This window comes from Dulcicalothrix desertica PCC 7102, from assembly GCF_003991905.1.
Lineage (GTDB): Bacteria > Cyanobacteriota > Cyanobacteriia > Cyanobacteriales > Nostocaceae > Dulcicalothrix > Dulcicalothrix desertica.
This window is the reverse complement of the sequence record NZ_RSCL01000001.1, coordinates 904682-947126: the sequence shown is the minus strand read 5'-3', so window position 1 is coordinate 947126 and position 42445 is coordinate 904682. Positions and strand designations below refer to the sequence as shown.

Here is a 42445-nt window from a genome sequence, read left to right as displayed (position 1 = left end):
AGCGTGTAAAATTTAACTCTAACGTCTCTTATTAACTTTTCGTTACATAGTTAGGAATTTTGGCGCCGACTTACTTATTTTATGAGAATAAAAGAATATCAACTCACCAAAACTTATAATAAATAGTCATAAATGCTGATTTTGACCTAATAGTACCCCCCCAATTCATAGGAATCTCCAACTTTAATAAAAGGACTATTATCAATACCACAAGCTTTATCGCTTCTTCGGAAGGCTTCTTGATTCTGTTGATATTTCTGTTGTTGCTCAGGGTTCATTACAGCAAGAATCTGCAAAAGTAAAATTTGACTCTCTTTTTGAAACTCCTCAAATAGTTCTTGATTATAAACAAGCGTTTTCTCTGGAATGAAGCTTCCATGCTGTCCGTATTTCGCAGTCAATGAGTCAATTTGGGCAGGTTTGGAATTACCCGCTTCACTCGCAATCGTTTCTTGCAGTTGAGGTGGTATTTCTACGCCTTGCCGTTGAAAAAACCCAACAACTGCATTAGGTTTTATTACTTTTGTAGCCTTTGCAGTTAGCCGGGAGACTACCTCATCGTCATACCTTTTAGTGACGGCATCATAGGCAGCAAATTGTTCAGCAGAAAGATTAACGCCATCGAAGACACTTTCTGGTACTTGAGCAGAAGCGATTGAGCAGGCATTCTGAGCGGGTTCAGTCTGAGCTTGAAGTTGAGCATCGGCGGGTTTCTGTAGCCCAACGCTACCTATTGCAGCTAGAGCGATTAAGAATAAGGCGCCGAATGTCTTTGATAAAAATGTTAGTTTCATAGCAGTAGAAATCTCCAAAAGGTTAGGTGAGTTGAGAAAGGACGTTATTTGACGGAAGTAGAGACGTTACATGTAACGTCTCTTTTTTGGAGATGTCTACTATAAACCAGGTGGTAAAAGTACACGATTTATAACATGAATGACGCCATTCTTAGCATCAATATCGGCTCTCACGACATTGGCATTGTTGACTCTGATTCCTTTCTTCCGCACATGTACTGCTACGCGATTACCTTCCACGGTTGCCACTCGACCTGAGCGCAAATTCCTAGACATTAAATCGCCTGAAACGACGTGGTAAGTCAACACCTTACGCAGCAAATTGCGATTTTCTGGCTTAAGTAACTTTTCTAGCGTTCCCTTTGGCAGCGCTGCAAAGGCTTTATTGGTTGGCGCAAATACAGTGAATGGTCCCTTGCCAGAGAGTGTTTCGACTAATCCAGCCGCTTGCACTGCCTTCACTAGTGTTGAAAAAGAAGGATTGCCCGCTGCAATTTCAACGATTGTACCCGCTTGAGTGGGTCGCGTTGCTACGTGAGTGCCTGCCATTTTCTTGCCAGCTACGTTGTGAGAAGCGTTTGCCTCTGCTGTAATGCCGACCATAACCGAGAGTGCAGCTGCCAAGCTGAAAGTGCGAACAGCTTTAGACAAAAAAGTGAGTTGCATAGTAGTAAAAATCTCTAAAAGGTTAGGTAAGTTGGAATAGGATGTTGTTTAACAAAGCCTAAGCTTGGTTCTTAATGAGTATACGAAGCGAGATTGAAATCGGATGAATCTTTTTTTTCGAGCGCGGTCAATGTAGCAATAGAACCTTATTTGAGAGCAGGAGCTATTTTTTTGTCGGTATCGTATCGCTTATTTGTCCTAGAGCTGGGTAGCTGGAAATCGGCCCCTTCACATCGCAGGCTGCATTGATCCTGAGTCTAGCGGCTAAATTTTTGCTATATTGCGGCTGTTGTTCAGGTGTCATGAGGTCTTGAACCTGACTATAAAAATCTTTGCCGATCTGACTTAGCTGGGTTTCCTGTTCTGGCGTGAAATAAGTTATGTAAGAACCGATAAAGCGTCCGTACTTACCAAACTTCTGATTAAGCGCTGCTTCTTGATCCATTTTAGGGTTGCTATTGAGTGCTTCTTGAATAGCAGCTTGAACATCTGGGGGGACTGAAACTCCCGGTGAGGATGAAAATGACAAGATTGCAGCCGGGTCTGCTACGGATATACTCCCCTTATAAATTTCTGCTCTTTTTGCCTCCGCTTGTGCGTCTAAGACTTCGTAGGCTTTTTTCTGTTGGTCAGTCAGATTTAATCCTTTAAAGTCATCAAAAAAGTATCCCCCGTCCATTTCTTCACCGTCTTCTTTCATAGCGCGATCGCAGGCTTTACTTTGCTCTAGAAAATCTGCTGTACTTTGAGTTTGAGCTTGAACGCTCTGTTGCACAGATGTACCGACCATAACAGAAAGTAGAGTCATTAAGCCGAGGGTGCGAACGGTTTTAGACAAAAAAGTGAGTTTCATCGCAGTAAAATTATCCAAAAGGTGGGTTGAGAGAAAACGTTATTTGATGGCAGTATCTTAATTTTCACTGACTCATCATTGTAAGAACAAAGCTTAAGCTTGGCTCTTGATGAGTATACGAAGCGAGATTGAAATTGGATGAATCTTTTTTCGATTATGGTGGGTTTAATATCTTTACCTGCACCACTTCTATTTGCCTAACTAAGGCTTCGCATTACTAATGGGCCTGCTGAGGTAATTGGATCGGTAGGGGCATCCAGCGTAATGAGCAACTGCGAAGGGTTCTTAGTGCAGGCCGCATTTGGAGCGACCCACTGCGCCGTACCACTGTCATCTTGGCGAAACTGTCCGCAGTACATTGGAGCGGCTGAGGGAGTGGCAACTGACCAAAGCCGATATATCTGGTTGTTTGCGAGCTTGGGTAGGTCTTGGGCTACGAGCGTAATGGTCACATCCCCCGGTTTAGCCAACAGTCGCGCTGTTGCAAGGCGCCTATTTTTCGGGTTTGGCGCTGCACCTACCAAAGAATACACCTGAGTATCAGGTTGACTCAGACGTGCGATTGTAGTTTGATTGGCTTGAAGTTCGCTCTTGAGACGCTTTAGCTCATTATTCGTGGCTTCAAGCTGTTGTTGAAGGGCTGCCATCTGTTGGGACTGGCGACCTAAAAGAACTTGGTTTATACCCAGAGCCGTTACCGCTACAGCTGCAATGCTCGTACTAATCGCTGGTATCCAGCGTTTCCAACTGCGGCGCCTTGAAGCAATTGGCACAACGTTGGAATGGGAAGATTCTATACTGGCGCCTGCAATTGACTGACTCGCGGCACTGATAATTTTTTCTTTAAGGCGCGCGGAGGGTTCCAAAATCGGCATATCGTAAGGGAGCAAAGAAAACGCCTCTTGGAATGATTCGATTTCTTCATACAGCGTTGGCGTTTCGGCTAACGCCTGATTTAGGCGAGCAGCTTCCTCATGACTCAAATCGTCGAGAATATAGCCTGCCACTAAATCGGTCTGGTTGGGGTCGTTGGTGGGGCGAATCATGGTTATCGGTGTGGGATAGGAACGACTAAACGAGGTGGTTGAGTACAGTACGAAGCTTCTTGAGTGCTTGACGAGCGCGCGATTTGACCGTGCCGAGCGGAATGCAGTCTCGTTTAGCAATTTCCGACTGGCTCAACCCTTCATAATAGGCGGTTTCTAAAAGCTGTCTGTCGTCGGGTGAAAGCTGTTTGAGCGCTTCATTTACCAGGTTAACACGCTCTTGCACTGTAACAAATTCTAGCGGGGGATTGTAGTGTGGTATACAATCTGAGAACGTTTGAAATCGCTGAAGCTTTTCTTGGCTTGACTTGCGCGATCTCAATCGGTCGATGGAGCGCGACCGGGTCATAGTGATGAGAAAGCTGCTGAGAGAACCCCTCTTGGGCTGATAGATCTCGCTGCGCTGCCAAAGGTAAAGGAATGTTTCTTGAGTTACTTCTTCGGCTTCTTCAACGTTGTTCAGTATCTGAACTGCGGTACTATAAACGAGCTTGCCGTAGCGGTCGTACAGCATATCTAAGGCTTTGACCTGCTGCTTTTGAATCGCCAAAAAAATTTCTAGGTCTGTTGATTGTTCGTTGACGGCAAGGAGCGAAGGTGTCGAATCCATAGATATGAGTAAACTTAAATGGGAAAAAACAGAGAAGCAACACCACAGTCAACTATGACCTTGCCTATCCTGCAAAAGGTGAGTTGAGAGAGGACTATTTCAAGATATGCGATTTAGCAGCAATTTGTAGCCTCAATTATTGCCCTCATAACAGTCTATTATTGCGCTCGCTGCCGAAACACACTAGGAGTAACATTTGTCAAGCGTTTGAAGTACCTAGTCAAATGATTTTGATTGGCAAATCCACAAGCAACAGCAATTTCAGAAATACTTAAATTGCTTCGAAAAAGCAGGTGCTTTGCTCTTTCTATCCGCCGCTTAATAACAAACTGGTGGGGCGTTAATCCGATTGTTTTTTTAAATAGACGACAAAAATAAAATCGACTCATCCCCGCGATCCGCGCTAGCTCCTCTAACTCGATAGGTTGTTCTAGATATGCCTCAACATAATCGATAACTTGAATAAAATTGTGCTGGGATTCTTCTACAGCTACCATTCGAGAATCTGTGCATGTAATATAGTTTCTCAATAAATGAGTGGCTAACGTATTCGCCAGAGAATCAATATAAAAGTTGGATACAGGCGAACTAGATTCGAGTTCTGCCTTCAAAGACATCCCAATTCCATAAATCAATGGATCGAATGTTCCCGGTGCAAGTACTAACTCAACACGCTCCGAATCCAAGATTTCATAGGCAGTACGAGCAACAAAGTCAGGTTCGAGAGAGATGGAAACAGACTCTGCATCACTCAAAGTAGCAATTTGATAGCAAGTATAGGCAGGTGCAAGCATCATTGAGCCATAACTTACGTTAGATTCGTAGAGACGACCATTGGCTCTGTACTCAGCCCTGGAGTTTGGTAATAAATTGATTTCAATAATATGCTGAAGCGGCTGCAATTCAGGTATTTCAAGGGGGGGACACCGTTTGTGGTGGAGGGATAAATGATTCCATCCTAGACCGTGGCTAGAGCGTAACCAAGGTCGTTGCGTCACAGGTGAACGTTCTTGCTGCTGACTAAAATCAACTTGGTTGGGTTGGCTGGAATCCATACGCTACTCTCTTTACGAATTTGCCAACATTTTACTACCTAAAATGACGCATCCAAATTTAACATATAAGTGCTAGGGTTCCGTTCCTCCACCCAACCTACAACAAAGTGAAAAAAATCTGGCAGTATAGTTTATTAGTGGTAACTTTAGGAACGCTTCTATTTACCTGGCGCCCCTTTAGTGTACCTGTAACTTCTACTACAATTGCACAAAAAGATACAGAAACGCCATCTCAAAAAATTCAGTACGAAACGCGCGTGTTACCAGATAGCATAGCTCATATCGTTAAAATTCCAGCCAACAGTGCGTATTTAGTAACTCCCGCAGTATCAGATAAATTAATTACAATTGAAGAATTTGCCAAGAAGCACAAAGCTATCGCAGCCATAAACGCTGGATATTTTGACCCAATTAATCAAAAAACAACGTCTCACATTACTATACAAGGAAATAAAGTAGCAGACCCAAAACTAAACGAAAGACTTATAAATAATCCTGACCTACAATCTTATTTACCTAAAATCTTAAACCGCAGTGAATTTAGAAAAATATTATGTGGTTCTAAGATACAATACGAAATTTCACTACACGAAGATAAAACGGCGCCTAACTGTAAAATTATCGACGCAATAGGCGCCGGTTCACAATTATTACCCGAACTCACTTTAGCCCAAGAAGGTTTTGTAGATAACACTACTGGTCGAGACGCAATTGGTAGCACTCAACTTAATGCTCGAAGTGCTGTAGGAATTACTGACGATGGAAGTATTATTTTAGTAATGGTAGCGCAGAAACCAGAAACTCCATCAGGTATATCTTTACCTAAATTAGCAGAGTTAATGAAAAATTTAGGCGCCAACTCAGCAATGAACCTAGATGGTGGCAGTTCATCTTCACTTTACTACAACGGCAAAACTTATAACGGCAAAATAAATAAACAGGGAAATTCTACTATTCGTCCCGTCAAGTCAGCATTATTAGTGCAAATAAAATAACTATACTTTATTAGTGCAAATAAGATAACTATACTTTTGTCATGCTGAGGCACGAAGCATCTGAAGGATTTTTGCTTATTTTAAAAGTATAGTTTTAATCCGTTTTTAGTATCAATGTTGGAATATCGATAAACTGCGACGGTTAATACACCCCATACAAGTATAATTATCAAGTAAATAAATCATCCCAGTTTCTTTCCTGTGGTTTACCTTGCGGTTCTCTAACTAGAGGTTCTCCTTGCCATGCACCAAATCTTTTTTCAAAAAAGTTAAGGGACCAACCTAATTCGTCTAAAGTTTGGCCTTTATTACCATTATCATCAGACTCTACAGGCTGATACATTAACATCACTTCTACATTTTGATTTGTTAGACCTACTGGGACATTAATATGTAATATTCCATCCGAACCGATATATGAGTTAATTTTTATACTTTGCATATTAGACTACTTCTTATGATTTTATTTTGAAACTGCTTCAAAATTTTGAATACGCTTCGTTCCAGATGCTTCGTTCCAGATGCTTCGTTCCAGATGCTTCGTTCCAGATGCTTCGTTCCAGATGCTTCGTTCCAGATGCTTCGTTCCTCAGCATGACATTTATACTTTCTTAGGTTCTTATTATAGAGTACTTATCCACAAGCGGGCGCCCACTTTGGTAAGGTCTTTCGCTGTTCCCCTGGTTATGGCACAATATAAAGCGGTGATAAGAGAAATATAGAAAAAGAGGTATAGGGGTGAGTTCAACTGCTCAAGCTACAGCAAGCACTCGTCGCGTAGTTTTTCCATTTACAGCAATTGTCGGTCAGGAAGAAATGAAGCTGGCTTTGCTGTTGAACGTCATTGACCCCAAAATTGGTGGTGTAATGATTATGGGAGATAGAGGAACGGGTAAGTCCACAACCATCCGCGCATTGGCAGACCTGCTTCCAGAAATTCCTGTTGTTGAAAATGACCCCTTTAATAGTCACCCTAGTGACCCCGAATTAATGGGTGATGATGTACGCTCGAATGTACAGCAAGGAAATAACGTCCCAGTTGTACAGCGTAAAGTGCTAATGGTTGATTTACCTTTAGGCGCCACCGAAGACCGGGTTTGCGGCACAATTGATATAGAAAAAGCACTTTCAGAAGGTGTAAAAGCCTTTGAACCAGGATTACTCGCGAAAGCAAACAGGGGTATATTATATGTTGATGAAGTCAACTTATTAGATGACCACTTAGTTGACGTACTCCTCGACTCAGCAGCAAGTGGTTGGAACACTGTTGAACGTGAAGGTATTTCCATTCGTCACCCTGCGCGCTTTGTACTAGTTGGTTCAGGAAACCCAGAAGAAGGCGAACTACGTCCACAGTTACTCGACCGTTTTGGAATGCACGCTGAAATTCGTACTGTTAAGGAACCAGCACTGCGAGTTCAAATAGTTGAGCAGCGTTCAGAATTCGACCAAAACCCCAATCCTTTTTTAGAAAAGTACCAACCACAACAAGATGAATTGCAGCAACGCATCATCAGCGCTCAAAATTTATTACCCTCCGTTAATCTTGATTATGACCTGCGGGTAAAAATTTCTGAAGTTTGTGCCGACCTTGATGTAGATGGTTTACGGGGTGATATTGTTACCAACCGTGCAGCAAAAGCAATTACTGCCTTTGAAGGACGCAACGAAGTAACAATTGATGATATTCGTCGCGTAATTACACTGTGTCTACGCCATCGTTTACGTAAAGACCCCCTAGAATCAATAGATTCAGGTTACAAAGTCGAAAAAGTATTCGGTCGCATTTTTGGCGTCGAAATCCCAGAGCTTGCTAATGCGTCTAAAAACGGTACTGGTATTAAAACAGGAGTTAGGTAATATTGGCAACGGATAAAACGGATGTAACGGATGTCTATTACATATACACGGATATTACATATACACTGCAAACTGGCAAAACCTTGACTCCTGTCATGCTGAGGAACGAAGCATCTCCCGACTGTCATGCTGAGGAACGAAGCATCTCCACTTCTGTCATGCTGAGGAACAAAGCATCTTCAAGATTTTCACTTCCTTTAAAAGTAAAATCCCAACCCGTTTCTCCTATACATCCATAATCCGGCGCCCTAAACAAATCGCAAAAACAATCCGTTACATCCGTTATATCCGTTGCCAATTATATGCAAACCTTAAGGTATTGGTTCAGCACTATTCTGTTAATAAGTCAATACAACCCTTATGAACTTATTGAGAATTTAATGTTAGCGCTCGCAGCGATAATGATAATCGTATCAATCATATTTCCAGCCCAAAAGCCATACATAGCATTAGGTTTAAGTTTTGCAATAGGCTCCGCAATGTCAATTTTAGTACGCCAAGCAACTACACCTTCACGTCAAACACGCTTCATCAAAATCGGCGCCATCTTAATTCTCATCATCAGCTTATACGACTTTATCGATGTAATCCATAACACGTAGGTTGGGTGTAACCCAAAATTCCCCAATATTCTCAGAATTTACATAAAAACTCTTAAAACTTGCCTAAAATTCATGCATAAGTTGTTCCTAAGCAGAAATACTGATAATTATAAGCTCAGTAATTCGCATAAATTAGGGGTAACTAGCGATGAAGAAAAAGGATAATCTATTAAAAAAGCTTTCATTGTCTACCTTTTTAGTACTCGCTACGACTCCAGCATCTGCACAACTCATACCAGATAACACTTTGGGTCAAGAAGCATCAACCGTTAACAATAGTACTTTAATCAAAGGTGGAAATGCTGATTTAATCAATGGAGGCGCCCAGCGTGGCAGTAATTTATTCCATAGCTTTACCGAATTTAATATAAATAATGGGCAACGAGTTTATTTCGCAAACCCGTCTGGAGTACAAAACATATTAACCCGCGTTACAGGTGGGAATGCTTCAAATATATTGGGAACCTTGGGTGTAGACGGCGCCGCAAATTTATTTATAATTAATCCTAACGGTATTTTATTTGGTCAAAATGCCAGCTTAGATATACAAGGAAGCTTTGTAGGGACGACTGCAAACGCAGTAAAATTTGGTTCGCAAGGAATATTTAGCGCGACTAACCCCGAAGCGGCGCCGCTTTTAACCGTTCAACCCTCAGCTTTATTATTCAACCAACTTAATCAACAGGCAAGTATTACAAATCAATCACAAGCACCAGCAGGTATTAACCCTGTAGGTGAGAACGTTACTGGGTTGCGGGTACCTGATGGTAAGAGTTTGTTGCTTGTCGGTGGAAATGTAAATATAGATGGCAGTGCAGTTAGAGCTTATGGTGGAAATATCGAATTAGCAGGTGCTTCGGCGCCGGGTTCAGTAGGATTAAATATTGCAGGTGATAATCTGAGCTTAGTAATGCCTGATGTAGATAGAGCTAATGTATCACTCTCGAATGGCGCCGAGGTGAATGTACGGGGTAGTAATGGCGGTAATATTAATATTTATGCCCGAAATCTAGATGTAACAGAAGGAAGTAAAATTCGTGCTGGGATAGATAAAGGGTTAGGAACACCGAATAGTCAAGGTGGAAATATAGTTGTTAATGCTACAGGAACAATTACCTTGAGTGATGACAGTATTATTTCCAATGTGTTACGAGCAGGTGGTTTTGGTCAATCTGGTAATATTAATATTTCCACAGGCTCTTTAAACTTAAAAAATAACAGTTATATAGATGTCAGCACCTTTGGAAATGGAAGTGCAGGAAGCCTTGTCATCCAAGCCAAAGATAATATTAACTTAACTCGTGATGGTGGTATTTTTAGTTCAGTTGAAACAGGCGCCGTAGGTAACGGTGGTAACATCCAAATTCAAACTAGTTCACTTGCATTGTTTGAGGGTGCAGAAATCAATACCAGAACTTATGGACAGGGTAATGCAGGTAGTATCGATATCAATGCTCGTGATGCAATTACCTTAGATGGAAAGGGTGAAACAATATTTAGTCGCATTATTAGCGGTATCAACCCCGAAGGTACAGGCAATACTGGCAATATTCAGCTAACAACAAATACTCTGAAATTAACCAATGGTGCTTTTATTGCCAACACAAGTGCTGGGAAAGGTAACGCTGGTAATATTAATATCGACGCTCGTGATATTTCCTTAGATAGCCTAAGCTATGTCACTAGTTCTATATACAATCAAGCTGAAGGAAAAGCAGGCAATATTCAAATCAACACCGAAACACTTTCCTTACAAGGTGGTTCTCAGCTATCCACAACGACTTCCGGAAAAGGTGATGCCGACAATATTACAGTAAATGCGCGCGACAGTATCAAGTTAGACGGTATCGTGCCTTATGAGATGAACGGTATTTCGGGTTACGCATTTAGCAGCATTCAAAGTGATGTAATTACAGGTGGTGTTGGCAATGCTGGAAATATCAACCTGACTACAGGTTCGTTACAGCTAACTAATGGCGCCCAAATTAGCAGCGGCACAAATGGACGGGGAAATTCTGGAAATATTACAGTAAATGCTCGCGATACCGTAACAGTTAACGGTTTTAGGAAAGTATTTACTCAACAGTATGGAGAAGTCAACTTATCTAGTAGTATTAGTAGCGATGTTAGCTCTGAGGGTATTGGTAAAGGTGGGGATATTAACATTAACGCACGGGGAGTATTTCTCAAAAATACTGGTAAAGTAAGTGCTGATACGTTTGGGCAAGGTAATGCAGGCAACATTTTTATCAAAGCATCAGAAGGTGTTTTTCTCAGTAACGAAAACAATATTGATTTTACACAAATTAGCAGCTTTGTCGGGGGTAGAGCTATCGGGAATGGCGGTACTATTAATATCGAAGCTGGCAACCTCTCATTAGATAATGCCACATTCTTTACTTCCACTTCAGGAAAAGGTAATGCTGGTAGTATCGTTATTAAAGCTAATGATTTAGTATCACTGACTAATAACGGTGGATTTTCGACTAGTGTTCAGCCAAACGCTGTAGGTAATGGTGGTAATATCGACATAAAGGCAGGAAGATTATTTTTAGATAATAATTCTACTTTTTTTGCTGCTACATTCGGACAAGGAAACTCTGGTAATATCTCCATTAAAGCCTCAGAATCAGTGTTTTTCAGGAATGCTTCAGTTAGTAGCAGCATTGATAAAGAAGGTATCGGTAATGGTGGCAATATTCATATTGCCACAGGTGTCCTAACTTTAACCGATGGTTCTAGTCTTAGTACTTTAATAAGTGGCAAAGGTAGAGCTGGCGATGTCTCCATCAATGCTAATGGGAATATACTTATTAATAATGGCGCCTACATAATCACTAATACAAACGGGCAAGGGGATGCTGGCAAAGTCAACATTCGCAGTTTCGGTGATCTAATCATAGCAGGACGTGTTAGAGAAATTCCAACTGCAATTTTTACTAGTGTATTAAATACAGGTGTGGGGAATGCAGGTAATATCGAAATTAACGCACGTAATTTTACTTTATCTGATGGTGCAAGTTTGGGTGGTATTAATGTTGGAAAAGGCAATGCTGGCAGCGTCATAATTAACACACTAGATAGCACAACTATTAAAGGTGCCCGTATTGACACTTTCACTGGTGGGCAGGGAAACGCGGGTAAAGTGTTAATTCGTGCTGGAAGAGATGTCTCTATTATCGATAAAAGCAGTATAAATAGTTTCGTGTTTCAATCTGCTGTTGGTTACGGTGGGGATATTGAAATCAGTGCTAGTAATTTATTACTTTCCGACGGTGCCAGTTTGTCTACTGCAACCCTTGATAAAGGTGATGCAGGGAGTGTTCGCATCAATACAACTGGTGATATTACCATCAAAAACGCTTCTCAAATTAATGCTTCTACTTTCGGTGAAGGGGATGCAGGTAACGTTACGGTTAATGCTGGTAATACATTATTTATTAGTGGAACAACTAATGATGGTCAAATGTTCGATAGCGGAATATTTACTATAGTAGCAAAAGATGCTGGATTTATTGGTAAAGGTAAAAGCGGCAATATTAATGTCACTGCACGTAATTTATCTCTAAATAGTGCTGGTATATCCGTAAGCAGTTTTGGAGATAGTGCCGCAGGAGATATTGATATTAACTCTGGTACAGTTAGGCTTGATGACAAAAGCATAATCGCAGCAGCAACGACATCAGGTAACGGTGGTAATATTAACTTAACTGCCGCAGATTTTTTACTACTGCGAAACAATAGCAATATTACTACAACTGGCGGTTTTGATAATCAATCGGCTGGTGATGGTGGAAACATTACTATAAATACGCCTTTTATTATCGCTGATAAAAATGAAAATAGTGATATTGCCGCAAACGCTTTTACGGGAAAAGGTGGTAATGTAAACATCAGAGCTAGAAATATTTTTGGTATTGAACCGCAAGCTCAATCTACAAATCAAAGCGATATTACTGCTAGTTCACAACTTGGTGTACAAGGACAAATTTCCATTGCAAAACCAAATTTTGATGCGACTCAAGCAATAATCGAACTGCCAAACCAAGTTGTTGATGCAAGTAGTCAAATAGGTCAAATTTGTCCGCGTGGTGCCTATGCTAATCGTCAAGAAGGTAAATTTGTCATTACCAGAGCAGGAAGTTTACCACCAAACCCACTTGAAATGCTTCCAGGTACACAAACCCTTACTAAACTTGCAACTTTAAATGAAAATAAAATAGGCGCCCAAGTAAGAGAAAGTAAATTAGATAAAGTTGAAATTACTGAAGCGCAAGGTTTGGTCAAAAACATTGATGGCAGTGTTGAACTTGTTGCTATGGCGCCTATAGTTACACCAGAAGCTCGTGGCGCCTTGTCTACATGTCCAAGTTAATATATAAACTTCTCTTGTGGAGCAGCCGAACAGGCTGCCTTATGTTTGGAACAGCTTCGGATGCGTCAATAGTATTTGCTGCTATCACATTGCGGACAATTGACTTGACCTTCCTCGAACGATTTGTGTACTGGAGCAAAAGGTAATATAGATATATCATCTAGAAATGTAAGGATTTTGGAGCAGTAGCTATGAATAATGAACAAATTACGATTAAAGAAAGCGCAGCTGAAATCACCAAGTCTTTGCTCCCAGATTTAGAGAAGCTCTCAAAGTGCGCCTCTGAACCAGTAGCAGCTGTTTTTATCGATAGCTTACTACGGAGAATGCGCTTTCTACATGATAATTATATGCACAGCCCTTATACGGAAGTAGTTATGGCGCTACATGATGCACTTGCACACTCAAATCGTTGGATTGACCACACCAACGAACAGTATCAAGGTGCCTATGACCTGCTAGTCTCCTTAGTCAATAAAGGAACAATCACGGAAACAGATGTTGAAAGCTCAATTATCCAACTCGAAAATTTAGGTTTTGATACTTTACCTTTTGGAGTCAAACTTGATAATGATTCTCTCGAAAATGAAGAGATATAAATTTGTATGTGGTCGCAATCAGCACAAGAACATTTTTTGGACACCTCAGTAATGAGGTCATTGTTACTTGCAACACAAGCATATCAGCTATATTTAAAATCAAAATTAAATAACAAGCAGCTTTATATTTCTAATTATGTTTATATGGAAATAAGGCGTAGCTATATAATTAGTATTATTTCTTTTTATTTTGTCTTACACTTGGACAACGTTTATACTATTGGTGATGCGATTACATTATGGAGTAATAAATTTAAAGGCAGCGAGCTTAAAGCAATTTTACAATTAATATCTCAAATTTTTAGCACCAGTCAGCTAAATTTTTCTAACCCAAAAGATAAAAATAAAGCTTTGTCTCTTTTGGCAATTTATATAAAACGCTTTGACTTAATAATTAAAACAAAATTTAAATTTAGTGAGGATTTGACGAACTGCGCTCGTGCGGAGGTTCCACTTACTATTGATATAAAAAATCCAGCGATTGGTTTAAAGAAATTTGTTTTGGGATTTGAAGATACAGCAACGTGTCGAAACCAATGTAAAATTGACGACTTTCTTATAATACACTGTAAGTTGGAAGTTGAGCAAATAGTTGAAATTGCTTCTCAACTACCTAAAAATACAAACACAAGGAGATTTATTAATATTGCAAATAATCTGAAATAAATATTAACTATTGGTGAAACGGCTTGCAATTGTAAACGTTGTGAAAAAATAGGAGATGCTGTTATAGCTTTAAGTGCGCCTCGAAATTTACAATTAGAGCATACAGACAATTCTTTTAATTACTTGTGTCCTCCAATTAAACAACCTTACCAAAAGCATCCTTCAGAAAACGAAGTATTAACGAAAATGTCTACATCTCTCCAATAATAATTTTAGGTGTAAGACTAATTAAGCGCTTGGCGGCAAGGTCTACAGGTTTTGCCATAAAACTTTTCTTGTGGGTAATGCAGGAAGCCCGCCCCATGTTTTAAACAGGCAAGGATGCCTGTTCCACAAGATTCTAATTACAGGCATATGTGTATTTTAAAATTTTAATTGTTATTTACTTTTTCATCCAAAATCAAATTATGAAAATTCAACGATTTGCAGACGCGCGCCAATTTTACGAACAAGTTAAAGATTACTTGTTGCAACAAGAAGCTATGCATAATCTAAATTTAGGAATATGCAACCGACTTGTCCAGAGTCCTGACCATTACCAGGAGCAAAATTATCTCGCCATAGTTGAAAATAAAAGCGAAATTATCGGAGTTGTCATCCGTAATCCTCCTTTTGCTTTATTACTATCTGTAATGTCAACTATTGATGACGTTATGCCTTTAATAGTTAGTGATGTGCATGATTTTTATAAATCTTTATCTGAGGTTAATGCACCAGTTAAGGAATCTAAAGCATTTGCTCAAGCTTGGTGTGATTATACAGGTAATAAATATAAGTTGAAATTGGCAACTCGTGTATTTCAACTTGAAAAAGTGCAGCAACAAAACTCAACCCCAGGAGATTTGCGTCTTGCCACAGCTAAAGAAAGAGAGCTACTCAAAAGTTGGTATGAAGAATTTTGTCGTGAAGCGTTAGAAGAAATAAATGTTCCTTCTGACATATGGGTTGAAAGGCAATTGAGCCAAAATAGTGCCTATTTATGGTACAATAAAAGTTACGTTTCAATGGCTTGCCGTACCCGTTCTACGCCCAATGGTGTTGCAATTAGTATGGTTTATACTCCACCAGAATATCGGCGCCAAGGCTATGCTTCTAATTGTGTTGCTGCTTTAAGTCAAGAATTACTTAATCAAGGTTATAAGTATTGCTTTTTATTTGCTGATTTAGCTAATTCTACTTCTAATCATATTTATCAAGAAATCGGTTATCAAGCTATCGGTGAATGGCAAGAATATAGTTTTATTAATTAGGTAGTTATAAAATTTTCTTGTGTTCTTGTGGAGCAGGCATCCTTGCCTGCCCTGTATCTGCAACAGGCAGGGATGCCTGTTCCACAAGAATTTAATTCCAGCCTTGCATTTCCACCAATTCAATACATAGTTGATTAATTTGCTCTACATCAGGTCGGTGTGGTAAAGTTGAGACTTGATAGACTTTATCCATTTCTGCTACTAAATCTTCTGCCATTTTCATTACTTCTTCATAGCTATATTGACCTTGCAATATTGCTCTTAAATCTTCACTATCTCCTGCGTCTCTTCTGTCTACAGTAATTTCTTCTGACCGTAATATTTCTAGACCACTACGTAATAAACGTATACAGTGCATTCCATGTTTGAGGTCAAAACCAGATTTGCGCTCCATTTCGGCGCGGTCTGGGTTACGATTTTCTTGCCAAGATAAATAAGCTTTCCATTCACGTAGGGCAACTTGATAACTTTGGCTTCTTTGTAATAGCCTAATAAAGTCTTTACGGCTGTTTGTGAATTTTTGAGTTGTTTCTAATGTATCATCAGGTAAAGTGTATTGTTTCAAAACGCCTTTAAAGTCTATATCGGCTGTTAAAAGTTTATATAATTGCTCTGATTCTTCTAAAAATTCTATTTTACCGCGTATTATTAAATACAAGTATTCTAAAAATGCGTTAAGTTCTTCTTTTGATAATGGTTCTTCGCTTTCTATTTTGAAGTCACTAGGAAGTGGTTTGCTTTTGGGTGGGTTCAATAACCACTTGCGGTGACTTTCCATTTTCTTTATTTGGGCAAATGCATATCCTGAGTAAGTATGTTTGACTTTTTTACTCAAAAATAGCTTTCTGTGTTTGATTAAGTGTTGCCCGACTTCTGTTATATATGGATATTGTTTGAGCCATAATAACTCTAATACATTGGGATTGGCGCCTGATAGTAACTGAATAATTTTCCGCAATTCATAAATAACAGTATCTTTGTTTCCATCTAAAAAGGGAAATATTCCGGGTTCTGTGTCCCAACCGTTTTCTTTTTGCTCAACAGTGCTAAATCCTAGGTAATATTCTTTTGGTGCAATAAATACACCTCGGTAATCCAAATCTGAGTCCGGACGGTTTAACCCATAACCGTGACTCCCTGCCAAACCTATAAATATACTACGCTTTTCAACTTCGATACGCTTCATAATACATATATTACATTATACCACACTACAATTATATAAAAAAAATCCGAGCAAGCCTAAATAAAAGCTGCTCAGACGGTTTGGTGCTGTTCTGTGTCATATATAAATACACCCCTAATCACAACAATTACGCCAACTGTCCAAAAATAATTTAAAATATTTTTTTAAAATATTTATTGACATTGCCTTGACTACAAAATATTATGAGAGATTGTCTGTCTAATTCCCGCTCGGAACAGGTAGACATGATAAAAGCTGGCTACAAATTAGTCTATTTGATTAACGGCGCCAGCTACCTGTACGGCAACACATAGGACAATTTCATGACTTACGCAATTATAGAAACTGGTGGCAAGCAAGTGCGTGTTGAGCCAGGTCGTTTTTACGATATCGAACTGCTTACTGCTCAACCTGATGAGAAAATTAGTATTGATGCGGTTTTATTAGTACAACACGATGGTAATGTGACTGTAGGACAGCCTACTGTTGAAGGCGCCGTTGTCGAAGGCACTGTGATGCGGCATTTTCGTGACCGCAAAGTGCTTGTCTATAAAATGAAGCCTAAGAAGAAAACCCGTAAAAAACGCGGTCACCGTCAGGAAGTTACTCGTCTGATGATTGATTCGATTAGTATGAATGGGTCGGTATTAGCAGCAGCACAAGCACAAGCTGCTCCCACAGAAGAAGCTTCAACTGATGCTGTGCCCGAAACCGAGGCGCCTGTTGCAGAATAATTAAAGAGAGATAATACAGAAAAAGAGGACATCATGGCTAGTAAGAAAGGTACTGGTAGTACTCGGAACGGACGCGACTCTAATGCCCAGCGACTAGGTGTAAAACGCTTCGGTGGTCAAACTGTGCGCGCAGGCAATATTTTAGTTCGTCAGCGTGGTACAAAATTTCACCCTGGTAACAATGTAGGTATCGGTAGTGATGATACTTTATTTGCCTTAATTGATGGCGTTGTAACATTCGAGAGAAAAGGCAAAACCCGCAAGAAAGTCAGCATTTATCCTGCTGCTACTGCTGGTTGCTAATTAAAATAGCCCACGTAGAGACGTTACATGTAACGTCTCTACAATATAAATCGATTAATAAATACACCCATCGCTAAACCCGTCATGGCGATGAAGAACAAGACTGCAAACGTGTCTATATAACGAAACCCAGCCATTTGAAAGTCGATTCGCACCAAAATGGTAGCAGATGCTACAAGTAAGGAATCGAGAAATAATCTAAACCAGGAAATCATCAAAAATAGTGCAAATGCACCCAAAACTGAAATGCCGAAAGTACGGGTGTTAGATTTAAATATAAAATTAGAGTAAAAATTAATCTTTGTCCAAGGAGTCGCTAGGGCGCCGATGACTAAAGTGATTATAGGTATAATTGCAAACCAAGCAATGGGGGGTAGACGCTCTTGTGAGATTACCCAACCTAGAGAACAGTAGGTAAGTAACGCTAACGTCAGGGAAACCCACGGAATTCTTTTGATGACTGACATCATAATAATTATCCAACCGGTTAGGCTACTACTCTTCAATTATCGACCTTAATTCGCGTCCAGAATATACACGATTCGGTAAAATAGCAAAAATTTTCTTGTAAAGTAGTTAAATATTTTCTTAAACATTTGTAAACTGTTAGCAGCTAAGTAACGCGAGTTACATCTTTTAAGGGATATGATGAAACAGCTTGTTATCGCCGAGCGCGTATGTTTAACGGGTCATATACTGTCTAAAGCTTTTGGGCTAGCAGGCATTTTGCTGGTTATACCACACGCCGAGAAGATTTTGAATTTTGGCGACGTTGGTCAAACAGCTATGCAACTGAGCATGGCTAATGGCGGCGTAGTTGATATTATTTTTGGTACTGTAGCTGTCTCGATTTTTGCATTTAGGACTTTGGGATGGCAAACTTGGCTTTCATTCATGGTGCCAGCAGTATTGATATCAGTCAGCAGTGAGTTACTGGGAACGGGAACTGGGTTTCCTTTCGGTGACTATCATTATTTGAATGGCTTGGGTTATAAAATTGCTGAACTTGTGCCCTTTACGATTCCTCTGTCGTGGTTCTATGTGGGATTATCAGCGTATCTTGTTGCCCGTGCAGGGTTAGGAGTTGCCAAAAATCCTACTATTTTACGTCAAGTTGGCGCCGTATTATTAGGAGCAGTGCTATTTACAAGCTGGGACTTTGCACTGGAACCAGCTATGAGTCAAACATCCCTACCGTTTTGGTTTTGGGATCAAGCGGGAGCATTTTATGGAACTCCCTACCAAAATTATGCAGGTTGGTTTGGTACTAGCACAGTCTTTATGACAGTCGCAGCACTGTTATGGCGTAATAATCCTGTAAAATTAGAGCCTAAGCAACTCAACGTTCCAATGATAGTTTACTTGAGTAACTATGCTTTTGCCGCTGGACTTAGCTTAGGTGCAGGATTTGTTGTTCCTGTATCGTTAGGTTTTATTACAGGAGTTATACCAGCAGTACTACTGTGGTGGAAAGCTGTTACACAAGACGAAACACCATCTGCTGCAACCGAAGTCACTAAAGTTGCTACCGCTGTCGGCGCCAAATAATAAGTAAGGTGGGCACTGCCCACCCGAAAGCTATACTGTTCTCATAACTTCCTTATCAATGCCCAATTTTTTACCAATAGTAAGTGCTGTTGCGCTTTTATTGCTGTTAATTCAATTACCAGCGTTTGCTATTCTACTATCGCGTTTACTTAAAGGTCCCCGTCGTACCCCTCCTTTGGCGCCACAAAAACCCACGCTAGATATTTTGGGTAGCGTTAGCGTGGTAGTCCCTACACTTAATGAAGCTGAACGTATTAGTCCACTACTTGCTGGTTTAAGTCGGCAAAGTTATGAACTTCGAGAAGTTATTGTAGTTGATAGTAATTCAAAAGACGGAACTCGTGAGCTAGTTCAAGCAGCGCAAAAACTAGACCCTAGGTTTCGTGTTATAACAGATGACCCTTTACCTACTGGTTGGGTTGGTCGTCCGTGGGCATTACATAGCGGTTGGGAGCAAACATCTAATTCTAGTACTTGGTTTCTGGGTATGGACGCTGATACACAACCCCATCCTGGTTTAATTGCTAGTTTAGTTCACACTGCTATTGCTCAAGAATATGACTTAATATCACTCTCACCGCAATTTATTCTTAAGTATCCTGGTGAATGTTGGTTACAACCAGCATTATTAATGACATTACTTTATCGCTTTGACCCTGCTGGAATCACAACAGACCAGCCAGAGCGAGTGATGGCAAATGGGCAGTGTTTTTTGTGTCGTCGAGCAGTGTTAGAAGCAGTCGGTGGTTATACTAGCTCGCGAAGTTCTTTTTGTGACGATGTGACTTTAGCACGTCATATTGCTGCTTCTGGTTTCAAAGTTGGTTTTATGGATGGCGCCAAAGTTTTGAAGGTGCGAATGTACGAAGGCGCCGTTGAAACATGGAATGAATGGGGTCGTAGTATTGACCTTAAAGATGCTTCAAACCGCGCACAAACTTGGGGTGATATTTGGTTACTTGCTTCCGTACAAGGTTTACCAATTTTGATTCTTCCTTTATTTCTCGCTAATGGTACATTATTTGGTAGAGGCGCCTCCCTAAGCAGTTACATCCAAAATAACTTAATTGAAAATTATTCAATTACACTTTTGCTGTTGTTGAATTTATTGTTGATAGTAATTAGATTTGGAATGCTGTTTGCAATAGCACCTTCATACGACCGCAGTCAAGCAAAAGGAAATTGGTTATTTTGGTTATCACCCCTAGCTGACCCCTTAGCAGTCTTACGCATAATTCTATCAGCCTTACAAAAACCAAAAAAATGGCGTGGAAGAAGTTATGAAAGTTAAGAGTTAGGAGTTAGGAATTAGGAGTTAGGAATTAGGAATTAGGAATTAGGAATTAGGAATTAGGAATTAGGAGTTAGAGAAGATACAAATTGTCATTCTGAGCGTAGCGAAGAATCTTTATATCTAAGTGTTAAAAGTTAGAGAACGTACAAATTGTCATTCTGAGCGTAGCGAAGAATCTCCGAATCTTTATATTTTAAATAGATTATAGATTATAAAGATGCTTCACTACGTTCAGCATGACATTTATAACTCATAACTCAGCACTCAGCACTCAGCACTCTCTTCTTCAATTTTATCTCCACGTTCAAGTTCCCAAAGAATTTGATTACCTTCTCTACGAACACGGGAGACAACCCAATTTCGCCAGCGCCACTGATCTCCACGACTGGTAACAGCGCTGGCATGAACATCCATTAAATCAGCTAGTTCAGAACTGGTTATTAAATAACCTTTTTCAGCAATTTCATCGGCGATACGGAGGGTATCAACGAGGTTGCGAAGTTGCGTTACCCGCATTTCGCGTGGTATCTCTTCGTTAGTATTGTTGCTCGTGCTTGAGATAGAAGCATCTATCATGGTGTTATCGGGGGCAATATCGACATCAATAGTCATTTCGTTAATTATGGTCGAGTTTGCCTTTATTTCAGATGCATTTGCTACATAAACTTTCGTTTTTACATCGAAAGCAATAGCTTCTGCATCTTGGCTTTGCTTTAATGCTGGCACTTTTCCAGCCGCATAAGCTCGCGCAATGGTATCGCACCTTTCGTTACCTATATTACCAGCATGACCTCGAACATGTTCCCATCTAACCTTACGGCTGTTAAGTCCGTCAAGAATTTCGAGTAAATCTTGATTCTGAACTGGTTTGCCATCAGCTTTCTTCCAACCCTTCTTTTTCCAGCTTTTTACCCACTTCGTAACGCAATTAATTAAATACTCACTATCGGTGTAAAGCGTTATCGGGTAACTTTGTCCTGATGCTTCCAAATATTGAAGTGCTGCAATGGCAGCTTGCATTTCCATTCTGTTATTCGTTGTTTGACGAGATCCATCTCCAAGTTCATGAACCGAACCATCATCAAAATAAACCACTACACCCCAACCTCCTGGCCCGGGGTTCCCTGTACAGGCGCCGTCTGTGTATATACTCTCAATTGTTAATGAAGCCATAAGTTAAATAAAATAGTTACTTTCCCAAAGGGGCAACAGGAAAAAATATTAGCCTTCCAATTCAAAGCTATTGACTAAACACATATTTCTTTACATTGTAGGTTGGGTGGAGCGGTCAGCGTAACCCAACATTATCAAAAGCTTCATTAATCAACCTTTGCCAAACCTCGTTAGGCGCCCAAAGCTTATTTAAGTCTAATTTTGCCTCTTCTTCACTGGCGCCTAAACAAATTCTTCTATAAAGGTAAACAAAAACAGATACTCTTTTATTCGCAGCACAATGAACAAAGACTTTCTTATTTTGATTTGCCTTCATCACCTCAAAAAAAGAATGTAAATTCTCTAATGTAGGATTATCCCATATAACAGGAATATGTATATACTGCATCTCTTGCGCTTCAATGATTTCTTTTTGATTCGGTAAAGCATTAAGAGAATCAACTAGCGCTAAATTAACCACGACTTCATACCCAGCTTGCTTAATTGCATCAAATTGTTCTACTGTCGGCTGTCCAGAAGTTGCGATTCCATCAGATATTTGTAAATAATTATATATCTCTTCAAAATTTTGTTTCGACATAAATTAAAAAGCAATTAATAAGTGTTCTGTACTAAAGTTAAAAAATCAAATTTTTTGAGCATTTCTAAAAACGTGAAAACTGCAGGTACATGAAGCGCATTTTTATGCTCTGCAATACCAATTACACGGTCAAGAGGTACGGGTAAACTATACAATTGTACCTGTGATGGTATTGGAACAGCAGCTAAACGAGGTAAAATTGCTGCACGCAGTCCTTGATTAACCATACTAACAATTGTCGAGTCTTCTTGAATATCGGTAGTTGTATTTAAAGACGGCGCCACTATTTTAAGATGATTGTGTAGAATGCGCCCACATGGAGTACAAGGAATCATTACAGGTGAGTATTTATTGAGAAAATCCCATGTAAGCTGTGAAATATCTATAGCATTAGGTGGAAGCAGTGCAATATACTCATCACGCACAACTTCCCAAACTTCAAATTCTTCACTGGTGGGCAAACAGGTTATTCCAATATCAGCACGTCCTTGACGCAAAGCGTCTTCGACATCTAAAAAAGCATGACACTCAATAATAGTAACCGCAACTTCAGGGAATGAGGCGTGAAACTGCGAGATTGCTTTCGGTAATAAATGCGTTGCTACACTCCGGAATGCGGCAATTCGCACATGGCTACCACGCAAACCTTTGTGTATATTTGCCTCATGTTCCATCATTTCTATATGTTCTAGTGCTTGGCGTGCATGGTATAAAATGCGCTCTCCTGCTGGTGTTAATAAGGCGCCGTGTCTACCACGCACAAACAAAGGTACTCCTAATTCTTCTTCTAAAGTTGAAATTGCATGACTAATAGCAGGTTGTGATAAATCGAGTGTCAATGCGGCTTCACTAAAGTTACCGCAATCAGCAACCGCTACAACTGCTCGAAGCTGAAAAATTTTCATATGTATATCTTATATATAGCAATCCTATATGAGTTGTAAAAATTATATCTACGTAGAGACGCGATTAATCGCGTCTCTACAACACGCGGATTTTACGAATGATTTAGGATTGCTATAAAAACTGATTAGATTATTGTAGAAAAATTATACTAATAGTTTTATCTATATATAAATGCCGTTTATAGAAACTATTCAGGTTACTTTTTGATTGTTGATTGGTATACCGCTAGAGTTGGTAGAACAGGAAACGGCGCCAAGCTCAGATCAAAGGTTTGATATTAATTATCATAGGTATAAAGAATGCACAGTAATTATGAGGTAATGGCACAGTACAACCGTTGGATGAATCAAAAATTGTATGCTATTTGTGCAGAAATTCCAGATTCTAAGCGAAAGGAAGATTTAGGAGCATTTTTTAAATCAATTCACGGGACTTTAAATCATCTACTGTACGGTGACAGAGCTTGGATAGGACGCTTTATTGGTGAACCTTTTGCTGCAAAAATTGGTGATGAGTTGTACGAAGATTTTAACGAATTGGTTGTTCAAAGAGAAGTCACCGATTTGCAAATTATCGAATGGTCACAAAAGCTTTCGTCTGAGTGGTTACATCAAGACTTTAAATATACAAGTGGAGTTGATGGAAAAACACGTATACTACCTGCTTGGGTTTTGGTAACACACATGTTTAATCATCAAACTCATCACCGTGGACAATTAACAACTCTTCTTAGTCAGCTTGAATACAATCCAGGTGTTACTGATTTACCTTTCTTGCCTTGGTTAAATACTATCTCATAAAATAACCCTTCATACAAAGCAATGTCACAATTTACACTAGTAATAGGTAACAAAAATTACTCTTCATGGTCACTACGTCCGTGGTTACTAATGAAACAATTTGGTATAGAGTTTAATGAAATTTGTATACCACTTTATCAACCAGAGACACAATCTAAACTTAGTCAATACTCTCCCTCTGGTAAAGTACCTGTTTTAATTCACGAGAAACAAACAATATGGGACTCACTCGCAATTTGTGAATATCTTGTTGAGACTTTTCCGAATTTAAATCTTTATCCTCAAGATAAAAATGCTCGCGCGCTTGCACGTTCAATTAATGCGGAAATGCATTCTGGTTTTCAACATTTACGGCAAAATATGCCGATGAACTGCTGTGCGGTGTTACCTGGTAAAGGAATGACACCCGATGTGCAAAAAGATATTGAACGCATTACAAATATTTGGCGCCAACTCCGAGAGCAATTTTCTAAGGAAGGAAATATGTTATTTGGTAAATTTACAATTGCCGATGCGATGTATGCACCTGTAATATTACGCTTCAAGACTTATGGAGTGCAGTTAAATTCGATATGTCAAGATTATTCCGAAGCTGTGTTAGAGCTTCCTGGTATGCAACAATGGCTCGAAGCTGCGAAAAACGAGCAAGAAACTATTCCTGCATTTGAATTGGGAGACAACCATCCGCGACCAATTTAGTACAAATTAACTTAGATCAAAAAGCCCTCCTTTATTAAGGGGGGATTATTTACGGACGAATGGCGCCGTGGTTGGAATTATTAAACACAAGCATGAACCGCAAGCTCAGTTGAAATACCATAATGGATATCTCGACCCCTTTCAAACATACATAATTCCCGCGATTCCTGTTTAACCAAACCATCCATTGCGGCTTCCTGCAAACTCATAAAAGCATTTAAATCTTCTATGTCGTACTTATCTCGCAATAAAGCACGTAAAATATTTTCTTGGGCTAGTGTTAAATAGCCAGTATTTAGAGCTTGTTCAACTACATCGCGAATTAATACCATAATCAACACCCTGATTCATCTAGATAAGGTGATATCGACGGATACTTTTCCTTATTACTCTGTGTAAAGAGTTTCCTTTTCGGCAGATTGTTGCTTCACTTAACAAAACTTTACATTTGATTTTGATTTTCGATGAAGCTAATAAAAATTAAGTGGTAATATAGCAACAATATTTACTTTTGCTGTACTGATATAATTGTGCAACACCTCGCGTAAAGGCTGTTATAGTCTGATATTCTAGAGATTAACTCTAATTTCGATTAAAAACAACTTGATCGTAAAATTTTTATTCTTTATAAAGTATGGTCTTGGTATGGGGCTTTTCTATGACAAAAGTATATTGGCTAATTTAATATATAAATTTTAGCATCTATCAAAAGTATTATAAAATACTAGAAACCCGGTTTCTACGCAAAATAGTCGTTTTGATTACAATACTTCAACAAGAAACCGGGTTTCTGAGGTTTATGATGAAATTCGTCTACCAAAAGTAGTATATTTAGCTGAGATAAGTTTTTTGTTTATGTTAAAAGCTTCAGAAAGCAAATACCTTATAGTATTAAAATTTTTTCAAACTAATGGTTGTTCAATTAGCTGAGTTTGGACTATAGTTAACAGTGCTTACTATGATGAGCAATGTATAAAATCAGCCTAAATATCGGGGTACCCATTAAGGCATAACCTCCGTAAAGTCGTGTTAAAAATCAATCCTTTAACGAATATTTACGCTAACGTAAGTAGTGTGAATGTAAAAAAATGGTTAATAAAAAACGGGTGCGTTCTTAGAAGCTACTTTATTTTTACGTTCTTTTGTAATGCTCGGCTATTTAGGCTACAACATAGTATTTAAATGATAGTTATAGACTATGAAGAGCGATAAATTGTCGAACTAGAGTTCAGGATATTACTATGCATGACCTGGTTCAAAATGTTTTAAACAGCGATGAGAAAACTGCTTTACGTCAGTTTGTCTCGGCTCTAAACGCCGCCGGTAAACCCTACCTACTACGAAATGAGATTTTACAGGTGTTTGCCGACTATTGCCAGCGCTCTCATAAACCTGCTTATTTCTACCATTCCTCATCTTTAGGCACATTAATCAGCCTAACGCACGAAATCATTTTGGAAGAGGAAAGCACTTGGTTTATGTTACGTCCCTGGATAGCTAACCAGGAAGTTTGGCGCCTGGGTGCGGATATGACGCACTTTGAAAAACTGACACCAAAAGCGTTGTTGGATGTGCGCGACCGTTTGGTTAACCGCTACCAACCTCAAATTTTGGAAATAGACCTCAAACCTTTCTATCAAGGTGCTCCAACAATAGATGACCCCCGTAATATTGGGCAGGGGTTAACTTTTTTAAATCGTTATTTATGTAACCAACTCGAAAACGACCCCAAACGTTGGTTAGAAGAATTGTTCCAAGCTTTGCATAAGTTGCAGCATGGTGGTACACCACTAATGATTAGCGACCGTCTCCACTCTGGGGATGAACTTGCTCTTGCAGTCAAAAAAGCGCTGCAATTTGTGAGCGAACTTTCTCCTATAGAACCGTTTGAGAAGTTCCGCTTTGATTTACAGTCGCTTGGCTTTGAACCTGGTTGGGGTAATACAGCAGGTCGAGTTAGAGAAACTCTCGAAATGTTTAACCGTTTGGTTAGCGACCCAGAACCAGCGATATTAGAAGCTTTTGTGACGCGCGTTCCGGCTATATTCCGTGTAGTTTTAGTATCTATTCACGGATGGGTTGGTCAAGAAGGTGTGGTTGGGCGCCCAGAAACTGCTGGTCAAGTTATGTATGTTTTGGAACAGGCGCGCAGTTTAGAAGCTAAGTTACGCGAAGATATAAAGCTTGCTGGACTTGAGGTACTTGGAATTCAGCCCAAGGTAATAATTCTAACTCGGTTGATTCCTAACTGCGAAGGAACCGCTTGTAATTTAAGATTAGAAAAACTGCAAGGAACAGAAAATGCGTGGATATTACGAGTTCCATTTGCTGATTTCAATCCCAACGTTACACAAAACTGGATTTCTAAGTTTGAAATTTGGCCGTACTTAGAATCGTTTGCTCTCGAAGCTGAACGTGAGTTAGTAGCAGAATTTAGGGGCAACCCTAACTTAATAATTGGTAACTACAGTGATGGTAATTTAGTCGCGTTTCTGCTGTCACGGCGCCTAAAAGCAGCACATTGCAATATTGCCCACTCGCTAGAAAAGCCTAAATACCTGTTTAGTAACTTGTACTGGCAAGATTTAGAAGATAGATATCATTTCAGCGCTCAGTTTACTGCCGACTTAATTAGTATGAACGCAGCGGACTTTATTGTTAGTTCGTCATACCAAGAAATAGTTGGAACTCCCGATAACATGGGACAGTACGAATCGTACAAATGTTTTACAATGCCGAATTTGTACCACGTTGTCGATGGGATAGATTTATTTAACCCCAAATTTAACATGGTGCCACCAGGGGTAAACGAGAACATCTTCTTTCCTTACAACCAAAGCGAAGACCGGGATAAAGAAGCGCGCTCAAAAATTCACGAACTAATGTTTTTGCGCGAAGACCCTAGCATAATGGGTAATTTGGAAAATCCCAAAAAGACACCTCTACTAGCAGTTGCCCCCATCAACTCAACTAAAAATCTGACAGGGTTAGCAGAATGCTTTGGAAAAAGTAAAGAACTGCAAGAACACTGTAACTTAATATTGCTCACGAGCAAATTTAGCCCAGAGCAAGCAACTCATCCCGAAGAAGCAGCAGAAATTGAGAAACTGCATTCCATCATTAACCAGTACGAATTGCATAGTCATATTCGCTGGGTAGGTATTCGCCTTTCTAATATGGAATTAGGTGAAGCATATCGAGCAGTAGCAGATTGTCGAGGAATTTTTATACACTTTGCCCGCTTTGAAGCCTTTGGACGAACTTTACTCGAAGCGATGATTTCAGGACTACCCACCTTTGCCACCCAATTCGGCGGCGCCTCTGAAATAATCGAAGATGTAGATAAGTTCCAAATTAACCCAACCGACTACGAAGGAACTGCGAAGAAAGTATTACATTTTCTTGACGAATGTGATGCAAATCCACAATACTGGCATGAAATTTCTACGCGGGCAATCGACAGGGTGCGTAACAAATATAACTGGAGTCTACACTCAAAGCAATTACTGCTAATCTCGAAAATATACCGTTTCTGGGATTATGTCACCCCAGAAAACCGTGAAGCCAGGGCGCGCTACCTCGAAACTTTATACTACCTAGTCTTCAAACCCAGAGCCGAAAAAATTCTGGAACAGCATATGCAAAGGTAAGGACTATAAAGAGGGTGTGGGGAATTTTCAACCCGCACCCCACATTCCCCCTATATATAAGGAAAGCACTGCCGATGGATTTAAATAATAATGTTGATTTTATTTATACTGACTGGTCATTAATCGAAACTCGATTTGACCCAGATAAAATTCACCACCGTGAAACTGTATTTACAATTGGTAATGGTTATTTAGGTACGCGCGGCACATTTGAAGAAGGTTATTCACGCGCGACACCTGCAACTTTACTTCACGGTGTGTTTGATGATGTACCAATTGTTTACACTGAACTTGCTAATTGTCCTGACTGGTTGCCGCTATCTATCACAATTGATGGAGAACGGTTTCGGATGGATAGGGGTGAGATAATTAGCTATGAACGAAAGCTTGATTTGCGACGCGGTATTTTAAGTCGGTTTATACGATGGCGTTCTACTGGTGGAAAAACTGTAGATTTACAATTTGAACGGTTTGCTAGTTTAGCTTCTGAGCATGTAACCGCGTTGCGCTGTCAAATAAAACCTGTTGATTTTGATGGGTTAGTTGAAGTACAAGCGAGTATCAGCGGATACCCAGAAAACCAAGGGTTTAACCATTGGGAATTAATCGACCAGGGGAGTATTTCTAAAGCTGCCTGGTTGAATCTTAGAACTCGTAACTCGCGTATTACTCTGGGTATGGGTCTGGGAATGAATGTCTCAGGCGCCGAAGCATCGGTTATTGTGACAAATCCACCCGGATACCCCACTGTCATAACTTCGTTTCAAGCGACTTCTGGGCAAGCTGTTACTGTTGATAAATTAGTAACATTTTTTACGTCTAGGGATGTAGAAAACCCGGTTCAAGCGGCACAGCAGGAGTTAGCTGATTTACCTCAATACTCTACCTTGTTAAAGGAACATTCTTTGGCATGGGAGCAAGCATGGGATAAAAGCGATATTGCGATTGAAGGAGATGTTCGCGCAGCGCTCGCAGTTCGCTACAATTTGTTTCAATTATTAATTGCGGCGCCTACAAACGATGACCGTGTAAGTATTGCTGCTAAAACTCTATCAGGGTTTGGATATCGCGGACATGTGTTCTGGGATACAGAAATATTTATTCTGCCGTTCTTTATCTACACACAACCAGAATTAGCACGTAACTTGCTTACATATCGTTATCACACCATTGGTGGCGCCCGACGAAAAGCAGTTCACTATGGATATAAAGGAGCAATGTATTCGTGGGAAAGTGCGGATACAGGGGATGAGGTGACACCGCGTTGGTTGCCACCGAATGACCCATATGGAGAAGATATTCGTATATGGTGCCGTGACCGTGAGATACATATTAGCGCTGATGTAGTTTACGCTGTATGGTCTTATTGGTTGGTTTCGGGTGATGATGATTGGATGCGTGATTACGGCGCGGAAATTATTCTGGACACAGCAGTATTTTGGGGAAGTCGCGTTGAGTATAGCACTAAGTACGAACAATACGAAATTCGCGGTGTAATAGGCGCCGATGAGTATCACGAGTTAGCAAATAATAATGCCTTTACTAACCGGATGGTGCAGTGGCATTTAGAAAAAGCTATCGCGACTCAAGACTGGTTACGCGAAAAATATCCTGAAAAAGCTAAAGAACTCGAAACGAGACTACAGCTTACACTAAGTCGGCGCCTACGTTGGCAAGATATTATCGCGAATTTAGCAATTCCTTACGACCCCAATACGAAACTCATCGAACAGCAAGATGGATTTTTTAAACTCGAAGATATCAATCTGGCTGATTACGAACCGCGTACTAAGTCGATGCAAACGATTTTGACTATCGAAGGCGCCAATAAACGTCAGGTATTAAAACAACCCGATGTCTTGATGCTACTTTACTTAATGCGCGAATCACAAGAGTTTCCTTACACGTTAGAAATATTAGAGAAAAACTGGGACTACTACGCACCTCGTACCGATATTACCTACGGTTCCTCACTTGGCCCAGCAATTCACGCGATATTAGCATCCGACTTAGGAAAAACTGATGAAGCGTATCATAACTTCATGCAAGCGGCAATGGTTGATATCGAAGATGTACGTGGTAACGCGCATGAAGGTATACATGGCGCCAGTGCGGGTGGAATATGGCAAGCTGTAGTCTTTGGTTTTGGTGGTATTAAACTCACCGAAAACGGCCCCGTTGCAACAGCACATTTACCTCAAGGTTGGAAACGCTTACAGTTCAAAATTAATTGGCGCGGTGACTGGCACGAATTTGACTTAAAAGCAGAAGGAACAAATATGGAAACACTACATAATTCCAACTCGAATATTAAAGGCGTGATTTTTGACTTGGATGGTGTATTAACAGATACTGCTGAATACCATTATTTAGGTTGGCAAAGACTCGCTGACGAAGAAGGATTACCATTTAACCGCGAAGCCAACGAAGAACTGCGGGGAGTATCTCGCCGTGAATCATTGCTTAAAATTATTGGTGACAAGCATTATTCTGAAGAGCAAATTCTAGAAATGATGGAGCGTAAGAACCGTTACTACGTAGAATCTATCGAAAATATTTCACCCAAAGATTTATTACCAGGAGCGCTAGATTTGCTCGAAGAATTGCGCGCTGCGGGTATTAAAATAGCCCTTGGTTCTGCCAGTAAAAACGCGCGTCCGGTAGTTGAAAAATTGGGAATAGCCAAACATATAGATGTAATAGCTGATGGTTACAGTGTTCAACAACCAAAACCGGCACCTGATTTATTTTTGTTTGCCGCAAAAGAACTTGGGTTGGCGCCAAATGAATGTATTGTAGTTGAAGATGCAGCAGCAGGTATTGAAGCAGCAAAAGCAGGGAAAATTATAGCTGTTGGTTTGGGTCCTTCTGAAAGGGTAGGAGAAGCTGATATTGTTTTACCCAGTCTTGAAAATGTTCACTGGCAAGACTTGCAAGCTAAGTTAACCGATTTAATTTTACAACCTTCGTAAATTTTGGTGGGCTGAAGCCCACCTTACACTGCATCGTGTATTATTATATGGCGCCTGTTATCAAAGCTAATTAATCCTTTTTGTTGGAAACATTGAACTAGCCTTGTAATTGTAACGCGAGTAGTACAGCAGGCACTAGCAAGTTCCTCATGGGTAAAACGAATATTAATTCGAGTTCCCATTGGAGTATATTGTCCAAAATCTTGCTTCAAATATTCTAATAAATTCCACAATCGGTCTTCTACTTTAAGTCTACCTGCAATTGCTAAAAAGTATTCAGTTTGTTGTAGTCGCTGTTTAATTTTGGGTAAAATCACATGACTCAAACCTGGAGAAGCGGCTATTTCTGTTTGCATAACTGGCACTAGTTCAACATCCGAAATCGCTGTCACTTGATAAATTTGTTGAGATGTCAGACTGGCACCAAAAACCATTCCTTCACCTATTAACCCTAGTAATATTTCTGTTCCAGCTTCACACAGTGAACTTAGTTTGACTAAACCGCTATTAACATACCAAATTATATCATTTCCAAGAGGTACTGCTTCGCGTCTACAGTACTTATGTAAAGGACGATTTTTTGACAAATCTAAATCGCAACTCTGTTGTGTTGATTTTACTCTTTGCTGTTCTGTGATATCACGTATTAGCCAGCGTAACCCTGTTACTTTACCTTGATGGTTACAAACACTGGTAGCAGTTAAAGCTGCATGAAAAAATCCACCGTCTTTTTTCTGGCAACATATAATAATTTCGCCGACTTTTTGCATTTTGGATAATTTTGCAATTTGACACCGTAGTTTATGACGGTCATCTAACGTAACAAAGTTAATAATTAGTTTACCTGTTAAATTTTGCTGTGGAATATCAAAAAGTTGAGAACAAGCACGATTAGCTTCTTGAATTTTGCCATTTAAGTCAGTTACTAAGTAACCATCGGGTGCAAAATCAAAAAGGTCTTTGTAGCGTTGACGTTCTATCTCAAGTAAATTGCGTGTTTCTGTCAGTTCTTCATTCTGCTGACGTAATTCCTCAGTAGCTACTTGTAATGTTTGTGACGCAGAACCAAGTTCCATTAAAGCTTGGGGTAAAACTTCTGCTTTGCTTGGTGACAGACTAACGCTTCCATGCAGCAAGTCTGACCAGCGTTGGTACATTCTCTCTGTACGATAAACAAATTTTTCAATATCTACTTGATTAATGTCCATTTTATTTTCCATTTGAATTTTTGTTACTAACGTTTATTATCTTTGTCTTATTATTAATTGTTTAGGTTAATTTTGGCACTTCGGTTTAATTAAAACTTTTTAAACCTGAAGAATTATTTTTTTATGTCTTTGACAAAATCCATTTCATGATTTACCCCTATTAATGCAATGCGCGATTCAAAAATTAAAAATAAGCTTGAGTATAAAAGTAACGCCGTACCGCTCCAAGGCAAGTATAATTGGTATCCAAGAATGTTGAGAAAGCACCAAAAAATAAGTCAAGTTAGCGTCTGAATCGTTTGTACAAGTACTATGATATCATATACACCTCTATCTACCGTAGTTTTTGGTGCAGCTACTAATCAACTCATTCATTAGTAACTTACCTTGGTAATTGTAGGTTTTCCTCTTACCTGGGAAGCAACTATATGTTAACAGATAGTGTAAAGGTAGATACAAAAACTTCAAAACTTTTTCGCAGGTGTATAAACTGTTAATATTTAACTTAGTATCACATTTTTAAACAAATTAAGTATAGCCATGTAATTTTTACGTTTATTTTGTCAGTACATGAATTAAATCAGTTGAAATTTAAAAAATAAGCATCTATGGATAACTCTATAGTTTTAGTATGTGCTACAGATGATAACTACTCTATGCCTTTGGCAGCAACCACTCGTTCGGTTGTTGCGAGTATGCAAAATCCGCAGAATTTGTCTTTGTATATAATTGATGGTGGTGTCTTGGGCGCCAACAAAAAGCGGATAACTGAAAATCTGAAATCAGAGCAAGTCAAAGTTACTTGGATAAAAGCGCCCATATCGCAGTTCAAGAACATGCAAATTTCATCAACAATAACAATTGCTGCTTATTATCGACTTTTAATTCCAGAGTTTTTACCTAGCGAAACCGAAAAAGCAATATATATAGATAGCGATGTAATAGTTCGTAGTGACATTGAGTCGCTCTGGAAGCAAGATGTGGGCGACAATTATTTATTGGCAGTGCAAGATATGGGCGCCCCGCTAGTTTCTTCTCCGCGCGGTTTAATAAACTATCAAGAACTCAGTATCCCTGCTGATTATAAATATTTCAATTCTGGTGTACTAGTATTTAATTTAAAAAAATGGCGCCAAAATAACACAAGTTCGGAAGTAATTAAATATCTCAACGATTATAAACAACAGGTGCGTTGGCACGACCAAGACGGGTTAAACGCAGTTTTGGCAGGAAAATGGGGAGAACTTGACGCGCGTTGGAATCAAATGCCTTATTTATTCCGGTTTGGTTCATGGCAAGAAAGTCCATTCAGTGAAGAAGAATATAATAACCTGCTCAACCATCCATATATTATCCATTACTCAACGCGCGAAAAACCTTGGAACGATAATTGTAACCACCCGCAGAAGGAATTATTTTACGAATATCTCGATAACTCGATATGGTCGAACTGGTCTGTAGAACAAGCTGCTAAAAGGCGCCGGCAGAAACAAATAGGTGTATTTCAAAATATGTATGGGTCGTTTAAGAAGCAATTTAAGTCTTTGATTAAGGTTTCGTCGTATTAAGCACTTTCGTGCTTTCTTGACAAGCACTAAGAAAGCACTAAGAAAGCACTAAGAAAGCACTAAGAAAGCACTAAGAAAGCACTAAAGTGCTTATTACTACCATGTGTCTTTCATTCCGCGTAGGCGTGCGAATGCTTGTACTGGCTCGCTAGTTTTTACGGCTGTTTGTAATGCGGGTATATCCCATCTTAAAAATGGATTAGTAAGTTTTTCTATTCCTAATAGTGAAGGTACTGTGGCTTCTCCTTGATTGCGGGAAGCTTGTACTTTTGTATACCTTTGTTGTAAATCTTGGTTGTTACCATCGACACTAAGGGCAAACTGAAGATTTTTGAGAGTGTACTCATGGGCACACCACACACGAGTATTATCGGGTAGTGTCCGTATTTTGCTGAGAGAATCTACCATTTGCGCTGGTGTTCCCTCAAATAGGCGCCCGCATCCACCTGCAAATAGTGTGTCACCACAGAATAGTTCGCCTGTTTCTTCTGGGGTGACAGGTGGGAAATAATAAGCGATGTGAGCGCGTGTGTGTCCAGGAACAAAGAACACGGCGCCAGTTCGGTCGCCAAATTCTACAGAGTCCCCTTCACGAAGAAAGACTTTTTGCCCCGGAATACGTCCAGAGTCTGACTCTCCACCGTAGACTGTTACGTTGGGATAATGGGTCATTAATTCACGGTTTCCTCCTACATGGTCGCTATGGTGGTGTGTGTTGAAAATAGCTACCAATTCAGCGTTGAGTTCATGAAGTTTTGTTAAAACTGGTTTTGCTACGGCAGGGTCAACTACTGCGGCTATTTTACGCACACTATCCCAAAGCAAGAAAATGTAATTGTCAGAAAGTACTGGTATACGAATTATCTGCATCTTGTTTACTCTTGTTTGTTATGAATATGCCCGTGAGTGCTTATTAATTGTAAGATTTTCCTAAAAATCTATATTGACTTCACCGGAAACACCTATAATTTACAACCTTTTGGTAAAAGCAATAGTATTTACACGTATTTTTGACTATACGGTTTGTTCTTTAAATCTAGATATCAGTAAAAATTCTCTGGGTGATCATGTAAATATAAAGCAAGATTGATTTATTAGTTTATGTTGTAAAGATACCACAAAGGCATTCCAAAGCATAAACTTTATAAACGATAAAATTTGTTTACCGCCTTAACTTAAATTTAATAAATTTTTATACGCACGCTGTTTAACTATAAGCGGGGCAAATTTTGCTATTTTTTTAATAATTAATAATCAGGAGAGCTATGCTACACAAACTTTCAATGATGAAATCAAATGATTATCAATCAGAAGTAGCTGTAAAAAAAATTGTAGATAAAATTATTTTTTCTAGAGTATATAGCCGTAATGACCACAGCTTACTCACAGAAATTATTTTAAATCATAGCGATGTTAGTGACGGAGAACGTCGCCAAATCTATCGTATATTTGACTATATTCAAACAGGTCAATTAAGACTTATTGGCTGGTAATCACAATTATAAGCCAGTGCGTGACGGTTCGGCGCCCTGTCGTATACGCGGCAGGGAATAACTGAACGGTAAACCACTAGATAGCAAAAAATAAATCAAATATACTGGTTACAATCTGTGATATTACTTGTTACAGGAGCTAGTAGTACTGATATTGATGAATTTATCGGTACATTCTCGGTAGGGGTTCAGGGTAAAATAGGTTACATTTTTTATGTATTTGTATGAATTTAATTCTGAGTCCCACTGTAATATTAATGATTTAGGATTGGTTTAGCCATGACTCCTTTAGTCTCAATTATTTTACCATGCTACAACCGAGCTAGCTATCTAGAAAAATGTGTTAAAAGCGTTTTAGCACAAACTTACACTAATATAGAATGTATTTTAGTTGATGATGGGTCAACAGATAATACTCGCGAAGTAGCAGAACGGTTAATGGCTACTGACGAGCGAGTACAATATTTTTATAAAGAAAATGGTGGTGTATCTACTGCGCGTAATTTGGGTATTGAAAAAGCTTTGGGTGAATGGATTCAGTGTTTAGACCCAGATGATTGGATTCACGAAGATAAAACGCGGTTTCAGTTGAGTTGTTTAGAAAAGTTAGAAAACCAAAACGTTGTACTTTACTGTGACTATGAGCGCGTATTCCTTGACAGTAACCAAAATATTATCAGTCGTGAGCAAAATATTATCGGTTCGTTAAATCGTGAAGAGTTAAAACAGCGTTTACTTTTACCTGATTTTCTTGCTAAATCACCGTTCCCAGTGTTGCAGCAGTGCATGTTGATTAAAAAAGAAGTTTTGCAAGCTGCATCTTTTGATAGCCGTCTTAAGGCTTTACAAGATAGAGATTTTGCACTCAGTTTATTAGCATTAGGCATAGATTATATATATACACCGATTGTTGGTACTTTTTACACCAAACACGAAACCAATAGAACCAACAATTGGGAGTATATGAAAAACTACTATGTTTTACTATACGAAATTGAAGCCGGTAAAAGTGATGAGTTAAGACATTATTCTCAGCCAGGAATAAAGTATTTTTTAGAACAAACTTTAATTGAAAAAGATACAAATAACTTTTTTAAATTAGGAAAAATTGTAAATTATCCGGTTCAACTGTTTAATGGAAAGTTTAAAGTAAATAGTAGGTTTAGTTTGTTTATAGCTTACTTACTACGAATGGTTTTACCGCAGTCTTTATTATATGAAAACTTACGTGGGTCACGAAGCCAAAAAATAATTAACTTTATTTCTACTAAAATTTTGCGCCTTGGTAAACTTAGTCCAGATAAATCGCAGTAAGGCACGTTGGGAGTAATGGCAAATCAATTAAAGTTTTCATTAGTTGTTAGCGACCTCTCTGGAGGAGGGACGGTTAGAGCTTATTTACTAGCTCAAGTCCTCAAGCAACTTAATTATGACGTCGAAGTTGTCGGTTTTAATTTCGGCAAAGATTTATATGCCATACCCCCTGATGGAATTCCAGTTATTTCTATAGCTGGTAGCAATTATCCTCAGTTTTTTGGGTCAGCGCGACAATTACGGCAAAAGCTATCGGGTGATGTAATTTACGCAGTTAAGCCAAAACCAACTAGCTTTGGTGTGGCATTGCTTGATAAATTAAGTCGTCATCGTCCGGTTTTGGTTGATATGGATGACTGGGAACTAAGTTGGCATGGTGGTTTTGATTGGAAGTACCAACCAGGAATTAAACAATTTGCCCGTGATATTCTCAAATCGAACGGCGCCCTTAGATTTCCTGACCATCCAGTTTATATTAATTGGATGGAAAGTTTGGTTAAGTGGGCAGATGGCATAACTATTGATACAGAATTTCTTCAGGATAGATTTGGGGGTGTTTATGTACCAAATGGTAAAGATACCGAAATGTTTAACCCAGATAAATACGACCCTGAAGCAAGTCGCTCTAAGTATGGACTTTCAAATTATCGCATTTTGATGTTTCCCGGCGCCCCGCGTCCACATAAAGGTGTTGAAGACGTATTGATAGCACTCGATAAACTTAATCGTGATGATTTGCGGTTAGTAATTGTCGGTGGCAGTCCATATGATAATTACGATGAGCAATTAATTAGTAAATGGGGACGTTGGATTATTAAATTACCAAAAAAGCCAGTAGAAGCGATGCCAGAAATTGTGGCAGCAGCGCATGTTGTTGTTGTACCACAGCGCGATACCGTAGTCGCACGCGCACAGTTTCCTCTAAAGTTAACAGACGGAATGGCAATGGGTAAACCTGTGATTTCTACCTGTGTAGGTGATATACCTGAGATATTAGCTGATACAGGTTATTTAGTTGAACCATCAGCACCCGAACAAATAGCTGCACAAATCGAAGTCATATTCAATGATTTTGATACCGCAACCGTTAAAGGACGTAAAGCCAGAACCCGCTGTATTGAAAAATATAGTACTTCCACTATGGCTACAACGCTCGCAAGTGTTATCAATAAGTTATATAAATAATATATTACCAATGTCCACTTTTAAACTTTTAATTAGATTTGCTAAACCTTATCCTGGTTGGATGCTTCTGACATTCCTACTAGGATTTTCTGGCGCCTTATTTAATGGAGTTGGTACTACGCTAATTGTACCAGTTGTTTTAAAAATTATTGGGCTAGATATTGAACTAAATAACGCACCAGATATATTAAAAATTGTAATGCGACCTTTCGACCGAGTACCAGAAGATTATCGTACTTTGGTCATGGCAATAGCAATTATATTAACTATTATATTAAAAAATCTTGCCAGCTATGCAAGCACTTTAACATCAAGTTCACTTGCACGCACATTGACTACTGACATGCGGGAAGCAGGTTTAAAAAACTTGTTAGAAGTCGATTTAGATTACTTCGTCAAAACCAAAGTTGGTGATGCGATTAATAGCTTGAGTGCAGAGTTAGGAAAAGCAGCGAGTTCTGTTAATACTGTCATTCGGGTCTCAATTTTAGTTATTACAATTTTCGTATTTATTGGTGTATTGCTCTCTATTTCGTGGCAGTTAACGATAGCAGCAACATTTTTACTATCACTTGTAACATTAGTCAACCAATATGCAATTTCTCGGTCGAAAGATTATGGTAAATTGCTTTCGGATATGTCAAGAGCATATTCGATAACCGTTTTGGAAGTAATGAACGGAATGCGTTTAGTACGCGCAACAGCTAATGAAGACCGCGAATATACAAAAATTGTCAAATTAATTCGCAACCGCGAACAAGCTGATTTTAAATCGCAAGCAAATTCTGAGGCAATCACACCCGTTAGTGAGGTAATGGGAATTACAGCATTGGTAATGATTATACTGCTTAGTAAGTATTTATTCGCATCTCAAATTTCCTCACTTTCGACTGTAATCTTTACATATTTATTAGTACTTCTGCGTTTACTGCCTTTTATATCTCAGCTAAATGCAATTCGTAGTAGCTTTGCGAACGCTTCAACAAGTGTATCTATTGCTAACGATTTTCTGAGACGTGACAATAAGCCGTTTATGAGTCGGGGAGCAAAGATTTACAAAGCGCTTGAAAAAGGAATTCATTTTAATAAGATTTCTTTTGCTTACCCAGGTAGCGACAAATTAGTATTAAAAGAAGTCGATTTGTTTTTGCCGAAGGGTACTACTTTAGCTTTAGTTGGTAGTTCAGGCGCCGGAAAATCAACAATGGCGGACTTGTTACCGCGCTTTTATGATGTAATTTCTGGTAGTATTTTATTAGATGGCGTAGATTTGAAAGAATTTGATATTCAGTCATTACGTCGTGCAATGGGTATTGTTAGTCAAGATACATTTTTGTTTAACGACACAGTACGATATAACATTGCATACGGAAAACCCGACGCAACCGAAGAAGAAATAATAGCTGCTACCCAACGCGCGAATGCTTATGAGTTTGTCACAAAGCTATCACAAGGTTTTGATACGCTAATAGGTGATAGAGGTGTAATGCTATCGGGGGGACAACGACAAAGATTAGCTATAGCACGTGCATTATTACAAAACCCAGAGATTTTAATTCTCGATGAAGCAACTAGTGCGCTTGATACTGTATCTGAACGAGTTGTGCAAGCAGCTATCGATGACTTGAGTAAAGACAGAACAACTTTAGTTATTGCCCACCGTTTATCTACAGTTCAAGCTGCTGACCAAATAGCGGTTTTAGACCAAGGAAAAGTTGTAGAAGTCGGAACTCACAACTCACTTTTACAGAAAGGTGGCTATTATACACGACTTTACACGATGCAATTTGGCGCCGAAGATTCTGAAAAGCAATTTGCAGAAGTTAAATTAACGAATGGACAAAATACAGAAGTACTAACTCACAATCAGAATTTAGTTCGCATACCCCACGAATTACGGACACGACTAAATCCAACGATTGGGTTTTTGCAATTATTACTCGACGAAGCAGAAAACTCGCAGGAGAGGGAAGAACTTATTGAAGAAATACGTAAATCTACAGCGCGCGTCGAGAATATTATTGAAGTATTTGAGGATATTGTCAAACTGCAAACCACCTTTATTACATCAGTAAATGATACGTATAAAGTATATCGAGATGACCTTGACCGTCTTGTTAAGAAGTTACGTACTCATTTAAATTTTATGTTACATTCGTTGCCGCTAATTGTAGATGATCAGGTTCAAACATCTGAGCAAAAGGAAATTATTAAAAATATTTATTATGCGGCAATTCATTTACTGGATACGATTCAAGAATTAGAAGATTTTTTAAAATCTAAATCTTTAAATTCTACTAGTTCCAGTAATGGACTTGAATATCAACAAAACGGAAATTCTAAAATAAAAATAGGATTGTAATAGCAACATGTCTTCTAAAAATCAAAACAAATACCTGTTTTATACAGGAGAACTTTCGCTCAAACCTGATACAGCACATGAAATACACGATGTACTTTGTGCGAATGCTGCTGCAAACTTGGGTTACTCTTCTGTGTTAGCTTACCACAATAAAAAGGCTAACCCATTAAATCTATCTTGGTTATTTAATCCTTTTAAACTACAAAAACCAGACGCTAAATTTGTAGCTTTTTATAATACCCAAGAACATCTAAAAGTGGCGCCGTTACCAATGCCATATCCTATAGACAGAGTACCAGGCAAACTCACAAACTCTAGCACCATTGCCACAAAATACTACTTTCCATTTCATTTACGGCGCCACACCAAGTTAGTACACACACGCGATTGGAATTTTGTCAAAGCATCAGTAAAAAACCAAATTCCCGTGATATTTGAAAAACATCACTTTCAAACAATACCATTTGAACCCGAAATTATAAATAGTCGCTACTTTCAAATTGCCATCACTCAATCTGAACCAGTACGTCAAAGCTTAATTGAGCAAGGAATGCCACCAGAAAAAGTAGCATGGGTATATAACGGTTTTGAGCAATCGTTTTTAGAACGTCAACCAGAACTTGCACAAAACTGGCGCCAAGAACTACTTCAAGATGGCAGACAAATATTAGTTGTTTACTCAGGTGCTTTATATAAATTTAAAGGTATCGACCTACTTATCGAAGTAGCAGAACAAATGCCTCATATCCAATTTGTCGTTACCGGAGGAAAAGATGCCCAAGTCGAAACATATAGACAAATAGCCAAAGAGAAAAATATCTCAAACATCAGTTTCTTAGGTTGGGTAATGCCACGCGAACGGTTAGTTAGCTTATTTCAAGGCGCCGACTTACTATTACATCCTCACCTATCAGGAAAAGAAGCCGACTATACCAACCCAGTAAAATTTTTCCAATACATGGCATCTGGAACTCCTATAGTAACCACAGAAATATTACCCTTAATGCCATTCAAAGATTCCCCCTTAATAGCATGTTGGTGTGAACCAGATAACCCGCACAAATTTGCTGACGCAATAAAATACGCGCTAGATAAATACCCACGTCAAACAGAAGGATATATAGACAGTATTAACTACGCGCAGCAATTTTCATGGGAAAGCAGAATTCTCAATATTTTAAATTATGTTGAAGAATCAATGCGTCCGCAGGTAATTAATTAAATATAGGGGAGAACTAAAAACTATGAGTAAAAAAATCGTTGGAATGCTAACTGAGTATCCAGGAGTTAATCAAAGCGATTGGTTATGGCAACAAACCCCCTACCAATTTGGTGTGTGGGGCAATATTCAAATGCTTGCCAAAGCTGAAAAACCCGACTTCTTACTTCTGTACAATTTTGCAGGCATTCGCCCAGTATTTAAAAACAAATATTTATTCTTCAGACCCGAACTTCATTACGCCTCGTTTAGCGAAGAAGAAATGCAACCTTTATTGCGTGGAGTCCCTAAAGAACGAATTATCTTTCTTTGGCGCGAACCACCCCTTGAAGAAGTTAACGAAACAAATTTAGCATGTTACGAATGGGCAACTAAATACTGCGGTTATGTATCCGCATCTGATAACGCGGCGCCAACACCCGAATACATGCCTGCAATTTGGTATCACAGTAACTCGTTCCGCGAACTCAACGAAATGCCAGTACCAGAAAAAACTCGCACATGCAGTTGGATAACATCAGGAATAAGCCGCACAGCAAACCATCGTCAGCGATTAGAATTTTTACGGTTATTACAGAATCATCAAATTGATTGTGATTTTTACGGACGTAATTTACCAACTTGGGTAGCATCTGGGGGAGAACTTGCCAACAAATGGCACGCAATGGCGCCTTACCGATACAATTTAGCAATTGAAAACTATGCTAGCAATGATTTATACGTCAGCGAAAAAATGTGGGATTCACTGTTAGCATGGTGCTTACCAATATATTACGGAGGAGGCGCCGCAGATAAGCTATTACCACCAGGTAGCTTTTTACGTTTACCAAGCTTAGACGAAAAAGGTTTAAAGTACATCCAAGAAGTAACAGCAACACCC

Annotated in this window: 37 protein-coding genes and 1 pseudogene (1 of these 38 only partly in view); 23 read left to right on the top strand and 15 right to left on the bottom strand. The window is 39.2% G+C overall.

Features of this window, described 5'->3' with window-relative positions:
* Positions 1-146 precede the first annotated feature (146 nt).
* From DSM106972_RS04150 to DSM106972_RS04125, 6 genes are all read right to left on the bottom strand, one after another.
* Complete coding sequence (locus tag DSM106972_RS04150) at positions 147-794, bottom strand: hypothetical protein (protein ID WP_127079057.1); 648 nt, start codon at positions 792-794, stop codon at positions 147-149.
* 99 nt (positions 795-893) lie between these two features.
* Positions 894-1343: a fasciclin domain-containing protein gene (locus DSM106972_RS04145; protein WP_233787758.1), complete on the bottom strand. Its 450-nt coding sequence runs from the start codon at positions 1341-1343 to the stop codon at positions 894-896.
* Positions 1344-1623: 280 nt separating this feature from the next.
* Positions 1624-2313, bottom strand: a complete 690-nt coding sequence (locus tag DSM106972_RS04140; RefSeq protein WP_127079055.1) for a hypothetical protein — start codon at positions 2311-2313, stop codon at positions 1624-1626.
* A 197-nt stretch (positions 2314-2510) separates the two neighbouring features.
* Entirely contained in the window at positions 2511-3359 is an 849-nt protein-coding gene (locus tag DSM106972_RS04135; protein WP_127079053.1) for an anti-sigma factor, read from the bottom strand.
* Positions 3360-3384: 25 nt separating this feature from the next.
* Positions 3385-3969: a sigma-70 family RNA polymerase sigma factor gene (locus DSM106972_RS04130; protein ID WP_127079051.1), complete on the bottom strand. Its 585-nt coding sequence runs from the start codon at positions 3967-3969 to the stop codon at positions 3385-3387.
* A gap of 158 nt (positions 3970-4127) precedes the next feature.
* Positions 4128-5024: an AraC family transcriptional regulator gene (locus DSM106972_RS04125; protein ID WP_127079049.1), complete on the bottom strand. Its 897-nt coding sequence runs from the start codon at positions 5022-5024 to the stop codon at positions 4128-4130.
* A gap of 107 nt (positions 5025-5131) precedes the next feature.
* Here DSM106972_RS04125 and DSM106972_RS04120 point away from each other — a divergent pair, with 107 nt between their 5' ends.
* Positions 5132-6019, top strand: coding sequence for a phosphodiester glycosidase family protein (locus DSM106972_RS04120; protein WP_127079047.1), 888 nt, complete (start codon positions 5132-5134; stop codon positions 6017-6019).
* Positions 6020-6188: 169 nt separating this feature from the next.
* Here DSM106972_RS04120 and DSM106972_RS04115 read toward each other — a convergent pair whose 3' ends face one another.
* Positions 6189-6461 (bottom strand): hypothetical protein, encoded by a 273-nt coding sequence (locus DSM106972_RS04115; protein WP_127079045.1) that lies wholly within the window; start codon positions 6459-6461, stop codon positions 6189-6191.
* Positions 6462-6757: 296 nt separating this feature from the next.
* On the opposite strand from DSM106972_RS04115, the gene bchI reads away from it, so the two are divergent.
* The 7 genes from bchI (at position 6758) to DSM106972_RS04080 (ending at position 15371) form a co-directional block, all read left to right on the top strand.
* On the top strand, positions 6758-7879 hold the full coding sequence (gene bchI / locus DSM106972_RS04110; protein ID WP_127079043.1) for a magnesium chelatase ATPase subunit I: 1122 nt from the start codon (positions 6758-6760) through the stop codon (positions 7877-7879).
* 2 nt (positions 7880-7881) lie between these two features.
* Entirely contained in the window at positions 7882-8118 is a 237-nt protein-coding gene (locus DSM106972_RS04105; RefSeq protein WP_127079041.1) for a hypothetical protein, read from the top strand.
* Positions 8119-8181: 63 nt separating this feature from the next.
* A complete protein-coding gene (locus DSM106972_RS04100) occupies positions 8182-8481 on the top strand; it encodes a hypothetical protein (protein ID WP_127079039.1) in 300 nt (99 codons plus the stop codon).
* A 148-nt stretch (positions 8482-8629) separates the two neighbouring features.
* Entirely contained in the window at positions 8630-12856 is a 4227-nt protein-coding gene (locus DSM106972_RS04095) for a two-partner secretion domain-containing protein (RefSeq protein ID WP_127079037.1), read from the top strand.
* A gap of 191 nt (positions 12857-13047) precedes the next feature.
* The gene (locus DSM106972_RS04090) at positions 13048-13455 is read left to right on the top strand and encodes a hypothetical protein (RefSeq protein WP_127079035.1); all 408 of its coding nucleotides are present in this window, start codon (positions 13048-13050) and stop codon (positions 13453-13455) included.
* A gap of 60 nt (positions 13456-13515) precedes the next feature.
* Complete coding sequence (locus DSM106972_RS04085) at positions 13516-14121, top strand: hypothetical protein (protein WP_233787759.1); 606 nt, start codon at positions 13516-13518, stop codon at positions 14119-14121.
* A 407-nt stretch (positions 14122-14528) separates the two neighbouring features.
* Positions 14529-15371 (top strand): GNAT family N-acetyltransferase, encoded by an 843-nt coding sequence (locus tag DSM106972_RS04080; RefSeq protein WP_127079033.1) that lies wholly within the window; start codon positions 14529-14531, stop codon positions 15369-15371.
* Positions 15372-15462: 91 nt separating this feature from the next.
* Here DSM106972_RS04080 and DSM106972_RS04075 read toward each other — a convergent pair whose 3' ends face one another.
* The gene (locus tag DSM106972_RS04075) at positions 15463-16557 is read right to left on the bottom strand and encodes a nucleotidyltransferase domain-containing protein (RefSeq protein WP_127079031.1); all 1095 of its coding nucleotides are present in this window, start codon (positions 16555-16557) and stop codon (positions 15463-15465) included.
* A gap of 323 nt (positions 16558-16880) precedes the next feature.
* Here DSM106972_RS04075 and rplU point away from each other — a divergent pair, with 323 nt between their 5' ends.
* Entirely contained in the window at positions 16881-17291 is a 411-nt protein-coding gene (rplU, locus tag DSM106972_RS04070; RefSeq protein WP_127079029.1) for a 50S ribosomal protein L21, read from the top strand.
* A gap of 33 nt (positions 17292-17324) precedes the next feature.
* A complete protein-coding gene (gene rpmA / locus DSM106972_RS04065; RefSeq protein WP_127079027.1) occupies positions 17325-17594 on the top strand; it encodes a 50S ribosomal protein L27 in 270 nt (89 codons plus the stop codon).
* 38 nt (positions 17595-17632) lie between these two features.
* On the opposite strand, the gene DSM106972_RS04060 is transcribed toward rpmA, so the two are convergent.
* Complete coding sequence (locus DSM106972_RS04060; RefSeq protein WP_233787760.1) at positions 17633-18064, bottom strand: hypothetical protein; 432 nt, start codon at positions 18062-18064, stop codon at positions 17633-17635.
* A 178-nt stretch (positions 18065-18242) separates the two neighbouring features.
* On the opposite strand from DSM106972_RS04060, the gene cruF reads away from it, so the two are divergent.
* Both cruF and cruG read left to right on the top strand, forming a co-directional pair.
* On the top strand, positions 18243-19142 hold the full coding sequence (cruF, locus tag DSM106972_RS04055; protein ID WP_127079155.1) for a gamma-carotene 1'-hydroxylase CruF: 900 nt from the start codon (positions 18243-18245) through the stop codon (positions 19140-19142).
* A gap of 58 nt (positions 19143-19200) precedes the next feature.
* Positions 19201-20433 (top strand): 2'-O-glycosyltransferase CruG, encoded by a 1233-nt coding sequence (gene cruG / locus DSM106972_RS04050; protein ID WP_127079025.1) that lies wholly within the window; start codon positions 19201-19203, stop codon positions 20431-20433.
* A 267-nt stretch (positions 20434-20700) separates the two neighbouring features.
* Here cruG and rnhA read toward each other — a convergent pair whose 3' ends face one another.
* From rnhA to DSM106972_RS04035, 3 genes are all read right to left on the bottom strand, one after another.
* Positions 20701-21609 (bottom strand): ribonuclease HI, encoded by a 909-nt coding sequence (gene rnhA, locus DSM106972_RS04045; protein ID WP_127079023.1) that lies wholly within the window; start codon positions 21607-21609, stop codon positions 20701-20703.
* Between the two features lie 115 nt (positions 21610-21724).
* Complete coding sequence (locus tag DSM106972_RS04040; RefSeq protein ID WP_127079021.1) at positions 21725-22189, bottom strand: protein tyrosine phosphatase family protein; 465 nt, start codon at positions 22187-22189, stop codon at positions 21725-21727.
* 14 nt (positions 22190-22203) lie between these two features.
* Positions 22204-23094, bottom strand: coding sequence for a LysR family transcriptional regulator (locus tag DSM106972_RS04035; RefSeq protein WP_127079019.1), 891 nt, complete (start codon positions 23092-23094; stop codon positions 22204-22206).
* A gap of 300 nt (positions 23095-23394) precedes the next feature.
* Here DSM106972_RS04035 and DSM106972_RS04030 point away from each other — a divergent pair, with 300 nt between their 5' ends.
* Together DSM106972_RS04030 and DSM106972_RS04025 are read left to right on the top strand one after the other, a co-directional pair.
* Positions 23395-23895 (top strand): DinB family protein, encoded by a 501-nt coding sequence (locus tag DSM106972_RS04030; protein WP_127079017.1) that lies wholly within the window; start codon positions 23395-23397, stop codon positions 23893-23895.
* A 21-nt stretch (positions 23896-23916) separates the two neighbouring features.
* Entirely contained in the window at positions 23917-24594 is a 678-nt protein-coding gene (locus DSM106972_RS04025) for a glutathione S-transferase family protein (RefSeq protein ID WP_127079015.1), read from the top strand.
* Positions 24595-24743: 149 nt separating this feature from the next.
* Here DSM106972_RS04025 and DSM106972_RS04020 read toward each other — a convergent pair.
* Positions 24744-24926 (bottom strand): annotated as a pseudogene (locus DSM106972_RS04020) (hypothetical protein); the annotation flags it as partial.
* A gap of 909 nt (positions 24927-25835) precedes the next feature.
* Between DSM106972_RS04020 and DSM106972_RS04015 the strand changes: the two are divergent.
* Positions 25836-28244 carry a sucrose synthase gene (locus tag DSM106972_RS04015; protein WP_127079011.1) on the top strand — a complete coding sequence of 803 codons (2409 nt, stop codon included), beginning with the start codon at positions 25836-25838 and terminating at the stop codon, positions 28242-28244.
* 74 nt (positions 28245-28318) lie between these two features.
* Positions 28319-31216, top strand: coding sequence for a beta-phosphoglucomutase (gene pgmB / locus DSM106972_RS04010; RefSeq protein WP_127079009.1), 2898 nt, complete (start codon positions 28319-28321; stop codon positions 31214-31216).
* Between the two features lie 23 nt (positions 31217-31239).
* On the opposite strand, the gene DSM106972_RS04005 is transcribed toward pgmB, so the two are convergent.
* Positions 31240-32424 (bottom strand): PAS domain S-box protein, encoded by a 1185-nt coding sequence (locus DSM106972_RS04005; protein ID WP_233787761.1) that lies wholly within the window; start codon positions 32422-32424, stop codon positions 31240-31242.
* A 608-nt stretch (positions 32425-33032) separates the two neighbouring features.
* On the opposite strand from DSM106972_RS04005, the gene DSM106972_RS04000 reads away from it, so the two are divergent.
* Complete coding sequence (locus DSM106972_RS04000; RefSeq protein ID WP_127079005.1) at positions 33033-33992, top strand: glycosyltransferase family 8 protein; 960 nt, start codon at positions 33033-33035, stop codon at positions 33990-33992.
* A gap of 96 nt (positions 33993-34088) precedes the next feature.
* On the opposite strand, the gene gloB is transcribed toward DSM106972_RS04000, so the two are convergent.
* Positions 34089-34862, bottom strand: a complete 774-nt coding sequence (gene gloB, locus DSM106972_RS03995; RefSeq protein WP_127079003.1) for a hydroxyacylglutathione hydrolase — start codon at positions 34860-34862, stop codon at positions 34089-34091.
* A 395-nt stretch (positions 34863-35257) separates the two neighbouring features.
* Here gloB and DSM106972_RS03990 point away from each other — a divergent pair, with 395 nt between their 5' ends.
* The 6 genes from DSM106972_RS03990 to DSM106972_RS03965 form a co-directional block, all read left to right on the top strand.
* Positions 35258-35485, top strand: a complete 228-nt coding sequence (locus DSM106972_RS03990) for a hypothetical protein (RefSeq protein ID WP_170213545.1) — start codon at positions 35258-35260, stop codon at positions 35483-35485.
* Positions 35486-35764: 279 nt separating this feature from the next.
* Positions 35765-36799, top strand: a complete 1035-nt coding sequence (locus DSM106972_RS03985) for a glycosyltransferase family 2 protein (RefSeq protein WP_127079001.1) — start codon at positions 35765-35767, stop codon at positions 36797-36799.
* A gap of 15 nt (positions 36800-36814) precedes the next feature.
* Positions 36815-37984, top strand: coding sequence for a glycosyltransferase family 4 protein (locus DSM106972_RS03980; RefSeq protein WP_127079000.1), 1170 nt, complete (start codon positions 36815-36817; stop codon positions 37982-37984).
* 10 nt (positions 37985-37994) lie between these two features.
* Positions 37995-40346, top strand: a complete 2352-nt coding sequence (locus DSM106972_RS03975; RefSeq protein ID WP_127078999.1) for an ABC transporter ATP-binding protein — start codon at positions 37995-37997, stop codon at positions 40344-40346.
* 7 nt (positions 40347-40353) lie between these two features.
* Positions 40354-41568, top strand: a complete 1215-nt coding sequence (locus tag DSM106972_RS03970; RefSeq protein ID WP_127078998.1) for a glycosyltransferase — start codon at positions 40354-40356, stop codon at positions 41566-41568.
* Between the two features lie 22 nt (positions 41569-41590).
* A protein-coding gene (locus tag DSM106972_RS03965) for a glycosyltransferase family 10 domain-containing protein (protein WP_127078997.1) crosses the window boundary here: on the top strand, positions 41591-42445 show its 5' portion. Its footprint extends 105 nt past the window's final position; 855 of the gene's 960 nt are visible here — the first part of the coding sequence; its start codon is at positions 41591-41593; the stop codon falls past the right edge of the window.

Bases quoted from the DNA above. Each gene is read 5' to 3' on its own strand.
- DSM106972_RS04125 (WP_127079049.1), bottom strand. From the start codon at position 5,024: ATGGATTCCAGCCAACCCAACCAAGTTGATTTTAGTCAGCAGCAAGAA.
- DSM106972_RS04005 (WP_233787761.1), bottom strand. From the start codon at position 32,424: ATGGACATTAATCAAGTAGATATTGAAAAATTTGTTTATCGTACAGAG.
- DSM106972_RS04025 (WP_127079015.1), top strand. From the start codon at position 23,917: ATGTCACAATTTACACTAGTAATAGGTAACAAAAATTACTCTTCATGG.
- DSM106972_RS04035 (WP_127079019.1), bottom strand. From the start codon at position 23,094: ATGAAAATTTTTCAGCTTCGAGCAGTTGTAGCGGTTGCTGATTGCGGT.
- DSM106972_RS04030 (WP_127079017.1), top strand. From the start codon at position 23,395: ATGCACAGTAATTATGAGGTAATGGCACAGTACAACCGTTGGATGAAT.
- DSM106972_RS03975 (WP_127078999.1), top strand. From the start codon at position 37,995: ATGTCCACTTTTAAACTTTTAATTAGATTTGCTAAACCTTATCCTGGT.
- cruG (WP_127079025.1), top strand. From the start codon at position 19,201: ATGCCCAATTTTTTACCAATAGTAAGTGCTGTTGCGCTTTTATTGCTG.
- DSM106972_RS04090 (WP_127079035.1), top strand. From the start codon at position 13,048: ATGAATAATGAACAAATTACGATTAAAGAAAGCGCAGCTGAAATCACC.
- DSM106972_RS04100 (WP_127079039.1), top strand. From the start codon at position 8,182: ATGCAAACCTTAAGGTATTGGTTCAGCACTATTCTGTTAATAAGTCAA.
- DSM106972_RS04130 (WP_127079051.1), bottom strand. From the start codon at position 3,969: ATGGATTCGACACCTTCGCTCCTTGCCGTCAACGAACAATCAACAGAC.
- DSM106972_RS04150 (WP_127079057.1), bottom strand. From the start codon at position 794: ATGAAACTAACATTTTTATCAAAGACATTCGGCGCCTTATTCTTAATC.
- rplU (WP_127079029.1), top strand. From the start codon at position 16,881: ATGACTTACGCAATTATAGAAACTGGTGGCAAGCAAGTGCGTGTTGAG.
- DSM106972_RS04000 (WP_127079005.1), top strand. From the start codon at position 33,033: ATGGATAACTCTATAGTTTTAGTATGTGCTACAGATGATAACTACTCT.
- cruF (WP_127079155.1), top strand. From the start codon at position 18,243: ATGAAACAGCTTGTTATCGCCGAGCGCGTATGTTTAACGGGTCATATA.
- DSM106972_RS04060 (WP_233787760.1), bottom strand. From the start codon at position 18,064: ATGATGTCAGTCATCAAAAGAATTCCGTGGGTTTCCCTGACGTTAGCG.
- DSM106972_RS04145 (WP_233787758.1), bottom strand. From the start codon at position 1,343: ATGGCAGGCACTCACGTAGCAACGCGACCCACTCAAGCGGGTACAATC.
- rpmA (WP_127079027.1), top strand. From the start codon at position 17,325: ATGGCTAGTAAGAAAGGTACTGGTAGTACTCGGAACGGACGCGACTCT.
- DSM106972_RS03985 (WP_127079001.1), top strand. From the start codon at position 35,765: ATGACTCCTTTAGTCTCAATTATTTTACCATGCTACAACCGAGCTAGC.
- DSM106972_RS04095 (WP_127079037.1), top strand. From the start codon at position 8,630: ATGAAGAAAAAGGATAATCTATTAAAAAAGCTTTCATTGTCTACCTTT.
- DSM106972_RS04075 (WP_127079031.1), bottom strand. From the start codon at position 16,557: ATGAAGCGTATCGAAGTTGAAAAGCGTAGTATATTTATAGGTTTGGCA.
- DSM106972_RS03990 (WP_170213545.1), top strand. From the start codon at position 35,258: ATGCTACACAAACTTTCAATGATGAAATCAAATGATTATCAATCAGAA.
- DSM106972_RS04015 (WP_127079011.1), top strand. From the start codon at position 25,836: ATGCATGACCTGGTTCAAAATGTTTTAAACAGCGATGAGAAAACTGCT.
- DSM106972_RS04135 (WP_127079053.1), bottom strand. From the start codon at position 3,359: ATGATTCGCCCCACCAACGACCCCAACCAGACCGATTTAGTGGCAGGC.
- DSM106972_RS04080 (WP_127079033.1), top strand. From the start codon at position 14,529: ATGAAAATTCAACGATTTGCAGACGCGCGCCAATTTTACGAACAAGTT.
- DSM106972_RS03970 (WP_127078998.1), top strand. From the start codon at position 40,354: ATGTCTTCTAAAAATCAAAACAAATACCTGTTTTATACAGGAGAACTT.
- DSM106972_RS04140 (WP_127079055.1), bottom strand. From the start codon at position 2,313: ATGAAACTCACTTTTTTGTCTAAAACCGTTCGCACCCTCGGCTTAATG.
- DSM106972_RS03980 (WP_127079000.1), top strand. From the start codon at position 36,815: ATGGCAAATCAATTAAAGTTTTCATTAGTTGTTAGCGACCTCTCTGGA.
- DSM106972_RS04040 (WP_127079021.1), bottom strand. From the start codon at position 22,189: ATGTCGAAACAAAATTTTGAAGAGATATATAATTATTTACAAATATCT.
- pgmB (WP_127079009.1), top strand. From the start codon at position 28,319: ATGGATTTAAATAATAATGTTGATTTTATTTATACTGACTGGTCATTA.
- gloB (WP_127079003.1), bottom strand. From the start codon at position 34,862: ATGCAGATAATTCGTATACCAGTACTTTCTGACAATTACATTTTCTTG.
- DSM106972_RS04115 (WP_127079045.1), bottom strand. From the start codon at position 6,461: ATGCAAAGTATAAAAATTAACTCATATATCGGTTCGGATGGAATATTA.
- rnhA (WP_127079023.1), bottom strand. From the start codon at position 21,609: ATGGCTTCATTAACAATTGAGAGTATATACACAGACGGCGCCTGTACA.